Origin of the sequence: Paenibacillus sp. FSL W8-0187 (genome assembly GCF_037969755.1) — a bacterium.
GTDB lineage: Bacteria > Bacillota > Bacilli > Paenibacillales > Paenibacillaceae > Paenibacillus_AQ.
Genome location: NZ_CP150206.1, coordinates 4488343 through 4546013 on the forward strand (window position 1 = coordinate 4488343; position 57671 = coordinate 4546013).

At 48.2% G+C, this 57671-nt stretch carries 56 protein-coding genes and 1 riboswitch (2 of these 57 only partly in view); of the genes, 13 read left to right on the forward strand and 43 right to left on the reverse strand.

What is annotated here, in order from left to right:
- From MKY48_RS20065 to yqeK, 3 genes are all read right to left on the reverse strand, one after another.
- Positions 1-213, reverse strand: partial view of an SWIM zinc finger family protein gene (locus MKY48_RS20065; protein WP_339290552.1) — the 5' end (the start) only. It extends 1218 nt beyond the left edge of the window; 213 of the gene's 1431 nt are visible here — the first part of the coding sequence; the start codon lies at positions 211-213; its stop codon lies beyond the left edge, outside the window.
- A gap of 352 nt (positions 214-565) precedes the next feature.
- Positions 566-1297 (reverse strand): metallophosphoesterase family protein, encoded by a 732-nt coding sequence (locus tag MKY48_RS20070; protein WP_339290554.1) that lies wholly within the window; start codon positions 1295-1297, stop codon positions 566-568.
- A gap of 22 nt (positions 1298-1319) precedes the next feature.
- On the reverse strand, positions 1320-1955 hold the full coding sequence (gene yqeK / locus MKY48_RS20075; RefSeq protein ID WP_339293532.1) for a bis(5'-nucleosyl)-tetraphosphatase (symmetrical) YqeK: 636 nt from the start codon (positions 1953-1955) through the stop codon (positions 1320-1322).
- A 439-nt stretch (positions 1956-2394) separates the two neighbouring features.
- On the opposite strand from yqeK, the gene MKY48_RS20080 reads away from it, so the two are divergent.
- The 3 genes from MKY48_RS20080 to MKY48_RS20090 all read left to right on the forward strand — a co-directional run bounded on the left by MKY48_RS20080 (position 2395) and on the right by MKY48_RS20090 (position 5865).
- Positions 2395-3651 (forward strand): extracellular solute-binding protein, encoded by a 1257-nt coding sequence (locus tag MKY48_RS20080; protein ID WP_339290556.1) that lies wholly within the window; start codon positions 2395-2397, stop codon positions 3649-3651.
- Between the two features lie 416 nt (positions 3652-4067).
- Positions 4068-5027 carry a sugar ABC transporter permease gene (locus MKY48_RS20085; RefSeq protein WP_098746367.1) on the forward strand — a complete coding sequence of 320 codons (960 nt, stop codon included), beginning with the start codon at positions 4068-4070 and terminating at the stop codon, positions 5025-5027.
- Between the two features lie 16 nt (positions 5028-5043).
- A complete protein-coding gene (locus tag MKY48_RS20090) occupies positions 5044-5865 on the forward strand; it encodes a carbohydrate ABC transporter permease (protein WP_339290559.1) in 822 nt (273 codons plus the stop codon).
- 227 nt (positions 5866-6092) lie between these two features.
- On the opposite strand, the gene MKY48_RS20095 is transcribed toward MKY48_RS20090, so the two are convergent.
- The gene (locus MKY48_RS20095; RefSeq protein WP_339290561.1) at positions 6093-7673 is read right to left on the reverse strand and encodes an MDR family MFS transporter; all 1581 of its coding nucleotides are present in this window, start codon (positions 7671-7673) and stop codon (positions 6093-6095) included.
- 166 nt (positions 7674-7839) lie between these two features.
- Between MKY48_RS20095 and MKY48_RS20100 the strand changes: the two genes are divergently transcribed.
- Entirely contained in the window at positions 7840-9069 is a 1230-nt protein-coding gene (locus MKY48_RS20100; protein ID WP_339290563.1) for an aminopeptidase, read from the forward strand.
- A gap of 108 nt (positions 9070-9177) precedes the next feature.
- On the opposite strand, the gene MKY48_RS20105 is transcribed toward MKY48_RS20100, so the two are convergent.
- The 11 genes from MKY48_RS20105 to MKY48_RS20155 all read right to left on the reverse strand — a co-directional run bounded on the left by MKY48_RS20105 (position 9178) and on the right by MKY48_RS20155 (position 26858).
- The gene (locus tag MKY48_RS20105; RefSeq protein ID WP_339290565.1) at positions 9178-14400 is read right to left on the reverse strand and encodes an S-layer homology domain-containing protein; all 5223 of its coding nucleotides are present in this window, start codon (positions 14398-14400) and stop codon (positions 9178-9180) included.
- Positions 14401-15212: 812 nt separating this feature from the next.
- Complete coding sequence (locus MKY48_RS20110) at positions 15213-15776, reverse strand: DUF1697 domain-containing protein (RefSeq protein WP_339290567.1); 564 nt, start codon at positions 15774-15776, stop codon at positions 15213-15215.
- Positions 15773-17170 (reverse strand): protoporphyrinogen oxidase, encoded by a 1398-nt coding sequence (locus MKY48_RS20115; RefSeq protein ID WP_339290569.1) that lies wholly within the window; start codon positions 17168-17170, stop codon positions 15773-15775. The genes MKY48_RS20110 and MKY48_RS20115 overlap by 4 nt, the downstream gene beginning before the upstream one ends.
- 538 nt (positions 17171-17708) lie before the next feature.
- Positions 17709-18443 (reverse strand): GTP pyrophosphokinase family protein, encoded by a 735-nt coding sequence (locus MKY48_RS20120; protein WP_098746717.1) that lies wholly within the window; start codon positions 18441-18443, stop codon positions 17709-17711.
- Positions 18444-18882: 439 nt separating this feature from the next.
- Positions 18883-19785 (reverse strand): DMT family transporter, encoded by a 903-nt coding sequence (locus MKY48_RS20125; protein ID WP_339290571.1) that lies wholly within the window; start codon positions 19783-19785, stop codon positions 18883-18885.
- 169 nt (positions 19786-19954) lie between these two features.
- Positions 19955-21703 carry a sigma-70 family RNA polymerase sigma factor gene (locus tag MKY48_RS20130; RefSeq protein ID WP_339290573.1) on the reverse strand — a complete coding sequence of 583 codons (1749 nt, stop codon included), beginning with the start codon at positions 21701-21703 and terminating at the stop codon, positions 19955-19957.
- Between the two features lie 170 nt (positions 21704-21873).
- On the reverse strand, positions 21874-23244 hold the full coding sequence (locus MKY48_RS20135; protein WP_339290575.1) for an LLM class flavin-dependent oxidoreductase: 1371 nt from the start codon (positions 23242-23244) through the stop codon (positions 21874-21876).
- Positions 23245-23285: 41 nt separating this feature from the next.
- The gene (locus MKY48_RS20140; protein WP_339290577.1) at positions 23286-24098 is read right to left on the reverse strand and encodes an ABC transporter permease subunit; all 813 of its coding nucleotides are present in this window, start codon (positions 24096-24098) and stop codon (positions 23286-23288) included.
- Positions 24095-24955, reverse strand: a complete 861-nt coding sequence (locus tag MKY48_RS20145; RefSeq protein ID WP_339290579.1) for an ABC transporter permease — start codon at positions 24953-24955, stop codon at positions 24095-24097. The genes MKY48_RS20140 and MKY48_RS20145 overlap by 4 nt, the downstream gene beginning before the upstream one ends.
- A gap of 37 nt (positions 24956-24992) precedes the next feature.
- Entirely contained in the window at positions 24993-26012 is a 1020-nt protein-coding gene (locus MKY48_RS20150; RefSeq protein WP_339290580.1) for an aliphatic sulfonate ABC transporter substrate-binding protein, read from the reverse strand.
- 69 nt (positions 26013-26081) lie between these two features.
- Positions 26082-26858: an ABC transporter ATP-binding protein gene (locus MKY48_RS20155; protein WP_339290581.1), complete on the reverse strand. Its 777-nt coding sequence runs from the start codon at positions 26856-26858 to the stop codon at positions 26082-26084.
- 479 nt (positions 26859-27337) lie between these two features.
- Here MKY48_RS20155 and MKY48_RS20160 point away from each other — a divergent pair, with 479 nt between their 5' ends.
- Positions 27338-27910 carry a thymidine kinase gene (locus MKY48_RS20160; protein ID WP_127593650.1) on the forward strand — a complete coding sequence of 191 codons (573 nt, stop codon included), beginning with the start codon at positions 27338-27340 and terminating at the stop codon, positions 27908-27910.
- Between the two features lie 50 nt (positions 27911-27960).
- Positions 27961-28173: a hypothetical protein gene (locus MKY48_RS20165; RefSeq protein WP_071220380.1), complete on the forward strand. Its 213-nt coding sequence runs from the start codon at positions 27961-27963 to the stop codon at positions 28171-28173.
- 199 nt (positions 28174-28372) lie between these two features.
- On the opposite strand, the gene MKY48_RS20170 is transcribed toward MKY48_RS20165, so the two are convergent.
- Both MKY48_RS20170 and MKY48_RS20175 read right to left on the reverse strand, forming a co-directional pair.
- Positions 28373-29239: a YitT family protein gene (locus MKY48_RS20170; protein ID WP_076321941.1), complete on the reverse strand. Its 867-nt coding sequence runs from the start codon at positions 29237-29239 to the stop codon at positions 28373-28375.
- 108 nt (positions 29240-29347) lie between these two features.
- The gene (locus tag MKY48_RS20175) at positions 29348-29956 is read right to left on the reverse strand and encodes a TetR/AcrR family transcriptional regulator (protein ID WP_339265832.1); all 609 of its coding nucleotides are present in this window, start codon (positions 29954-29956) and stop codon (positions 29348-29350) included.
- Positions 29957-30296: 340 nt separating this feature from the next.
- On the opposite strand from MKY48_RS20175, the gene MKY48_RS20180 reads away from it, so the two are divergent.
- Positions 30297-31133: a CPBP family intramembrane glutamic endopeptidase gene (locus MKY48_RS20180; protein WP_339265834.1), complete on the forward strand. Its 837-nt coding sequence runs from the start codon at positions 30297-30299 to the stop codon at positions 31131-31133.
- A gap of 188 nt (positions 31134-31321) precedes the next feature.
- Positions 31322-31975, forward strand: coding sequence for a TVP38/TMEM64 family protein (locus MKY48_RS20185; RefSeq protein ID WP_339265836.1), 654 nt, complete (start codon positions 31322-31324; stop codon positions 31973-31975).
- An 87-nt stretch (positions 31976-32062) separates the two neighbouring features.
- On the opposite strand, the gene MKY48_RS20190 is transcribed toward MKY48_RS20185, so the two are convergent.
- The 7 genes from MKY48_RS20190 to MKY48_RS20220 all read right to left on the reverse strand — a co-directional run bounded on the left by MKY48_RS20190 (position 32063) and on the right by MKY48_RS20220 (position 38973).
- A complete protein-coding gene (locus MKY48_RS20190; RefSeq protein WP_339265838.1) occupies positions 32063-32944 on the reverse strand; it encodes a GNAT family N-acetyltransferase in 882 nt (293 codons plus the stop codon).
- 201 nt (positions 32945-33145) lie between these two features.
- Positions 33146-33541, reverse strand: coding sequence for a monovalent cation/H(+) antiporter subunit G (mnhG, locus tag MKY48_RS20195; RefSeq protein ID WP_098746405.1), 396 nt, complete (start codon positions 33539-33541; stop codon positions 33146-33148).
- The gene (locus MKY48_RS20200; RefSeq protein ID WP_076321947.1) at positions 33525-33818 is read right to left on the reverse strand and encodes a Na(+)/H(+) antiporter subunit F1; all 294 of its coding nucleotides are present in this window, start codon (positions 33816-33818) and stop codon (positions 33525-33527) included. The genes mnhG and MKY48_RS20200 overlap by 17 nt, the downstream gene beginning before the upstream one ends.
- On the reverse strand, positions 33815-34294 hold the full coding sequence (locus MKY48_RS20205) for a Na+/H+ antiporter subunit E (protein ID WP_076321948.1): 480 nt from the start codon (positions 34292-34294) through the stop codon (positions 33815-33817). Before MKY48_RS20205 ends, MKY48_RS20200 begins: the two co-directional genes overlap by 4 nt.
- Positions 34295-34299: 5 nt before the next feature.
- Positions 34300-35781 (reverse strand): Na+/H+ antiporter subunit D, encoded by a 1482-nt coding sequence (locus MKY48_RS20210; protein ID WP_076321949.1) that lies wholly within the window; start codon positions 35779-35781, stop codon positions 34300-34302.
- Entirely contained in the window at positions 35774-36112 is a 339-nt protein-coding gene (locus MKY48_RS20215; RefSeq protein ID WP_071220369.1) for a Na(+)/H(+) antiporter subunit C, read from the reverse strand. The genes MKY48_RS20210 and MKY48_RS20215 overlap by 8 nt, the downstream gene beginning before the upstream one ends.
- A gap of 2 nt (positions 36113-36114) precedes the next feature.
- Positions 36115-38973, reverse strand: coding sequence for a Na+/H+ antiporter subunit A (locus MKY48_RS20220; RefSeq protein WP_339265842.1), 2859 nt, complete (start codon positions 38971-38973; stop codon positions 36115-36117).
- Positions 38974-39215: 242 nt separating this feature from the next.
- Here MKY48_RS20220 and MKY48_RS20225 point away from each other — a divergent pair, with 242 nt between their 5' ends.
- A complete protein-coding gene (locus MKY48_RS20225) occupies positions 39216-39425 on the forward strand; it encodes a hypothetical protein (protein ID WP_339265844.1) in 210 nt (69 codons plus the stop codon).
- Between the two features lie 18 nt (positions 39426-39443).
- On the opposite strand, the gene MKY48_RS20230 is transcribed toward MKY48_RS20225, so the two are convergent.
- The 3 genes from MKY48_RS20230 to MKY48_RS20240 all read right to left on the reverse strand — a co-directional run bounded on the left by MKY48_RS20230 (position 39444) and on the right by MKY48_RS20240 (position 40700).
- Positions 39444-40070: a DedA family protein gene (locus MKY48_RS20230; protein WP_339265846.1), complete on the reverse strand. Its 627-nt coding sequence runs from the start codon at positions 40068-40070 to the stop codon at positions 39444-39446.
- A 122-nt stretch (positions 40071-40192) separates the two neighbouring features.
- Entirely contained in the window at positions 40193-40468 is a 276-nt protein-coding gene (locus MKY48_RS20235; RefSeq protein WP_071220365.1) for a hypothetical protein, read from the reverse strand.
- A gap of 28 nt (positions 40469-40496) precedes the next feature.
- A complete protein-coding gene (locus MKY48_RS20240; RefSeq protein ID WP_098746414.1) occupies positions 40497-40700 on the reverse strand; it encodes a hypothetical protein in 204 nt (67 codons plus the stop codon).
- Positions 40701-40923: 223 nt separating this feature from the next.
- Here MKY48_RS20240 and MKY48_RS20245 point away from each other — a divergent pair, with 223 nt between their 5' ends.
- Positions 40924-41967, forward strand: coding sequence for a hypothetical protein (locus tag MKY48_RS20245; RefSeq protein ID WP_339265849.1), 1044 nt, complete (start codon positions 40924-40926; stop codon positions 41965-41967).
- A gap of 100 nt (positions 41968-42067) precedes the next feature.
- On the opposite strand, the gene MKY48_RS20250 is transcribed toward MKY48_RS20245, so the two are convergent.
- From MKY48_RS20250 to MKY48_RS20310, 13 genes are all read right to left on the reverse strand, one after another.
- Positions 42068-42925 (reverse strand): M23 family metallopeptidase, encoded by an 858-nt coding sequence (locus tag MKY48_RS20250; RefSeq protein WP_339265851.1) that lies wholly within the window; start codon positions 42923-42925, stop codon positions 42068-42070.
- Positions 42926-43170: 245 nt separating this feature from the next.
- Entirely contained in the window at positions 43171-43647 is a 477-nt protein-coding gene (locus MKY48_RS20255; RefSeq protein WP_339290582.1) for a hypothetical protein, read from the reverse strand.
- A 222-nt stretch (positions 43648-43869) separates the two neighbouring features.
- On the reverse strand, positions 43870-44886 hold the full coding sequence (locus MKY48_RS20260) for a hypothetical protein (protein ID WP_339265855.1): 1017 nt from the start codon (positions 44884-44886) through the stop codon (positions 43870-43872).
- Complete coding sequence (locus tag MKY48_RS20265; RefSeq protein WP_339265857.1) at positions 44873-45235, reverse strand: PadR family transcriptional regulator; 363 nt, start codon at positions 45233-45235, stop codon at positions 44873-44875. The genes MKY48_RS20260 and MKY48_RS20265 overlap by 14 nt, the downstream gene beginning before the upstream one ends.
- A gap of 271 nt (positions 45236-45506) precedes the next feature.
- Positions 45507-46307 carry a Cof-type HAD-IIB family hydrolase gene (locus MKY48_RS20270; protein WP_339265860.1) on the reverse strand — a complete coding sequence of 267 codons (801 nt, stop codon included), beginning with the start codon at positions 46305-46307 and terminating at the stop codon, positions 45507-45509.
- Positions 46308-46482: 175 nt separating this feature from the next.
- Positions 46483-47904 (reverse strand): sucrose-specific PTS transporter subunit IIBC, encoded by a 1422-nt coding sequence (locus MKY48_RS20275; RefSeq protein WP_098746427.1) that lies wholly within the window; start codon positions 47902-47904, stop codon positions 46483-46485.
- The gene (locus MKY48_RS20280) at positions 47901-49406 is read right to left on the reverse strand and encodes a sucrose-6-phosphate hydrolase (protein WP_339265863.1); all 1506 of its coding nucleotides are present in this window, start codon (positions 49404-49406) and stop codon (positions 47901-47903) included. The genes MKY48_RS20275 and MKY48_RS20280 overlap by 4 nt, the downstream gene beginning before the upstream one ends.
- Positions 49407-49589: 183 nt before the next feature.
- A complete protein-coding gene (locus tag MKY48_RS20285) occupies positions 49590-50582 on the reverse strand; it encodes a LacI family DNA-binding transcriptional regulator (protein ID WP_339265865.1) in 993 nt (330 codons plus the stop codon).
- 315 nt (positions 50583-50897) lie between these two features.
- On the reverse strand, positions 50898-51746 hold the full coding sequence (locus MKY48_RS20290; RefSeq protein WP_339265867.1) for a tetrahydrofolate dehydrogenase/cyclohydrolase catalytic domain-containing protein: 849 nt from the start codon (positions 51744-51746) through the stop codon (positions 50898-50900).
- Positions 51747-51812: 66 nt separating this feature from the next.
- Positions 51813-51892, reverse strand: a riboswitch (ZMP/ZTP riboswitch).
- A gap of 108 nt (positions 51893-52000) precedes the next feature.
- The gene (locus MKY48_RS20295) at positions 52001-52252 is read right to left on the reverse strand and encodes a YolD-like family protein (protein ID WP_076321967.1); all 252 of its coding nucleotides are present in this window, start codon (positions 52250-52252) and stop codon (positions 52001-52003) included.
- Positions 52218-52577 carry a hypothetical protein gene (locus tag MKY48_RS20300; protein WP_339265869.1) on the reverse strand — a complete coding sequence of 120 codons (360 nt, stop codon included), beginning with the start codon at positions 52575-52577 and terminating at the stop codon, positions 52218-52220. Before MKY48_RS20300 ends, MKY48_RS20295 begins: the two co-directional genes overlap by 35 nt.
- Positions 52578-52726: 149 nt before the next feature.
- Positions 52727-53935 carry a GTP-binding protein gene (locus MKY48_RS20305; RefSeq protein WP_339265871.1) on the reverse strand — a complete coding sequence of 403 codons (1209 nt, stop codon included), beginning with the start codon at positions 53933-53935 and terminating at the stop codon, positions 52727-52729.
- A gap of 233 nt (positions 53936-54168) precedes the next feature.
- Positions 54169-54471 carry a hypothetical protein gene (locus MKY48_RS20310; protein ID WP_339265873.1) on the reverse strand — a complete coding sequence of 101 codons (303 nt, stop codon included), beginning with the start codon at positions 54469-54471 and terminating at the stop codon, positions 54169-54171.
- A gap of 247 nt (positions 54472-54718) precedes the next feature.
- Here MKY48_RS20310 and MKY48_RS20315 point away from each other — a divergent pair, with 247 nt between their 5' ends.
- The 3 genes from MKY48_RS20315 to MKY48_RS20325 are packed head-to-tail and all read left to right on the forward strand — an operon-like array spanning position 54719 to position 55939.
- On the forward strand, positions 54719-55057 hold the full coding sequence (locus tag MKY48_RS20315) for a DUF1801 domain-containing protein (protein ID WP_339265874.1): 339 nt from the start codon (positions 54719-54721) through the stop codon (positions 55055-55057).
- Between the two features lie 24 nt (positions 55058-55081).
- Positions 55082-55399, forward strand: coding sequence for a metalloregulator ArsR/SmtB family transcription factor (locus MKY48_RS20320; protein ID WP_215154063.1), 318 nt, complete (start codon positions 55082-55084; stop codon positions 55397-55399).
- A gap of 33 nt (positions 55400-55432) precedes the next feature.
- Positions 55433-55939 (forward strand): SRPBCC domain-containing protein, encoded by a 507-nt coding sequence (locus tag MKY48_RS20325; RefSeq protein WP_339290587.1) that lies wholly within the window; start codon positions 55433-55435, stop codon positions 55937-55939.
- 296 nt (positions 55940-56235) lie between these two features.
- On the opposite strand, the gene MKY48_RS20330 is transcribed toward MKY48_RS20325, so the two are convergent.
- The 3 genes from MKY48_RS20330 to hxlA all read right to left on the reverse strand — a co-directional run.
- Positions 56236-56655 carry a helix-turn-helix domain-containing protein gene (locus MKY48_RS20330; RefSeq protein ID WP_339265878.1) on the reverse strand — a complete coding sequence of 140 codons (420 nt, stop codon included), beginning with the start codon at positions 56653-56655 and terminating at the stop codon, positions 56236-56238.
- An 80-nt stretch (positions 56656-56735) separates the two neighbouring features.
- Positions 56736-57299, reverse strand: a complete 564-nt coding sequence (gene hxlB / locus MKY48_RS20335; RefSeq protein ID WP_339290588.1) for a 6-phospho-3-hexuloisomerase — start codon at positions 57297-57299, stop codon at positions 56736-56738.
- 6 nt (positions 57300-57305) lie between these two features.
- Positions 57306-57671 carry the 3' portion of a 3-hexulose-6-phosphate synthase gene (hxlA, locus tag MKY48_RS20340; protein WP_339265881.1) on the reverse strand. The gene runs 267 nt beyond the window's last position, so only the last 366 of its 633 coding nucleotides appear in the window; the start codon falls outside the window, past its right edge — the gene reads right to left on this strand; it ends in the stop codon at positions 57306-57308.

Genomic DNA, 57671 nt, shown 5'->3' on the forward strand with positions numbered 1-57671 from the left:
ACACCGCATAACCGGCTTCTCCGGTACCGCAAAATCGGCAGACGGCTGGTAGTCGGAACTTCCGCTGCCTGCACACGTGCCAAAAAGTACGGCATGATCCTCCGAATGATGGAGCTGCAGAAACCGCCCTTTTTTGACAAGCCCCTGTCCATTCTTTATGGCTGCACTATTCGGTGCTTGCGAATCGATCCATGACTCTGTAATCTCAACCAAACTCATACCCTCCTAAATCAAGTCGCTGCTAGTCATGCACAGCAAAATTATCCATTACTCTTAATCATATCGAATCTGCGGCTGACTCCCTACCCTTCTTAAGACCTATTTAAGAACATTCATTCCTATTTAATCGATCACCTTCATCCTTTAATAGATAATAATGTAAAATAAATTTATGCGATGGGTGACATAAGAAAAACGTCTATCGACGTACTTTCTCAGTAGACAGACCGCATTTAGCGGAAGTTTTTCTTGCGAGATAAGGATGCTAAGCCTTGGAAGTTTATACTTTCTTATCTCTAAAAAAAAGAGCCAGCATCACCGGCTCTTCAGAAATCGATATCATCCATTAGTCTTTACTTGCTTGATACCGCCCCGTTCTAACCTCGAGAATATAGTCCTCAGGGGAAGGCATGCAGGATTCCAAGGCATCCTGTACGGCTTGTTCAATAGGGTATGGTACGCGAATAAATTGAATATTGAAAGGAGCCGGATCTTCGCTGTCATAAATTCCGTCCAAAATGACATAGGAGGCTTCTGGCATTTCAAGGGGATTGCCGACGCTACCGGTATTAAACAGCGTTCTCCCGTCCAGATGCTGGTGATATGCGTTATGAATATCCGCGTAACCGGCGACGTCCGCGATTCTCGGGTCTCCGCACAGCGGGGAACTGTGAAACAAGGTTTCCAGCTTCTGCTGGTCATCCCATGGTTGTATTCGTTCGTACACGCTGCGGGGCGATGCATGAAACAACCGGATCCATTTACCGCTCATCATGAACTCAAGGATATACGGAAGTTCGGCAAGATATTGAAGCCTCTCGCTTCCAAGTCGATGCTGATGCCATTGGAGGACCGGATCATCGGTTTCCTTACCTATAAAGTCGTCCCAATTCCCCTTGATGACTTGCTGGCAATGGGTTCTGACCAGATCAACCGCGATATCTCCGTGCGGGCCTTTCCCAATCAAGTCACCCAGGCAATAGATGGTTTCGATTCCGCGTTGTTTGATATCCTTCAGAACGGCCTCCAAGGCAGGAATGTTTCCATGTATGTCGGAGATCAATGCAATTTGCGTCAATGAACCCGCCTCCAAACTTCGTTTATTTCGGATTCCCGAGGTTATGGTTTAGTGAATCCCGTAATTCATCATATGCGTCTCGAAGCCAAGGATGGACTACCTTCAGCAATTCACGCCGATTCCATAAGTATTGAATATATTCAAATGCGGCATGATCCAGCGAGGTTTGCAACTGCTCCGTAATCTCCTCTAAATACGGAGGGATTCCCGTTTGATCCCATTCCATCTTATCCGCGACGAACAGTACCTTATCTAACAATGTAGCCTTGGATCTTAACGTCGTATGGCAACCAACAGCGTTCAAGATTTCAGGTTCTGTAATTTTGAACAAATCCTCGGCCATATATGCCGATATTTTCTGATGGATGATCATGGGGAATTGCTCTTCTTCAGGCAATACTTCCACCCCGATCTCGCGGGCTACTTGAATGCGGACATGATTCGGAAAAACGGCGCTAATATCATGCAGATACCCGGCATATTCAGCAGCGGTCGGATCGGCGCCATAGAGAACAGCAATTCTGCGGGCTTCCTCCCCCACTTTCAGCACATGCTCTGCTGTCTTTGGACATTGGTGTTTCTGCAGAAAGGAGGCCACGTCATTCCTAAGATTCCCGGTGAGCTCGTGTTCCCCAAGCTCACGGTAGGAGCAGATGATCAAGCGACGGTTATGCGGGTCATTCACTCTTTTCACCTCACCTAATTCCCTTGAATTTACCAATCTAGCACTTCATTTTCCATTACAATATTAGCTTATACTGAGAATAGTTTGAAGCTATTATACAAGAAAGTCAAAGAAAGGAGGTCATCCGATTCTAAAACTCATCGACCGAACCCATTCGTGTAGGTGATGCGGGATATTAATGACGAGCATGACCTAACGAACCTACAGAAGGAGGAGGCAATGATATATTAGAAAGACTTGATCGATCCGTGATATCGCCCCCAGGTTGTCCATTTATTATTCCTTTTTATGGAATGTTTCGATTTTTAGTCTAATGTTTATAAACGTAATCATATATTTATACTCACGCAAGCTTGGTAACTGAATAAGATTTAAGCATCACCGACTTCACCACGTTAGGAGGCTGACGATAGTGAATACACGCAGGATGGTTAGCTTGGGGTTACTGATTCTTGTTATGATCATCAGCGGGTGCGCTGGAAATGTTTCCACCGAAAAAACGAAAACGCTTACACTCTGGTATTGGAACCGAAGCCTGGACGATGAGCTGATTAAGTCCGTTGAAAAGGAGTTCCCGGGGATCCGAATCGATGCACAAAAAATCGGTGGCGACTTCAAATCGAAGCTAAAAACAACGCTGGCGGCTGGTTCCGGAGGACCGGACATCGTCGCTTTTAACGACTGGGTGGCAGAGCTGTTTACGAGTTCGGATCGTTTCTACGATCTGTATGAGCTGGGCGCCAAGGAGATTGAGCCGGAGTTCCTGGATTGGAAATGGAAGCTTGGCGTTACCCCGGAAGGCGCCATGATTGCCCTTCCGATCGATACGGGACCAACCGCCCTATACTACAGGGCAGATTTGTTCGGGGAAGCCGGGCTCCCAACCGAACCGGAAGAGGTCCATGCGCAGCTCGGCACCTGGGATCAATATTTGGAAGCCGGGCAGAAGCTGCAGGAGCATTTTAATCAAAAAGTAAAAATGCTCGACAACATCACTAACATTTACACACAAATGAATGCTCAGTCTGAACGCATATATTTTGCCGAGGACAATACGTTTATCGGCGAAACACCTGAATCCTCCATGAAGACGGCCTGGGATACGGCGGTGAAGGCTTCACAGATGAAGCTAAGCGCCAACACTAATACTTCCTCCTCAGAATGGAATGCCGCCATGAACAATGGACGGGTCGCTTCCTTTGTCGGTGCGGTGTGGATGAAGGAAATATTGATGCAGGCGGCGCCGGATACCAGCGGTAAATGGAGAGTAGCACGCGCCCCTGGCGGGGACGGCAACAATGGCGGCTCCTTCCTCGCCATCATGAAGACGAGTAAATATCCGCAGGAAGCATTTGAAGTAATGAAATATATTCAGAATCCGGAAAATCAGGTTCAATCCTTCAAGAAGATCAACCTTTTCCCTTCCGCCAAAGACGCGCTGGATGCCCCCGTGATGAAGGAGCCCGAGGAATTTTTCGGGAATCAGGCAACTGGCGAGGTGTTCTCGGACTCTGCGCGTAACGTCAAACCTGCTTATTTCGGTGGTAAATTCGCTAATGTAAACGGCATTGTCAATCGAGAGCTGTCATCCGTTGCGCTCCAAGGCAAAAATCCTGATAAAGCCTGGGAAGACGCGCTGGCCAGAGTCAAAAAAGAACTGCTGCGCTAAACCCGGATCCGGTTCTTACCTGTATGTTTCTCGATGGCTATAAGTGCGTGTTCAAAAAGGTCGATTTTCAGCACCGAAGCTTATGCTTCCGATGTGCGTTTTTTCAAAACGCTTCAGTTGGATGAAGCTAGGGACGTCAGGAGCGGAGCGTACGTTTTGGGTACGTGAGCACCGGAAGGCCCGGCTGAATTCAAGATTCGATGCCGAGCTGCTTCCTGATTCGCTTCGTGTTAGATATAGAATTTATGAGTTATCAGTGGAACTGATGAAATTCTATATCGCAAGAAAACCTACCTATGCATCGCGGTCGCTCATCCTTGAAGTGGCCTCGATAGAGGTTTTCTTATCAAAAGCGGACTTTTTGAACAACCTCTATAAGTACTTAAATACCAACCGCTTGAGGAGGTTACAGTACGATGGATAATCCAATGCTGAATCATACGCCCGTGGAACAGAAGCCTGTTCCTAAGCATCCGAAATCACAAGACCGACTGTCAGCACAGATATGGAAACACCGCAAAGAATATTTGGCGATTTCCCCTTTTTACATTCTATTTGCCATATTCGGGCTCTTTCCGATCGCCTTCTCGATGTTCCTGTCCTTTCAGAAATGGGACGGCATCGGCGAGATGACCTACAACGGGCTGGGCAACTACCAATTCATGCTCACCGATCCGGAATTCTGGAGAGCCGTCGGCAACACGCTGCTCATCTGGATCTACTCCACGATACCGATGCTGTTCATCGCGCTGGTCGTTGCCTTCCTGCTTAATGCATCGTTTGTCCGGTTCCGCACCTTCTTCCGGATCGGTTATTTCCTGCCGAACGTTACCTCACTCGTGGCGGTTGCCATCGTATTCGGCACCGTATTCTCGAACAATTACGGCCTTCTCAACTATATTCTGTCCTTGCTCGGCCTGAACTCTATCGAGTGGTTGAATAAGACATGGGGCATACAGCTCGCCATTTCGGTCATGGTCATATGGAGATGGGCAGGGTATAACGCCATTATCTATCTTGCCGGGCTGCAGAGCATTCCGACCGTCCTGTACGAAGCAGCCAAGATCGACGGAGCCTCCGGTATTCAATCCTTTTTCAAAATCACCATTCCCAATCTAAGACCCATCATTCTCTTCACGGTCATCACCTCGACCATCGGCGGCATGCAGATCTTCACCGAACCGCAGGTGCTTGTCGGCAATGATGGCGGCGTCAGCGGCGGCGGTATGACCATCGTCCTCTACCTGTACCGTGAAGCCTTCGTAAATAACTATTTCGGATATGGCGCTGCCGTCGGCTGGGGAATGTTCCTGCTCATTGCCCTCTTCTCCATCGTGAACTGGAAAATGGTGCAGGGCAGTCCGTCCAATGACTGAAATGGGGGTGAATCGTATGTTCAAATGGAAATCCTTATTCCTTCACATCGGGTTAATCGCCGGACTGCTACTGTCGATTTTCCCCTTCTACTGGCTGCTTGTCATGGCAACGCGAACCACTTCGGACATTTACAGCTTCCCCCCGAAACTATGGTTCGGTCCTCACTTGCTTGATAACGTGTCAAGAGTGCTGAGCAGCATTGATTTCTTCGGCGCCTTCTGGAATACCCTGTTCGTTGCTTCCGCTTGTACGCTGTTAGTCTTATTCTTTGACTCCCTGGCCGGATTCACGTTCGCTAAATTCCAATTCCCAGGAAAAAAATGGCTGTTTATGCTGCTGCTTGCCACCATGATGGCGCCTGCCCAGTTGTCCCTGGTACCTTCGTTTGTCATTATGGCAGAGTTCGGATGGGTAGGAACTTATAAAGCGTTGATCATTCCCGGAATGGTAAACGCCTTTGGGATCTTCTGGATCAGGCAATATGCACAGGAGTCGGTACCCTCAGAGCTGCTAGATGCAGGCAAAATCGACGGCTGCGGATTCTTCCGCCTCTACTGGAATATATCGCTGCCGATTCTGCGTCCCGCCTTATCATTCCTGGCCGCCTTCACGTTCATCGGCGTATGGAATGACTACCTGTGGCCGCTTATTATTCTAAATGATGAGAACAAATTCACCTTGCAGGTTGCGCTCTCCTCATTGAACGGAATATACACGACCGACTATTCGATGGTCATTGCCGGTACGCTGCTAGCCGTCATTCCGCTGATCGTTATGTTCCTGTTCATCAGCAAGCAATTCATTTCCGATATTGCAGCAGGTGCCATTAAGAGTTAACGGTAAGAGGGGTGTCCCAAAAGGTCTTGGATCTGGCGGATGCCCTCTTATTCAGTTAAGAGCAACCGGCCGAAAAGCAAGAAATGGCGGTGCAAAGGATAACATCCTGAGCACCGCCATTATTTCATAGGACATGGTTTTCAACCTGACGAACCATCAGTCCAATGAGCAAATCCGTTTATGAGACAAATCATTTTGATCCGGGTCATACCGCCATACCGTAAACGCTACGGCACCATCACCAGCTTTTCATTATCCGGAGTTTCTCCCTCCTCTTCTAAACCAACCACCTCCTCTCTCTTTAACTCCGCTGTTTCATCCAACTTTTTGCGCCCCATTAACGTTGCTGCGGCAAGCGCTAATGCTGCAGGAACGATAGCCCAGGCAAATGTAATGGCAATGGAGGAAGCGAGGTTGTCAGAGATCGGTTTGAGCAGCTCTGACGGAATCAGCGACCTTGTCTCTGGCGCCAATAAGATGTGGGGATCCTTCAGATCGAATCCTTCAGGAAGTCCGCCATTGTTCACTCCTCCCGATGACAGGGATCCGGTGAAGGATCGGCTCTGTATCAACCCGAACACGGTTATTCCAATGGTCATTCCAAGCGATCGCGTGAAGTTAAAGGTCGAACTCGCCATCCCGCGCTGTTTATAGGATAAGCCATGCATGACGGCTGTACTCAGCACGGAGAACGATCCGCCGATGCCAAGCCCGATCAGTACCATGTATAGGGTTACGATGAACCTGCTGGATTCCGCAGTTAGCGTCGAAGCGAGCACCATCCCTCCCGTGAACAGGACAAGCGTCGGGATCATGATGTTGCGATACGATATTTTACTCATCAGAAAACCGCTGACTGTAGCCGTGATGACCGAACCCACCATCATTGGCAGCAGGACGAGCCCCGAATTCGTTGCGCTTCCACCGAGTACCCCTTGAATGAAAATCGGAATATAAACGGAAGCCACGATGAACGATCCTCCGCTGAATAAACCGCACAGCACACTGGACGTATAGAGTTTATTCTTGAATAAACGAAAGGAAATAATCGGTTCCTGCGCCCTTCTCTCAGCAAGCACGAAGAGAACCAGCATGACAAACGCCATAGCAAACAACGCCAGGATAATCCAGGAATTCCACGCCAACTGCTTGCCGCCAAGCTCTAAAGCAAACATAAAACAGATGACGCCCGTCAGGAGTGTAGCGGCTCCCATCCAATCAATCGGCTGCTTGGAACGTTCATGCGATTCCTTATAAAACAGCGTGACCATCATGAAAGCCACGATGCCGATTGGCAAATTAACATAGAATATCCACTGCCATGTAATATGATCCGTAATATACGCACCTGCAAGCGGTCCGAATATGCTGGATAATCCGAACACGGCTCCGAATAACCCGGTGAGCTTACCCCGCTTTTCGAGGGGAACCGTATCGAACATAATAGCGAATGCAATCGGGATCAGCGCACCGCCGCCGATGCCTTGCACGGCACGATATAGCGCCAGTTCTGTAATGGAATTCGCCGTACCGCACAGTACGGAACCCAGCATAAATACAATCATCCCGAATACAAAGAACTTTTTGCGACCGTACATGTCGGACAGCTTGCCAAAGATCGGCATTCCCGCAAGCTCAGCGACCATATAAGCGGAAGTCACCCATACGAAATGATCAAGTCCTCCGAGCTCCCCGACGATATTCCCCATTGCGGTCGCTACGATTGTATTGTCCATGGAGGCCATTAAGATGCTGAGCAGCAGGCCTGTGAGCACGATGGGCAATTTGTTGGTCGATTGTGTCTTCACGTTCTCATACACTCCTTCTAAGTAGGTTTCTTTCTTTACTGTCGTTATTGTAATTCAGAAAATATGACAGCTGACTGTCACACTTTTGTCCTGATTCCACTTTTTTTCGAACACAGAGGAAACATGTTAAAATAGAGTGTACATCTGAAATGGAGGAAATCTACATATGGATAATTTCGAGAAAAATCTGGAGAAATACGCGGAGCTGGTCGTTAAGGTAGGCGTAAACGTTCAACCGGGCCAAGTACTGATTGTCAATGCTCCAATCGAAACCGTAGAGTTGACACGCCACATCGTGGCCAAAGCATACGATGCAGGCGCCAAATATGTGCAAGTCGACTGGGATGATGAGAGAATCACCCGCATTCGCTACGAGAAAGCACCGGCTGACTCTTTCGGTTATTATCCGCAGTGGCAGGCCGACGCCATGCAGCAGCTTGCAGAAGGTGGAGGAGCCATTCTGCGCATTAAGGTTCCGGATCCGGAGCTGTTCCGAGGCATTGATTCAGCCAAAGTATCTACAGCCGTGAAAGCCGCTGCCGTAGCTAACGAAAAATACCAAGTTTATGTGCGCAACAATAAAATCAGCTGGTCGCTCATTAAGGCACCTACCCGTGCCTGGGCCGATAAGGTATTCGCGGATCTTCCCGAAGCGGATCGTATTCAAGCGATGTGGGATGCGGTATTCCAGATGAATCGAGTGGATAGCGAAGATCCGGTTGCCGCTTGGCGGGATCATATTGCTCAGTTGAAACTGCGCCAGAATCACATGAATGCCAAACGTTATAAGAGTTTCCACTATCGTGCGCCGGGAACGGATCTGCGCGTGGACATGCCGGAAGGCTATCTCTGGCTTGGCGGCGGTGACGAGAATGAAGCCGGCGTATATTTCGTGGCAAACATGCCAACCGAAGAAATCTACACAATGCCGCACCGTACAGGCGTAAACGGGACCGTAACCAGTACGCTTCCGCTTAATCTGAACGGCCGCTTGGTAGAAGGCATAAAGCTCACGTTCAAGGACGGCAAAGTTGTCGAATATGAAGCCGAATCCGGGCGGGAGCACCTCACAACACTTCTGGAAACGGACGAAGGCGCGTCCTATCTAGGAGAAATGGCACTCGTACCGCATGATTCGCCAATCTCCCAGCTGAACCGCGTCTTCTATAACACCGGTATCGATGAGAATGCATCGTGCCACTTTGCGCTGGGAAGCGCCTATCCTGTCAATATCGAGGGTGGTACCAAGATGAGCAAGGAAGAACTCATCGCTCGCGGAGCCAATGTTAGTCTGACGCATGTTGATTTCATGATCGGTTCGGCTGAACTGGACATTGACGGTGTGCTGGCTGACGGCTCGATTGAACCTGTATTTCGCGGTGGACGGTGGGTTTAATTCATTGCTCCATACCCTTAACATGAATCTCCATTAGCCCTTCAACCTAAAAAGAGGCTGACACTAAAGCTCCAGCTCTAGTGTCAGCCTCTTATTTGTTCTTATTTCTTACTGCTTCTCCACGTTCTCCAGCATACGAAGAATCATCATGACGGCTTCCGCCCGGGTCGCGGAGTCCCGTGGAGCAAACCGGTTACCCGAGCGGCCATTTACGATGCCAGCCGCAGTGGCGGCAGCGATTTCCTTCTCTGCCCAAGCTGGAATGGCTTGCTGATCACGGAATTCCGTTTCTGCTTCTGGTAAGGCAAGGCCCAGGTAACGTGCGATCATGACCGCCATTTCGGAACGGTTGACGGATTGATTCGGTCTGAATGAGCCGTCTTCATATCCCTTCACAATACCTTCGGATACGGCCCATTGAATCGCTTCAAGCGCCCAGGATCCGATCTGGGAATTGTCTTTGAAATCCAGCTTCCCAGCATCCCTTTGTCCATCCAGTGCTTTGGCCATCATGACCATAAATTCGGCGCGTGTTACTTGTCGGTCCGGTTTAAAGGTATGATCCGGATAACCCCCAACGATACCGAGCTGAACCGCTTCCTCTATCGCCGACGAAGCCCAATGTCCTGCGATGTCTGTTAACATCACCGGCTTTGGCTCCGGCTTCGGTTCTTCAGTCCCCGGCTTCGCCTTACGGTGAATGGTTAACTGGTAGGTTCGGGTCGTCCCGTTCTCCGCCCGAATCACCAGCTTCAACAGGTTATCTCCTTCCTTCAGCTCGATAACCTGATCCTTTTTCAGGGGTTCTTCTCCCAGAAGGACTGTTGCCTTGCTATGCGCTGCATGAACACGGAGCTGCACAGATTCGGCTTCCGTCTCAAGTCGGTACTCAGTTCTGTTCTCATTGAATGCAGGGGTAAGTTCAGCTGCTTTGTCGCCGATGATCACTTCAAGTTCTTTTAAACGGTTGTCTCCAGATAATACGTATCCTCCAGAAGCCCCCGATCCTGATTCTGATCCCGATGATGGAGGATTCTCCGTTGAAGGTACAACCGATGCGTTATAGGTACGGATCGCGGCTTGCAGAGCAATGATTGCATCCTGTACGGTCTTGGCAGTTGCATGATCCTGTTGCACTATGGCGCTGGCTCTTTCAATGGCAGCACGGAGTGCAGACCTTGCTGCGACCGGATACTGCCCCGGCGATGTGCCTTCTCGTGTTTCGTCGAGCCTTTGCTGTGCCGATGCGATTAATCCGATTAACTCGCTCTTGTCTACTGCTGCTGCCGGTGTTGTGACTGTGTTATGAAGTCCGGCGCTCTCTCCCGCAGCGTTATAGGCTTTTACAGTAAAATGATATCGGGTGTCCGGCTCCAAACCGGAAGCGGTATGTGAATACACATCATTGGTCACGGCAACAACCGGTTCACTCCGCCCTTTCAGATATACACGATATCCATCCACGCCATGATCTGCGGTCGCCTCCGGCCAGCTCATGGTTACGCCGTTTGAAGTAATGTCCGAAAATTCAAGCTCCCCGGCTGTCCATACAGGTGCACCCGGAATTTCTACGGCTTGAGTGATGACCGTTAAGGCCTCACTAGGAGCGGATTCCGTGTCTTGCTTGTCCACGGCGGTTACTTTGAATTCATACAGCGTGTCCGGGGTTAGCCCTGTCGCTTCATATACGCTATCCGTGACCGTTGCCACGCGCTCCCCGTCCTGATACACATTAAAGTTCACGACTTGTTGGTCTGGACTGTTTACGGGATCCCAACCGATTTGAACTGTTGACGATGTCACATTCAGTGCTTTCAGGTTGGTCGGAGCGTTGAGATTCCCGCCATCTGTCGTGAATGTCCACACATCCGAAAGGGTTTTCCCCCCGAATTTGTCTTGTGCGACGACATACCACGAATAGGTTCCATCGGATTGCAGTCCTGTCCACGGTTGAGTAACCTCAGTGCCGCTAGCCACGTTCTGCGGTGTACCGATAGACTCTCCTCTCAGATGATTTACTTGGATCGAATCGGTTGCTACGCGCTTTAATTTCGGTTCAAGATCCAGATTCATCTTGAACTCATCCGAGCCATTTGTATAATAATTGTACTTATCCAGATAAGGAGAGTACGTATTTACGTAAATCTGATTGCTATCCTTATCAAAATGCAGCAACCTCAAGTAACCACTGCCGCCATCGGCATGCCCTTGGTAGTCTGCCAGCATCTGATACACGGTTCTGTCCGCAATACCGTCACCATTATCATCCAATTCATTCTTAAGCAGACTGGCTCCCGTGTAATGGCCGCTCAGAACGGCAACCACATTCGGATTCGGAACGACAACTTCCTTGTACAATTTGTTGCCTATACCGGAACGAGTTCCGTTCGCGAGCATATAATCATGGAAATTCAGGAATGCGGTACGGTCCGGATACGCTGCGAGAACCTCGTTCATCCACTTGATGTCCTCGTCTTCAACGCCCCATCCCATATACATCATGATGAAGTCGTTGCCTTCAACGGAGACAAGGTCATAATGTCCGCGATTGTCCTTGTAGGAACCTCCGTAATATGGCTGATTCTTGTAACGCTCCTCCCCGAAATATTGACTGTAGGTCGTGTAATCCCAATCATAACTTCCCACATCATGATTTCCGGCGAGCACGCCATGCGGCAGATTTGCATCCTCCAGCATCTTCATGTAATCATCGGCACGTTTCCATTGATACTCAGCTGTCGGATCATTCACGATATCACCGGTATGGAACAAATATTTGATGTTCATATCATCGATGGAATCGACAATCCAGTCGAATTGCTTCTGCTGAATATGCGGGTACAGCTCCGTTAAAAACTGGGTATCCGATACCCATACAAAAGTGTAATCATAATCCCCACGGGATGGAATTTCGTCCTGTACGATGACATCCACTTTGCTGTTCTGGACGTAGTCTGCTGCCATCAGTTCGCCTCGCAGCGTAAAATCATCTTCAGACTGGGCAATATGTTTGGTAATTTCCGTCCACTTGTTCTGGTTGTGGTTCCACGCATACATCGTGACCTTACGGCCGGGCACCGTGTGTCCTTCCCAAGTCACTTCAACGCTGTCACCCGGCTCCACGGCATGCTCCAGCTCTACCTCAAACCGGATATAAGGGAACTGGGACGTGGAATCCACCGTGACATATTGATCGTTGGACTCTGCTACCAGCTTCAATTCCTCTGCAGTTAGCGCAGTTTCGCCCACCGGGAACCTGTCCTTAGGTGGCTCTTCATCCGAGGCGTTCTTGGATAATTTTACTCGATCGCCACTTAATGCATGATACGGATACGCCTGATGGAAGGAGACCTCAAGCTCGTCATCCGATGGATCGCTGACTTGAACCTTCAGTTCCGGCGACAACCCGGTTCCGCTCTCCATATCTGCTGGTGAGACCAATACAGGTGCATTCGGATGCTCCGGTGCCGTGTTAAACGTTACCGTACGTTCCGAGATGTTGCCGATCTTGTCCACTGCCCGGATTTCCAGCTTATGATCACCTGGATCAAGCTCGGATGATGACGTATCGTATGGCACCTGGATGGTTCGACCATCCAGCAGGACCTTCACCTGTTCCACGCCGGATACGCTATCTTCTGCAGTCACATCGATCGGAATGCTTCCCTTATAGCTCTTTCCCTCTTCAACGGTCACGCTAATTACCGGTCCATTGTTATCTACCTCAACAATGGCAGATGCTTCAGACTTCCCCTTTACATTCAATTCAACGTTGTGCTGCCCGTCTGTAACCGTCGTAGTATCCCATGCGTAAGACAGGGCCTTTACTTTATCGGCTGGAATATCGAATTGAAATGCAACAAAAGGCAGAAACCGTCCATCGTCACCAAGGTCATGGATAAGCGCAGGATCGCTAAATTGCGGATCCCGGATTTCTGTCCCATCTCCTAACAACAGCCGTACATTGCGGGCATTAAAGTCATCCATATTTCCGGTCGGCTTGTCATCCTCGAAATAGGTTTTCTCATTATCACCTGCCCGAAGGGTAATTTCGTTTGTGCCGCTTATCAACCATTGCGGTTCGATGGGGACAACGATGGTTTGATACCCGTCAATGTTCGCCTCGGTCTTGAACAGAACATTCTTGCCGATGGTTACCGTATTGATCCCATCGTCAATACCATCGCCCTCAAAAACAAAATAAGCGGAATGCTCCATAACGGGTGTACCTTGAACCGGCTGCCCGTCGATATGAAGCTCAAGATCTGCAGGTTCTACCCCACCTGCTGCACCCCGAATATAGGTTATCCCGGTGACGGTCTGTTGATCGTCAACATTCAGGCTGGCGCTGGCACCATTCCCCGTGAGATCGACTTCGTATTTGGGACTCGCTACTTCCTTAAAGGTGTTGGACACCGTGAAAAAATACTCCAGCTTGGTGTGTCCCAGCAGCTCCAGGTAAGAAATCGTATGACCGAGGCCTTGCTTTCCTTCCTGAAGCTGTACGACTTTGTAATCGTTCTGTCCATCGACACGATAAGATAACGCGAGCGACGTAACCATACGATCATCGTGCGCTTCTGCGAGAATCTCCAGATTTTCGCCCGGCGTCACATTCGTCGTTGTCGTCCGGTTGGTGACCGTTGGTTCCTTGGTCACATCAATATGTACCGGCTCCGCAGGTACCTCGGAATGCTGCAGCGAACCCGGCGTAGCCTTATGCTCCAGCTGGGAAATCCGCTGCATCTTCAGGCTGCCATCCTCCGGGTACTTATAGAAGATCCCCTGATCGGCGGCGTTATGAACATCTCCGTCATTGTAAAATGCGGATACGATCGGACGGCCGGTGTTCGTCACAACCACGAGCTCCCGCATGCGTGAATTGGACATGCCGCCTGAGAATATTTTGACGACATCGGTGTTTTCAATCAGGTTGGTGCCGTAATTTTTATTAAAATCAGCAATCGTTGATTTGCTGTTCTGTGCGTTAATAATCCAGAACACCAGCGTGCCTCTGGATGGAATCATCACCTCATCGGGTACATGAGCCCAGAGGGTATCACTCTCCAAGTAACGGTAACGAATTTTGTAATGGCTGAAATCGATGTCTTGGTCGGTATTGTTATATACTTCAATAAATTCATAACCATCGGCGGTTCCTACATTCGTAGAATCAGGGACAAGCTCGGTGATCAGCAGTTCGGGTACATTGTTCAGTGCGTTGGATGACTGGGCTGAAGCCTGTCCTGGGAAACCGGCAAACGAGGCCGACAACACGATACAGAGAATCAAGAAACAGGATATACATCGATTCAGGACGATCTTAGACAATGGAAAACCTCCTAGAAATGATTTTTTGAACAATCAATTCAGTTTCCCAATTCTCCAGGTCTCCATGGGATCTCCAAATTTTAATTAAAGCGCTTTCAATATTAAATCCCTCATGATTTAGATTTAGGCTATCCCCTATAAGAGATCCATTTAGCACCTCACCTCCTAAGATCAATAATTGCATATTCCCTTTGATTTTTAAACCGATTTATGTAAAATCTGATAAATGATTCACAAGTCCCGGGATCAGTTAATCATCTAGTAAAATAGGATAATTTGTTAACAGATATTCATTACTATATATTAAGTAGTCACCCCTATCTCAAGGTCCACAAGCGGGGGCAGCATAGCGTATAAAACCCATTACCTCCAGACTATTCACGTCTTATCCGGTTCATCTTTGGGCAAGCATCCGTCAGGATCCTCTTTCATGGAATGCAGCTTCAGCTTATTCAGATATTATCAATTAATCCGGTCTCCCGCACAAAAAAAGACCCCGCGAATAATTTCGCAGGATCCTTATCAGTGGGAAGCGATTTAAAATTCATTATGCAGCCATTTTCCAATTGCTAGGGTGCCTTACCTGAAAAGAATCGAAGAAACTTCGCTCTCCTTCTCCTTTTGCGAGTGTTCATGGTGAATCAACTGCCTTTCGGAATGACATCATGTTCTTCCGTCCGTCGATTGACAATACCACTTCCCACTTGTTCTATATTTACCCGCTCCTCAGGAAGTGAAACACTTTAGCCCGAACTTCCTCTCGAATTTTGAGGTTAGCCTATGTACCCCTTCATTTGTATAAATGATGGCGACTACTCACTCTTCATTGTCTGGGACAGTTGTACCAGCTTGTTCATGGTTTTCCAATTCCGCATCGTCATCGGTACGCCGAGCTTCGTCAACTGAAACGCCAGCTTGGAATTCCGAACGCTTTCCTTAAACAGTAAGTAAACATCTTCACCAATAACCTCGAAGGTTTCCTTTTCGTTTACATAATGCCTTAATTTCTCCACATCTTCAGCAGCAGGCGCTTCCGGCAGCATGGCAACATAAAGACTCTCAAACTCCGACGCTTCCTCCGCTTGACGTATCGTTTCTTCCGAAAATGGACAGTTCCGAACAATCCCCTCGATTTCCTCAGACGTTCTAAGGATCACCGATATCGAGAAGCCGAACGTTTCAAGTATGCCTTGTTCCATTTGGACGCGCAGCGTTTCCTTGGATTCCGCAGATTCGAAGAGCACGTTTCCGCTCTGGATGTAGGTCTGCACGCGAGCCAGCCCCATGTGTTCAAGCATTTTTCTTAAATCGGCCATTTTGATCTTGTTATGGCCGCCGACATTGATCCCTCTGAGCAACGCGATATAAATTGTCATCCAAGCATCCTTTCTACGATCAGACCTGCCGTCTTCTCCCCGTTCGCAATGCAATCCGGTATTCCCACTCCATAATAGGAGCATCCCGCAAGCATAACGTTAGGGTACAGGTCACCCATTTTATGCTCTAATGACTCCACGATTTGCCGGTGCTTCAAATGATAATTCGGCATATTATCATGCCATTTAGTGACTTCACAAGAAACAGGCTCTGCCTTAATGCCGAGGCTTTGGCTGATATCCTCCATCCCGACCCGCTTCAATTCTTTATCGGATAATCGGATGAACTCCTCATAATGCGGATTGGAGCTCTTGTAGAACAATCGCATTAATAACCGCTTGTTCTCGGAAGTATGCTCCCATTTCCGGCTCGTCCAGGTACAAGCATCACACTTTAACTGGGTTCCCTTAGCCGTAATGAATCCCGTTCCATCGTAGGGAAGCTCTTCGTCTTGAATATCATAGGCAAGATACACGCTGATAAGCGATTTGGTATACAGCTGGTCAAAGTCCTCGTTAAGCAGCGGATCTTGCAGCAGCTCCTTCGCGGCGGATCCCATTGTGCTTAATACAACAAAATCAGCTTCAAGCTTTTCGCCATTTGGCAATGTTATCCTGTAACCGCCAGCCATTTTCTCCAGCTTCTCTGCGGAAACGCCCTTGTATATCTTCGCGCCTGCTTGTATCACGGTCCGTTCCAGTGCATCAATCAATACGGAGACTCCGTCTTGGAAGGAAACAAACTTCTTATTACCTGAGCCCAGGAACTTCTGTTTATGCTCGGCTAGACCACCCATGATACTACCGTGTGCATTTTTGTATTCTAGTAAATAAGGAAACGTGGACGCAATCGTGAGATCATGAAGCTCTCCGGAATATACGCCCGATATGACCGGAGCGATCTGATTCTGAACGATTTCCTTACCAAGGAAGGCTTCAAGGAACTCGCCCAAAGAATCATCCTTGGTAAACGTTTCATTCGGCGTGTAGTAGTCCTTGAGCGCCTCCACCTTCCCCTCGGCAGACACGAGCTCGCTTTCCGCCAAGGATTTCAGGCTAAGCGGTATGCCGAATACGCTCTCATCCGGGATTCTTTTCAAACCTGCAGTCGTATATATGAACGAAGTCCCCGTGGCATTATACACAACCTGGTCTGTTAACTGAAGCTCCTCCAGAAGTGGTGCCACATTCGTTTTCCGGGATACGATCGAATCCGCTCCGGTTTCCATAATAAATTCACCGTTCTGAACGGTTCGGATTTTGCCTCCCAGCGTTTCACTTGCCTCGATAAGCACCAATTCCATATCTTGTTGATGGCGATTTAACTCTTTTTGCAAATAGTATAAGGTCGAAAGTCCGGTAATGCCGCCGCCGATGACTACGGTAGTTGTCACTGTACATACACCTCTATTATGTAGGTTCATAACATCTTCATCATGTTTGTTACCATTGTATCCAATTTCTAAGTATATCATAGAGTCCGTTCTTTCGAGGGCCGCCAATCCCTCAATATTGTGAACAGAATCGTTCACACAGTCATCGGCTTTCCACTAGGAAAAGGAGCACAATTTGTACATCATGCATCCTATTCCCTTTGTGCACGTGCAGATTCAGGGGCATGCAAGGATGGTTGTCGACAGCAAAAAAAACTCCGCGAGATCACTCGCAGAGTTTTTTCGTGGGAAGCGGTTATTTCTATTCTAACGCAATCGTTCCATTGCTTAAGGTGTACTTTGGAATAATTCAGGTAGTATCGTCCTTATTCCTCGTTATGCTGTACATGGGTATCAAATCCTTTCGGTAATTCCGACTTAACGTCTTATTATCCGTCTGGTGTTGATGTGTTTCCACTTCCCACTTAGGATATATATACCCGGTGTACGGTTGATGAAACAGGTGAAGCTTTTCTTTTTTTTGCCCCTGCCAGAACTTTTAATTATCCTCGGTCAACACTTCAAGCAATCCGGCCGGAAGCTCATACTTGCGGTTGTTGATCTGAATGCTCTTCAGCTCCTCCAGCAGCGAATCATTGCTTTCCGAATCCTTAATGGCCTGTACTTCGTGGTGCAATTGCTCCATCTGACGGTCCAGCGCGTTAGCCGTATCCGCCGCCTTCTTAAGCTCTTCCAGCAGATGCTGGGGAACCGACTTATTATATTTGTAGAAAATTTTATGCTCCAGACTCGCCCAGAAATCCATGGCAATAGTCCGAATTTGGACTTCAACGCATACCTTCTCCACCCGGTCGGAGAAAAAAACAGGCACTTCGACTAACAGATGCAGGCTTTGGTATCCGTTTGGCTTCGGATTCTTGATATAATCTTTGACGTTCAGGACCGTTAAGTCGCTCTGCTTCTGCAGCATGTCGCTGATTTTGTAAATGTCGGTAATGAAGGAGCAGGTGATTCTTAGACCAGCGATGTCTTTAATGTTGTCTTCGATGGAACTGAGAGATATGTTTCCGCCTTTTCGGAGCAGCTTCTTCATGATGCTCTCCGGCGATTTCAGGCGGGACTTCGTATGTTCGATCGGACTATAATCATGAAGAGCCTGGAACTCTTCTTTTAATATTTCCATTTTGGTTTCGATCTCATCTAAGGCGAATTTGTATTTCATCATAAATCGGGTAATTTCGTTCCGAATGATTTTGAGCTGTTCGATTTGCATAGAATTCATGGGATACTTCCTTTCGATTGTGTGATTCAGAGCCGTGATGACTCGAGTAGTAAATAAAAACAAAACACGCTGCTAACATTCTAGAAGTGCTGTTCCCTCTTTAAATAGTAGTTGATTTTGAGGTGCGACTGCAACTTTAGTGCAATGACGTCAAAAAGACGCTGCAACCAGGAGGTTACAACGTCTTTTATCATATGCCAGCTTCGTAGCGCTTGATATCGTTGTATAAACCATATCTTGCAAGGCATTTATGCTCGTATTTTATTATCCTATAAATTTCATGAACGTGGTATTATTTCTCGGGCAATCGCAAAATACTCATGGTTTCGACATCCATTCACGATGGATTTCCCCACTTTCATTCACTCCCATTTTATCAAAAATTAAATATTCCCTCTTGATTTGGTCTCATATTATCTTCTTCTGAATCTCATCTTTGTACCGCTGGCACCCTGCCCCCCTTCTGCGCCGCCATCTGCGGATACGCAATGCCCAGCAGGATCACGATAACCCCGATCCATTGCAGAGCAGTTACCTGCTCGCTCAGCACCAGCACCGAAGCGATAACAGCAACGGGCAGCTCTCCAGCCCCAAGGATGGTTGCCAGTCCTGTGCTGATTTTGGGTGCGCCCAGTGCGAATAGCAGTACAGGCAAAACAACACCGAATACACCTAGGATTAAGCCGAACAGCCATAACCCGTTGTCAAACAGGGATATCTCCGTGTACACTTTCGGCGTAAATAGGATCGTCAACAGAATCAGACCACCCGTTGAGGTATAGAAGCTCCGGGTAATCGGTGACATCTGCGTCTCGACCCGGCCGCTGAAGAAGACAAACAAAGCCATCATCAAGGCCGCAGTCAGCCCCAATAAAGTCCCCTTCCAATTCAATTGAAGCTCATTTGCACCCAAAATCCCCCCAGCCATAATTGTCCCGACAAACAGGATGATAACGGAGATGACGGTGGATTTATCCGGCCATTGCCGTTTCACAATGGCTTCGATAATGACGCCGATCCAGGTGAATTGAAATAGAAGAACGACGGCAATCGATGCCGGAATGCTCTGAAGGGCAAGGTAATACGTGACGCCTGTAAGACATGTACATAACCCAACCCCGGCTAGCCTTAGGAATTGCTTGCTCGTGACCTTTTGACGTCCAAAAAACAGCATTAACAACAGCAGAATGAGCCAGCCTGTCCCGAATTGGCTGATCATAACCTCCTGAAATAGGAACCCTTCCTGGTAAGCAAGCTTTACAACCGTTGACAGAATACCAAAACAGCAAGCTCCCAAAAATACGTAGAATGAATTTTTTAATACATGTAACAATTCCAACTCTCCCTCCACAACAAAAAAACCCCGCTTTTCACTGTTTTGGAGACCAGAAAACAGTAAAAAGTGGGGTTGACTCTGTTAGATATTGAATTATGGTCTTATCTTAAGACAAAACCTCAACATTGTAAATACCAAATGGGGTAAGTTTGTATCCAACCACTATTTATGAAGACAACTTTGCAAAGATCTCTCTCAATTTAGCAACAGCTTCGATCTCCAGAGCTTTAATATCCTCTACCAGTGATATCGCCTTCGTTGCTTGCTCCCCCGAATTAGGCTCTCCACCTACCGGGAATGGGAACATCTGATGCAGGACACTGAACTTCTCACACATTCCTGTATATAACACGCTGGCTTCTTTAAACTGCTGCGTGAGCTCCGATCCTTCCTTATTCGCATCCGGCCAAGCTGCAATCAGTTCCTTGAAGAACTCAGCAGCGTAATACCGGGCATCTCTTAATACCTCGATGTTGTAAGCATGACCGTTCGGTTCTATCCTCCGCCCCTGCAGCGATTTAACCCAAGCATCATATGCCGCAATCCCCTTCACTGCCGTCGGCACCACGCTTTCTTTCCCCTCATATTGCTCTATGGCGGTTTCAAGCGCAAGTCGAAGCTGCTGCTGAAGCGTTAAATCAACGGAGCCCTCAATAGCCAGAACAAATAGATCTTCCATCACGCTTCTGCCGAGATTTTCGTAGGGCAGCGTATCCACTCTGCCGCATACTTCCCCATAGAGAGTTCTCGTTTCATCGTCGTAACCATACAGTGTACCAAATTCCGGAAAGAATATATCCCAAGCCAGCACAGGGTATCCCCGGTCTAGTGAAGCATGAATCAGATCAAGGGCCCTTGGCAGCTCCTGATGAATGCTGCGCTTGCTCATGGCACTCTTCTCCAAAGCGGTTGGATCCAGCAGATTGGCATTGGTGCCGACGCCGTCCGACATGCCATCTACAAACTTGGAATGGAACCCGATATTATGAAGGCCCCGAGATAATACTTCACCAAAAAAGTACGCCGTTGGACCTGCAATGTGAACTTCATCCGGGATGATGTTGATCCGGAATGCATGACCTGTAAGCCCCATGACCATCGGCAGGGATAACTTCCGATCTGTAAATTGAAGCATTTTATACGTGGCATCCGCAGCGGTTGTCCAAGTTTTGATTTCTTTCAACGGTCCTTCATAAGGCAGAATCTTCTTTTTCATAATTCCCAAGTCCCTTCTCATCTTAATATAAGAGTCAACGGTGACGCGGATTTTTTCTTGGATCACTTTCTTCCGTGATCTCGAAATAATCTGATACACATTGGCCGAAGAGAGCTGAAACAAGTTGGCAATTTCTTGCGGAGACAGCTGATCGAAAAAATGGGATTCGAAAATAAGCCGTTCGCGTGGCTTCAGACATTGAATGATGTCCGTTAAAAAGCGCAGCGTCTCTTGCTGGACGATCCGTTCCTCCGGAACGTGGAATCCAGCGGCAGCTTCGGTTGCAGAATGACGGAGCCTGCCCAGAATACTGTCCAGATTGTTCCACTGATCTGAACTCCCGGCACCATCAGCCCTTCCCCTGCCTTCAAGCTCGGTGAATGTCTGCTCTTTCATCGCAGGGCTTCCCTTAAGGCGGGTATAGGCCTGATTCCGGACGATTCGCTGCACCCACGGTAAGAACCGCCGGGCATCGACCAGTTTCCCCAGATGCATGAACGCACGGATAAGTGCATCCTGTACAACGTCCTCTGCCAGGTAGGACTCCCGGGTTATAGCTCTGGCATAGCCATAAACCTTGGACCGATGACGCCGAACAAGCTCCCCGAATGCTTCCCGCTCCCCTGCCTGCGCATATTTCACCAACTCCTGATCCTCCATCTCATCCCACTGGACCCTGCTGTCTGCTGTCGTTTCCAATTGCTCAAACCCTCTTTCGTATCGTTGACTACTTATATGACCAGAGAAGTTCGTTTTTTCTGACAAAGTAATTGAGAAATATTATCTGACTTTTATAATACATAAAAAACGTTCCAAGATGACCCCTAAACCTCGGTCACTCGAAACGTTTTTTTAACAACATGGCTCGCTTAGATTACATCCGCGGCTGCTTGGTGAACTTCCCGGTGAAAATGCCCGGGTTCAGGACGTGTTAGGCCCAGGTGCTCCCGCAGCGTCGTTCCGCTGTATTCAGTACGGAACAAGCCTCGTTCTTGCAGCACGGGTATGACTGTATTCACGAAATCGTCCAGATCACCGGGTAGAACCGGCGGCATGATATTAAATCCATCGCAGGCATAACCTTCAAACCAATCCTGCATCATGTCGGCTAATTGTTCGGGCGTCCCAACAAACTGCATATGTCCCCTTGAGGTCAGTATCTTTCTGCCTAACTCCAGGATTGACAGATTTCCTTGGTAAGCCAAATCCATGTATAACTGGACCCGACTCTTCATGCCGTTGGAAGCTGCCACAGGGTCCGGGATGTTTCTTGGCAGCGGCCGGTCCAGCGGATAACCGTTCAGGTCGTAATTCAGGAACCCGGATAGAACGGTGATTGCCGACGCTGGCGGAATCAATTCCAGCAGCTCCTGCGCCTTGCGCCGTGCCTCCTCCTCCGTAGACCCGATGACAGGCGAAAGGCCCGGCATGATTTTCAGGCTTTTGCTTCCTCTCCCATAATGAGACAGCTTCGAATGGACGCTTGCATAAAACTCCTGCGCTGCCTGCTTGGACTGCTGTGCCGTGAAGATAACCTCACCATATTGCGCGGCGAAGTCCTGTCCCGGACCGGAAGAACCAGCTTGTATCAGCACGGGGTAGCCTTGCGGCGGCCTTGGTACGTTCAGCGGTCCTTTCGTGGAATACCATTGTCCGCTAAAATCCACAGGCCGTACCTTCGCTCCATCCGCAAATCTACCAGACTCCCGGTCAAGCACAAGCGCATCGTCTTCCCAGCTGTCCCATAAACGGGTAACCACTTCAACGAACTCACGTGCCATTTCATAACGCAAGCCATGCTCCGGATGCTTCGCCCTCCCATAATTGTGGGCTTCGATATCCAGCTGGGACGTGACGATATTCCAGCCCGCTCTTCCTCCGCTGATCCAATCGAGAGAAGCAAACTTCCTTGCCACGTTGTAGGGCTCATTGTATGTTGTGGAGACCGTGGCGGTCAGTCCCAGTTTGTCCGTAACGGTGGAGAGAGCGGATAAGAGCGTCAACGGGTCCAGCATACCGGAGGCGGAATTTTCGACCTGGGTCACATACAGCAAATCGGCAAAAAACATCATGTCGAACTTCCCCCGCTCCGCTGTGGCGGCAAGCTGCTTATACAGCTCAATTCCAAACATTCCCTCCACATCGGATGTTGGATGACGCCACCCGGCATGATGATGTCCGGCATAGTAGATAAACGCACCCAGATGCAACTGGTGATCTCTGCGGTTGGTTGTTCCCATCTTCGTTATCACTCCTTTTAATATATTGTCGGCCTAACCTCTTAGAAGCCCTTATAGGTCTCTCTCCAGCTCAGCAGCCTGGATTCCAGCAGACGCACCACGGAATCGGACAGCTTGCCCATGATCGCGAAAATAATAATGCCTACAAACACGATATCCGTCTGCGAATAGGCTCTGGCGTCTTGAATCATATAGCCAATGCCCGCGCTGGTCCCCATCATCTCCGCGACGACCAGAACAAGCCAGGAGACGCCGAGCGACAGGCGGATGCCAAGCAAAATGTTCGGCAAGGCAGCCGGTACGATCAATCGGATCAGCAGCTGCGGCTTGGAATATTGAAAGATCCTTGATACTTCATACAGCTTCGCATCCATGTTTCGAATGCCAAGGAAGGTGTTCACATACATCGGGAAGAAAGCCCCCAGGGAAATCATCAGAATCTTTGAAAATTCTCCGATGCCAAACCAGAGAATAAACAGTGGAATCAACGATAAGAGCGGCACAGTGCGCAGCATTTGCAATGAGGGATCCAGCGTTCGCTCCGCCATTTTGCCCAGACCCGTGGAGACCCCCAAGGCTAGACCAGTCAAACCACCCAGTAAAAAGCCCGAGAGCGCTCGAAGGATGCTGATCCGAAAATGCTCCCACAGCTCACCGCTGGCCCCCAAATTCGCGAATTGCTTGGCAATCGTTAGCGGCGTAGGCAGCAGGGTTGCTGAAATCCATCCGAAACCACCCGCTACCTGCCAAAAAGCCACAATCGCGATAGGCACAAGCCAGGCATGAAGCGGCCTTGGTATGACCTTCAACCAATCCTTCTCCGTAAGTTCACGGGTGGCAATTGGACTTTTCATGACTTGTCATCCCCCTTGTAGCTGTCCTGCCAACGCAGCAGCCTGCCTTCGAGCCATTTAACGAGTGTATCCGAGAGCTTTCCGACGAGTGCAAACACCATAATTCCGACAAAGACAACGGTGGTCCACGAGAAGGACCGAGCGTCATTGATGATATATCCGATGCCGGAGCTTGCGCCCATCAGCTCAGCCACAACCAGACCAAGCCATGCAACGCCGATCGAGAGGCGGATGCCGAGGAAAATATGGGGCAGCGCGGCGGGAACGATCAGCCTGCGAATCTGGTCCCAGCGGCTGAACTGCAGAACGCGTGCTACATCAAACAGCCCGTTGTCCACGGATCGGATACCGAGAAACGTGTTCACATAAAGTGGAAAGAACGAGCCTTTGGTGATAAGAAGTATTTTCGAGGTTTCCCCAAAACCGAACCAAAGGATGAACAATGGGGCGATTGCCAGATGGGGAAGCGTCCGCAGCATTTGCAAGGACGGATCGACAAGCCGCTCGGCTTTGTACGAAAATCCTACCCATATGCCCGCGGCCAAACCCAGGCTGCCGCCAAGCAGGAATCCGAGCAGTGCTCGCCAGGATGATATGCCAAGATGCCTGATCAGCTCGCCTGTGCTTGTTAGATGAACGAACTCATTCCAGATGCTGAGCGGAGTCGGAAGCAGAATCGGGTTGAGCCAGCCCAGAGTTCCCGCGGTCTGCCATGCGATGATTATTAAGAGCGGAACAAGCCAGCCGATCAGTGCGTTTGTAAGCTTTAGCCGGAACCTGCGGTCTAGCCGCTTTTGACGGCGAATGGACTCGGCGGGCACAACCACGGCTCCTTTGCTGATCCCTTCTTGGAGCATATACGGTTACCCCCTTTCCGATTCAGATGATTTGCTCTTATTTAGACGCAGCCTCAATGTACTGATTATCAAACACGTCTTTAACCTGGATTTTTTTGCGGATCGTTTTTTGCTCAAATTGGAAATCGGCCGTTTTTTGCTGTTCGGCAATAATGGCATCCGTCACCGGAATGTTGATCGACCTTGATCGGTCAAAGGTGCCTTGAATGACTTCCTGTGGAATGCCGCGCTCATCGGCATACCGCTTTAGGGCCTCAGCCTCGTTCTCTTTCTCCCAAGCGAGCGTTTTGTCCAGCACTGTAAGATAGAGCGTGACCAAATCCGGATATTGATCGGCAAAATCCTTCCGCACGATATTGAACGACGGTGAGAGAACGCCAAGCTGCTCGCCGTCCGCCAGCACTTTGCCTTTGCCTGTCAGCGTGTTCAAGGTGATATACGGGTCCCAGGTTGCCCATGCATCGACGCTGCCCGATTCGAATGCGGGTTGGGCTTCGTCGGGCTGAAGCTGGATGATTTCAATATCGGACACTTTGACTCCTTGATCCGCCAATCCCCGGTACAAGAAGTTAAAGGCGTTGCTCCCTTTGGTCACCGCTACCTTCTTGCCCTTCAAATCACTCAAGGTCTGCGCGGAACTGCCCGGCGGCACGATGATAGCTACATTCTTCTGGCCGTGCAGACTCTGGGAAATGACCTTAAACTGGATATCTGCCGCCTGGGCAGCGATAATCGGCATATTGCCGAGCCCCGCGAAATCCAGGCGCTTCGAAGCCATCGCTTCGGTCATCGGGGGGCCGCTCTGAAACTCCGACCACTCCACCTTGACGCCCAACTTGCCAAACTCCTCCTCAAACCACTTCTCTTCGCGGGCCTTGCCAAACAAACCGCCGCTGCCCTGTACCCCGAGTCTTACGGTCAGATCTTTGTATTTGCCGTCCGCTCCTTTCCTTACAGCGCTGACCTTGGGCTGGCTGTTTGCGTCCGCGCAGCCGGATGCCAAGACAGACATGATGAGGAATACCATAATGACTACACTCTTTTTCTTCAGTTTCATGATCAAACTCTCCCCCCTGTTTTCTATCGTTCATCTATCCTGTTAGACGTTCAGCATCATCCTGCGTGTTTAAATGCCCGCACCGATATCAAACTCCGGTTCTTCCACTTTCTCAAACTCGCGCAGCACTTTGGTCCGCAGTTCCTGAAAGGAGGATCCGGTCCGTTTGCGAGGGAACGGCAGATCAATCGGCAGAATGGAACGGATGTGGCCCGGTCTCGGGTTCATAATGACAACACGCTCGCCAAGAAACACGGCTTCATCCAGATCGTGGGTAACAAAGAGCATGGTCGTGCGGTTATTTTGCCATATATCGAGCAGCACCTCTTGCATATGGGAACGTGTAAATGCATCCAACGCGCCAAACGGCTCATCCAGCAGCAGCACGTCCGGATTCCGCAGCAGCGCCCGGGCGATTGCCACCCGCTGAGCCATCCCCCCTGACAGCTCCCTCGGATATGCTTTCTCGAAGCCTTTGAGCCGTACCAGCTCGATGAACTCATCCACCTTCTTGCGGATGTCCTTCTGCTTCAGCGACAAATTGCCTGCGATATTCTTCTCCACGGTCAGCCATGGAAACAAGCGCGGCTCTTGAAAGATGAACCCTTTCTCGATGCTTGGACCGGATATCGGTTTGTCATTCAACAAGACACTCCCTTCGTACGCTGTGTCCAGACCGGCAACGATTTTGAGCAGGGTGCTCTTGCCGCATCCGCTCGGTCCGATTAACGTAATGAACTCTCCCTTTCGAACCCGCAAATCAATGTCTTTCAGCGCGGTAACATTCCCCGTCGGGGCTTGAAAAATTTTATTTACCTGTTGAATAATCAAGGTATCCGCTGACATTCGTTTCACCATCCCATACTATAATTATTCTTACCTACTTACTTGGTTAAAAAGCAAACAAAAAGGTCTATCGAGCTACTTCCCCAGAAGACAGACCCCATATAGGGGCAAGATAAGGATGATTAAACCCCTGAAGTTTATGCTTTCTTATCTCATAAAAAAAGGAGATATAGCGCTTGTCTAAGTACGTCCAACCATCATCGTACTTGTTCATATGCGCGATATCTCCAGTTATCCGGTTGATTATCTCGGTATTCATTTGGTATGCCGTTATATTACAACCGCTGGTAAAGGTTGTCAAACCTTTTTTTCATTCCACGCCCAAGTCATATATGTCAGAATATAGTCCTTACAGGCAATGGACAAAAGCTGCCTAATAATGCGACAATATAATCTGCATGTCATATCTTATATTGTAAGAATTTTGCACAACTAAACGCGAAGAAGCAACATTGCACTTATAGGAAGGGAACGAAAGCATGGCTCAATTATTTTTCAAGTACGGCTCCATGAACAGTGGTAAATCCATCGAGATTTTGAAAGTCGCCCATAACTACGAAGAACAGAACAAACCGGTACTCCTCTTTACGTCCGCTATCGATGACCGGGATGCCGTTGGATATGTATCCTCACGAATCGGCCTGCGCCGCGAAGCGATACCTATATCCGATACAACCGACATCTACGGGATTGTGAAGGATCATCAGCCTAAGCCATACTGCGTTCTGGTTGACGAATGCCAGTTCCTGTCCAAGGACAGCATCCTGCAGCTCGTTCGGATCGTAGATGAGCTTAACGTGCCTGTCATGGGCTTTGGATTGAAGAATGATTTCCGGAACGAGCTGTTTGAAGGCAGCCGCTGGATGCTGATTTACGCCGATAAAATCGAGGAAATGAAGACGATCTGCTGGTTCTGTGAGCGCAAAGCGATCATGAACCTTCGCGTCATTGACGGTAAGCCCGTGTATGCCGGTGAGCAGATCCTGATTGGTGGGAATGATACCTACTTCCCTGTTTGTCGCAAATGTCATACCAATCCCCCTTTATCATAGGACGTTTTCACAAGCAATCCACCATTCAAACGTAAGGAGTAGGATGACCCATGCCGATAGTCAGACCGCTATTAACCGACCAAGACTTTCAGGAAGTGATGGAGCAGCAGATCCGTATACGCATCTTCAAGGATAATCATCTGATTGATTCCGGCAGTCTCGTCATCCGCTTCACTGACGAAACCGTCATTACACAATCCAGCGTCAGCTCGCTCGGCTATCATAAGCGGGATGAATGCGAATTTTTTGAAGTACGGAAATGAGAAATGATAGATGGATTGCCTGAGTGATTCATGATAGACCTCTTCTACGAAGATCTATCAGGGCCTCAGGCAATCCTTCTTTATCTCAGGGAGAGAGCCGCATATAGCGGCCACAAAAAACAGCGGCCTTCTGCAGAACGATCTGCAAAAAACCGCTGTTCGTTAATCAACCTATTACACTAAGAGCGTCGCTTGTACCCTAGTGAATATCAGACTTCGCCATGCTCCCACCCAGCACATCCGCGACATTTTGAATCGAAATAAATGCGTTCTTATCAATTTCCTGCACAACCGTCTTCAGCTTCGCAATCTCCAGCCGAGTGATGACGCAATAAATCATCTGCGTATCCTCTTTGGAATACCCGCCCTTGGCATAGATCATGGTCGTGCTGCGGCCCAGACGCTGCATGATGGCATTTGAAATTTCTTCGTATTCATTGGATATAATCGTAACGGATTTGGACTCGTCCAAGCCCTCTACCACTATATCCATCACTTTTGCCGCTATGTAGTATGAGAAGATCGAATACATGGCCGAATCTGCACCAAATACAAACCCTGCCGTAATAAAAATAAACACGTTGATAATCATGATGATTTGTCCGACCGGCATCCGCAGCTTTTTGGACAGCAGGATAGCAACGATCTCCGTACCGTCGAGCGCTCCGCCATAACGGATGACAAGACCTACCCCCAGCCCGAGAACCAAACCACCGAACAGCACCGCTAAAATTTTCTCGTTCGTAAACGGGTCTACATGATGCAGGAAGGTTGTCGCCACTGACAATACCACAATCCCGTATAATGTAGAAAATGCGAACGTTTTACCGATCTGCTTGTAACCGATGAACAGAAACGGTAAGTTGATAATAAATAGGAACACACCCAGATTGATGGGCGTAATCGATGATAATACGATGGAAATACCGGTAATACCACCGTCGATAATTTCGTTGGGCACCAGGAATATTTCAAGCGCCACAGCCATCAGAATTGCACCGATGGTGATAAAGATGAAACGTTTCAGAATTTCGCCGACTGTCAGATTTTTGTGTTTTTTGACCATGCCATTCTCCTTTTGTATCTTTTTTCACACGAAGTGCCTGTCGAAGAACCATTGTATTAAAAAAAGGAATGACATGTCAATGTTGACACGCTAAGTGACATGGGTCTTTTAGGCCATTGCCTTGTCATCCAGACATAAGGAACGCAGATGCTGATCGATTATCCTCTCGATCTTTTCTGTGGCGAGCTGCTGCGGCCTCATGATATGGTGTATCGCTAACCCATCCACCAATGCGTATATTCGTTCCTTCTCATATTCAAGATCCAACTCCGGTTTAGCCAGCTTATGGGCAACCAGCGTATCCACCACATAATGGCACGCCTTGGTTAAACCATCGTACATATGATCAGTCATTATTCTTAACTCGGGATAGACTAGCGCTTTGGCAACAAACGACATCCACACCTCCATTTCCATCGTCCTATCCTCATCCATCGGCAGAAATTGCATCAACACTTGCTTTACATCCTCAAACACGGGTCCGTTCAAGGATAGTGAAGAAAAACGTTCTTCAATCCGTTCGATAATAAGCTTCATACAGAAAGTCAACAGCTCAGCCTGGCTGGTAAAATAGTGCCTCAGCGAACCTACGGATAATCCCGCCTCTTCCGCGATATTGCGCACCGTCGCTTTTTCGAGTCCACCCCTCTGAATCACCCGCAGGGCAGCCTCAGCGACCCGTTGTCTTTGTTTATCATGATCTACGATTTTCGGCATAATCCCATTATACACTCCCGGTTTTTTTTAATACAACGTACTATAAACAACATTTCAGTTTCCTAGGTTTGCTTCTACAATGCCTATCCTCGTAAAAATAGGTTCTCTCTATGGAACACCTTGGTAGAACCAATACTATATATATTAATGTCAAAAAGAATCGTGAACACGCTCAGTGTGTTCTTAGGAGAGGAGCGAGTTTGTCATTCGCACATTAACTGAATCGAAGGCTAGGCATGGTGTCTCTCGGGCATTCCGTGATCGAGAGGGCCGTTTAAACCTGCTCTGGCGTGTCGTCCTTGGATGGCTGGCTTTTGTTACAGGGCTCGGACTAGCGGTTGTGATAGCCACGACAGCGAGTTCCTACGAGATCCCCACGCTCGGGCTGCAAATCCTCCTTGCAGTCGTAACAACAAGTGTATCCGTACCGCTGATTTATCTGCTTAGGCGTTATGTCGACCAGCGTCCCTGGAGCGGCCTTGGTCTTAGCTCCCCTCCTTCCGGGTTTCGTTATTTCATTCTCGGCATTGCTCTCCTTGCCCTGGTCACAGCAGCAGCCTTGCTGATTGGCAGTGCCGCCGGGTGGCTCCGAATCGTGGCATTCCACTTCCCTGTCGCTACGATGCTCGTTATCCTCATCAACGTTCCCATTGCTTTTTTCTATGAAGCCTTTCCTGAAGAATTAACCTTCCGCGGTTATGTGTTTCGGAACCTGAACACCCGTTTTTCGCGCTGGCTTGCGCTGATCCTTCAGGTCGTGTTATTCGTACTTGCACCTATCGCCGTAACGGGATTCATGGTAGCCACAGGAATAGGTACATGGGATCTGATTACGGTGGAGTATATCATCAATTTAATTGCTTTTGGTACGGTATTGCAGCTGTGCCGCATCGTATCCAACAATCTATGGATGAATATTGGCTTTCACCTAGCCTGGCTGGAGATGATCCGGTATGTCGTGGTGCCTTCGAATTATGCATTCATCGAGATTGAATACCTTTCTATATGGGGCAATTATATGGTCACGATCGGTTCGGTCATCATCGGAATTATTCTCTTGGTTGTGTGGTCACTGCGGAGCAAGAATCAAATCGATTGGAACGGGACCGAGCCGGATCTTCCTCCAGATTCGAATCCAAAAACCAAGGAATCTGCGATGCCCACCCATTCTGGATAACAACCGTTAACGGTTATAGCTCAAACTCTCCGCTATTTTCGGGGAGTTTGAGCTTTATGTGTGATCATCCATCCGGTCCAATACCTGCAATTTATAATATTGGTTTCCGTTATGCTATAATATATTCCATCCGAGATCGACCAGAAAATACATAATTTTACCCTAGGCAGGGAGAGGATTTACTCATCATGTTGGAATGGCTTCAGAATTTATTGACCCATATAAAGGAAATTGACATGGATCAAGTACAGGGGTGGCTTAAGCAGTATTCACAGCTAGGTCCCATTCCTGGTATTTTGCTTCCATTTATAGAGGCGTTTCTGCCCATACTGCCCCTTATCGTCCTTGTAATGGGGAACTCCGCAGCCTACGGTTTATGGTGGGGATTCTTACTGTCCTGGATCGGCGTTTGCCTTGGATCCATTACCGTGTTTTGGATCGTTCGCAAGCTGGGCGGCAAGCTGGGATTGCTTATTCAAAAAAGAATGCCGGGATCCCAGCGTTTTTTCCATTGGATCGAAGAAAAAGGCTTTACGCCGATCTTCATCCTGTACTGCTTCCCCTTCACGCCTTCCTCGCTGATCAATATTGCATCCGGCATCAGTACGGTATCGGCTACGACATTTACGATAGCCGTTATGGCGGGGAAATCCGTAATGATCTTCATGGTCGCTTTTATCGGACATGACTGGCAAGCGTTTATAACACAGCCCTGGCGTATTCTAATCGCAGTCGTTGTTCTATGGCTGCTGTGGTTAACCGGCAAAAAGATGGAAAAACGTTACCATCATGAAGATCAGCCGGGAAGTATCGTGATAAGCAACAAAAAGACAAAGCGTTAAATCCATAACAAGACCCGCCCATCCATTGCAACCGGGACTGGCGGGTCTTGTTATAGTAGACATGCTTAGATGCGGGACAAACCCATCTTACTCCAATACGTAAGCCGCCAGTTTATGTATCGGGTCGAACCCCGCACGTTGATACAGTTGGATCGCGCTTTCATTTCTCTGGTCTACGCATAACGAGATGTCCTCCAGCTGTACGATATGGAACAGATAATGAAGCGCTTGGTCAAGAAGTGCCCGGCCATAACCCTTCCCCCGGAAATTTTCGGATACTGCGATGTATTCAATGCTGCCTTCCTTGAATTCGGGTTCACCTTCCACATAAACATAGCCAACGAGCTCTCCTAGTTCCGTAAACATAAAGAGTCGATGATCCTCATCCAGCTGCTGCATAATATCCTGAGCGCTGAGGTAGGTATTAGGGAAATTCGTACCATGCAGCTTCGCAAATTCATCCGCATACTCGGGTGTGAAATCCTGGAGTCCCGAAAGGCCATCCGTTAATAGAGCAGATTTTCGAAGTCGTAGAACATGATGCTCTCCTGACTTTCTACCCCCTTTGTCTTCCATAAAGCGTACAGCGGATTGATGATCCACGTTATAAAAACCGTAATAACGATTTACGCAGCCTTCCAGCTTCGAAGTCCCTGCATCCCATAGCTGCTCCGCCAATCGATTCCATTGCTCACCTTCCGCGTCGATAAAAGGTCCCCATAATTCAGCGGACCGTTCTTCTTCATCTACATCGAACCCCAATGCCCCCACAATCTGATCCTGATCATATATGACGGTGAATTTTTGACTGCTCAGTTCGCCATTCTCCGTGAATTCCGTCTGAAGCGTGCTGTAAATCTCGCCTTCCTGTTCACCGCAATATCCGACATGATGATGACGAATCCCATTTAATTTTGCAAGAAAGGAAGATAACTCTCTAAGTTTCATATCAGCTTGCTCTAAAATCATCTGTAAATGTGCTCCTTGTTCATATTCTGCTGGAAGTGTTACAGCTAACGTTCATTGCCAAGCTTTTCGAATATGTTTTGGTCAATTCTACCATATGGTGATGCCCACTGACCAAGTTTTAACAAAAAAATGGGCCTCCCAAGTTCATGGAAAGCCCATCTTGTCATTCGTCAATATGTCAGTGTGGGACTCCCTGTTCGGTCATCCCTTCTCGGAGCGCTCCCCTTTCTGGGAAGCGCGCATCCGTTCACGTTCGCGCTTGAGTTCAGGCTTGAGGTCATCGTGGACGCTGTTCTCCCACATGGATACGCCTGATCGATACGCCGCCCTCCCATTCAAGTGACCCGCTACCGGCCCCGTAATAAATACGAATACAATTCCCAGCAGCAGTTTTGCACTGACATGCTCCAGGTAGAAGGTGAAATACAGAAATGCACCTGCAAGAATCAAGAGGACGCCTAGCGTAGCACTTTTCGTTGCTGCATGAGACCTCATATAAACATCCGGCAGACGAATAAGGCCAAATGCACTCAAGGCACCAAGTAAAGCTCCGAGCAGCACCATCAGCGCGATCAGAAACTCACCGATCTGACTCATCGTTTGTGCGTTCAATGACATCACCCCTCTCGATATATCTGGCAAGCGCAGTTGTTCCGATAAACGTCAGTATCCCGATCAGCAGAATGATATCGAAATAGACAGTTGTCCGGAATAGCATGCACAGAACAGCGATCATGGACAACAGTATAATTCCAATCGTATCCAGCGACATGATCCGGTCGTTCATTGAAGGTCCCTTGATTAATCGGTACAAGCAGCCCAGTATAGCCAGCGACAAAATCACCAGAGAGGCAATCAGGATGCTATGAATCATGTGCGGGTCACCTCCTTGATCGCGCGTTCGAAAGTATCGCGGATCTGATTCGACAGCTCTTCGACATCTTCAATATCCATCGCATGAATATATAGCGTCTGACCATCGCGAGACACTTCCAGGGTAAGCGTTCCTGGCGTCAAGCAGATCAGGCACGATAACACCGTAATCTCCCAGTCGGATTTCAGCTCGGTTGAGTAGGCGAAGATGCCTGGACGAACATTCAGCTTCGGTCTTAGGATCTGTCCAATTACCGTGATGCTCGATTTTAACAGCTCCCTTAGGAACAAGAGCAGCAGCAGCATGATGGACCACAGCTTGCGCAAATAGAAATCGTTCGGCCAGAAGCGTCGCAACAGATAAATCAGCAAGATTCCGATCAGATAGCCGATGATCAATTGCTGGGGGGACCAATTATTGTTCAGGAACATCCAGACAACGGCAATGATGATATTTAACAGAATTTGATGGCCCATATCCACTACTCCTTTAATACAGCATTAATATATAGTGATGGATCGGATAATACGGCGCCTGCTTGAGAGGTGTAGGAGTATATCCACTCCGAACCCACCCCAAGGACAATCACCATAACCGTTAGCCCAATAGCTGCCGCATAAGCTGTCTTGTGAATTCTGACCGGTTTTGATTCTTGGAGTCGAGGTGATTCGCCCCAGAATGCCCCCATAAACACTTTGATCAAGGAATACAATACCGCCAAACTTGATGCCAATGCCAGTCCCGTAAGCACATAATGGCCTCCGCTCAATCCGCCGCGAACGATGAGGACTTTGCCGAGAAAGCCGCTAAGGGGCGGGATGCCGACCAGAGCCAGTGCAACGATAAAGAACATCCATCCCACCAAAGGATGGCGCTTCATCAGCCCGCCCATATCGCTCAGCTTGTTCGCGCCTGCACTGGCGATGATGATACCGCCCAGAATAAAGAGCAGCGCCTTTGCTATCATGTCATGCATCAAGTAGAATACGGCTCCGTTCAAGGAGTCAGAAGATGCCGTCGCTATGCCGAAGGCGATAAAGCCAACGCTAATAATAATGTTATAGTTCAGGATTCGTCCAAGATCCTTATACGCAACCGCGCCCAAACTGCCCAGAATCATCGTTGCCGCAGCCATCCAGCCGATGACGGCGTGGATGCCGCCGGTATCGTGATAGAAGATCAACGTAAAGGTACGGATAATCGCATATAACCCAACCTTCGTGAGCAGCGCGCCGAACAAAGCCGTAACTGCCGCCGGAGGTGCGCTGTAGGAACCGGGCAGCCAGAAGAACAGGAACAAACCCGCCTTCAAGGCAAATACAATCAGGAACAGAAGGCCGATGACCGACAAGATTCCATCCTGCTGAACTTCGGCCACTCGCAGAGACAGATGCGCCATATTCAGCGTTCCGACTGTGCCATATAAATAAGCGACAGCTGCAACAAACAAGGTGGATGAAATAATATTAATCAGCATGTACTTTAAGGTTTCCCTCAGCTGGCGCTTGGTGCCGCCCAGCACGATCAAGGCGTAGGAAGCGATCAGCATAACCTCAAAACAGACAAACAGGTTAAACAAATCCCCTGTTAGGAACGATCCGATCACGCCAGCCAGCAAAAATTGAAAAAAAGCATAGAAGTAATGCTTCTCTCTCTCTTCCCCGATGCTCCGGAAAGAATAGAACAGACAGGCAGCCGCGACAATCAACGTCGTAAGCACCAGCAGTGCCGCAAGCATGTCGGCTACAAATACGATTCCATACGGCGGCTGCCATCCACCCATGTGAAGCGTCTGGATGCCCTCATTGTTTACCTGACTTACAATGAACAACGCCACAAGCAGGTTTACTGCGATACTAACCGCACTGATCCAACGCTGAACACGAACATATTTGGAGCAGAAAATAAGAATAACAGCTGTAACCAGCGGAATAAGGAGAGGAAGAACAATTACATTATTCATCATCCATCCCCCTTAGCTCCTCCATGTTGTCCGTACCCAAGCGTTGATATGCTTTATACGCCAGTACGAAGAAGAACGATGTGACGCCAAAGCTGATGACAATGGATGTCAGAATCAACGCTTGCGGAACAGGGTCAACGTAGGATGAAGCCTTCTCGCCAAGCAGCGGAGCAGCACCGGTCTTCAGCCGCGACATGGTGAGCAGCAGCAGATGAACGCCATGGGTCAACAGTGAAGTACCGAGAATAATCCGCAGCAAGCTTTTGGATAAAATCTGGTATATCCCAACCGCAAAAATAATTCCGATGGCAAGCGACATATAAAGTTCCATGGTCAGTTATCCCTCCCAATCGAATTGATGATGGTCATCGTCACGCCAACGACGGCTAAATAGACGCCGAGGTCGAAGAGAACCGCAGTAGCCAGCTCGGTTTCCCCGAGCAACGGCAGGTTGAAGTAACCGAAGGAATGACTTAAGAACGGTGCGTCAAAAGCAAAGGAGCCGATCCCTGTAAGGAGTGCAATCGCAAGTCCGGTAGCCGTAACCTTTCGAAATTCGAAAGGTACGATCTTCCTGGTCATGTCCATGCCGAAAGCCATCGACAACAGAACCAGTGCGGCTGAAGTCATCAGCCCCCCGATAAATCCTCCGCCCGGCTCATGGTGTCCCGAGTTGAACAGGAACCATGAGAAGGTTACGACGATAAAGATAACCACCTTGGATATGGTGCGCAGAATGACATCATTACTGTTAGGGAGATATGCCCCTTCATAACGATCCCGTTCGCCCAAAATGCCTTCACCCAAATCGATTTTAATCAAGGCATAAATCCCAAGGGATGCTATGCCGAGAACTGTAATTTCAAGCAAGGTATCAAATCCACGGAAGTCCACCAGAATGACGTTGACGATATTTTTACCGCCGGCCAAATGGTAGCTCTCTTTAATGAAGTAATCCGCAATGGAGTCAAAGGTCCTGCCACTGCTCGCAGCCAATGCGATCAAGGTCACGACAGCACCGACGCCTACCGAAATGAGCAAATTTCTCCACTTCAGGCTCATCGGTACCTTCTCCCGCTTCAGCTTCGGAAGATGATAGAAACAGAGCAGGAACAGCATGACCGAAACCGTCTCGACAACCATCTGGGTCAGCGCCAAATCCGGAGCCCGGAACAGAACGAAGAACAAGGTCACCATATAGCCGGCAGCACCGGTTAATATAATCGCCATCAATCGTGTTCGTACGAACGGAAGCACAACGACCGGGATGACCAGACCGAGTATGGCAACGGCCTCATAGAAGGACATCGGTGCGTAGTCCGTCATATCAAATCCAATATGATCGACCAACAGGAGCCCCCCGCCAAGAATGGCTATGAAAAATACAAGGATATAGATCACGTAGTGACGGAGTGAACCTGTCATATAAGTGGAGGTCAGCGATTTGCCGCCTCTTTCGAGGACTCGCAATCCCCCGTCATACAAATTGTTCAATGTGAATCGCTTGAAAAGCGTTGTATTCAAGATACGCGCTCTGCCGTGAAGCTTATACAGAACGGTACCGAGAACAATGATTCCGATGGTCATGAAAATTTCCGTTGTCCACCCATGCCACATCTCGATATGCACGTGGAAACGATCCTCTGCCACGAGCAGCCCCGGATGAATGGCGGCCATCGCCGGTTCAATGAGTGCATGAGACAGCAGGTTCGGAAACAGCCCGAACACGATGGCCAGCGATGCCAGAATAACCGGGGGAATCAGCATCCCGAGCGGTGCTTCATGCGGCTTCTTCTCCAGTTTTTCAGGCTGGAAGCGTCCGGTGAAGGTTTTGAAGACCAGGATCATGCTGTACAGGAACGTAAACACGCTTGCGATCCAGGCAACGACCGGTATCAGCACACCCCAGGTCTCGGCATTCCAGAAATTCATGTGAGGCGCTTGAAGGACCGCCGTAAAGAACATTTCTTTACTCAGGAATCCGTTAAACGGAGGCAGACCGGCCATGGAAAATGCACCAATGACGGCCACGGTGAACGTGATTGGCATGAGCGACATCAGACCTCCGAGTTTCCGCAGATCGCGGGTGCCCGTCTCATGATCGACGATACCGACAACCATAAACAAAGCGCCCTTAAATATCGCATGGTTCATCAAATGAAAGATGGCGGCTGTCGTTGCTTTCGTATAGAGCAGCGTGTCCACACCGCCTCCATAATAAGCTGCGGCAGAGCCAAGACCGAGCAAGCTCATAATCAGCCCCAATTGGCTGATGGTGGAGAATGCCAGCAGTGCTTTTAGATCCGTCTGCTTGATCGCACGGATCGAAGCGTATATCAGCGTGGTCAAGCCCGTAATCGCTATGATCCAGAACCAGGAAGCTTGCCCGGCAAACACCGGGCTAAAACGGGCCACCAGATAGATTCCGGCCTTGACCATCGTAGCGGAGTGCAGATAAGCACTAACTGGAGTCGGTGCTTCCATCGCATCCGGCAGCCAAATATGGAACGGGAACTGCGCGGATTTGGTGAATGCTCCCAGCAGGATCAGAATCATGGCCGGAATAAACAGCGCGTCTCCCGTAATGCTCCCCACATTCGCTACAATCTCCCGCACGCTAAAGGTGCCTGTCATGATAAAAAGGAGAATAAACCCTGCAAACATGGCAAGTCCGCCGAACACGGTAATCAGCATGGATTTTAAAGCTCCGTATCTGGAGCGGTCGCGATGATGCCAGAATGCAATCAGCAGGAATGACGAGATACTTGTCAGTTCCCAGAAGCCGTACAGCACCATCAGGTTATCGGAGAGCACAACACCAAGCATGGCGCCCATGAACAGAAGCAGATAGATGTAAAATCTATGAACGGCTTCCTTGTTCTTGTCCATGTAGAAGATGGAGTACAGTACAACGAGTGAACCAATACCAGATATTAATAGTGCAAAAATTAAACTTAATCCATCCAAATAAACGGTAAAGTTTATTCCCACGCTTGGAATCCATTCCAGGACAGCTTGAAGCTGTTCACCTCCCTGAATGGTTGGGATAAGTCCCAAGAAATAGGCGAACAGGACAACCGGTACCGGCAAAATCACCCATCCGGTGTGAACACGGCCGATGAGCTTGTAAGTCAACATAACCACAAGCGCTACGATAAAAGGTGCCATAACGGCGATGTGCAGCAAAGACAAAGTCTACTCCTCCTATAGTCCGATTTTTCCTTCATTAGTAGTATTTCCCCATTATTTAGGCATAAGTCCAAAAAAACACAAAAAGAGCCCGCTGTTGGCAGGCTCCTCCAGGTAAAACCATATGGTATTTTTTCGAATCACACTGAAAAACAGTATATCTTGAGATCAAAACTTTGTCAAAGGGTATGTTGGAATGAAAAAGGGACAATCAGGAAATCACTGTATATAAAGGAGTGGTTCCCATGTTGATCAAAAAAGCGGTTGTTTGCGCTTTCATCTTTCTCGCTATTTTAGCAGCCGCCATCGTAACAAATACTCGTACACATCCCAGTTATCAGCAGGAAAACACGTCAACCAGGGTTTATCAAACTCAAGAAACCCCTTGGTTCTTACCCCGAGAATACGTAAAAATCATTCGAACATCACCCGAGCCCCTGCCGGATGAGCCTTAATTCACAGGCATGCGGCATTTATCCGTGAAACTGAATTTCATTATTCTCCTTGTTTCGTTTATTTCTTCGAATCACCCACGAAATGATCAGAATGATGGCCAGCACCACGACGATTCCTGCTGCATAATAACCGTACCGGTTAATCAAGGCTCCAATATGATCGACGACCTGATCTCCGACAAACATGCCTAAAGAGAAATAACCGATGGTCCATACAAAGGACGCGGAATACGAATACATCGCAAATCTGCGATACGGCATCCCTTTCATTCCTACCGCATAGGGCGTCACGTTGCGCAAGATGGGCAAAAAAGCGCTAATGCATATGGCGTAATTGCCGTATTGGCGGGTCAACCGTTCGGATACATCAAGAAACTGGCGGATTTTCGACTTTTCCTGGGCGCGGTTTAACAGCTTGCTCGCGGTAAAGCGACTAAGCATGTAACCTACCGTCGATCCCGAGCACACACCAAGAAACGTCATGATAAAAGACGGAAACGGCGTTAAAATCTCGGATGCCGCTAACGCTCCGCCTGTCATTGCCACGACTTCATTAGGCACAGGAAGACCGACCAATCCAAGGCACAATACGACGAATAATGCGTAGTGCCCGATCTGTTCTATAAAATTGAATAGCGTATCCACCCCTGCCCCCCTAATCCGTCCCTAGAATAGTATCAGCTTATATGACAACGTAGTTTTCGCAAACGTGCTGCAGGCGAGGATATGAACTGGACCTGAGACCAGTTTTATTATGGATCATGCCATTAGAGATTTTTAAATGCCGATATAAACGAACCCGGATCATCCTTCACCGTGTACGAATACACTCCTTGCTGGGTGTGCAAGTATAAGAAACCACCGCCGTCTCCCATCGGCCGATACGACAGGTCAAAGACCTGCTTGATGGGGAACTCCCGGTATTTCGTTACGATGCGATCCTCGTACAGGAACATCTCCCGCCCCTGCTCTTCCGTTCGTTGTTCGATACCATCCACGACTCGGTTGATTTTGTAGTACGGCTGCACGGCTACCCAATTCACAAGCTCCCTCCTTGCTGTCTTTACATTTTTATTTGGAAGATTGCACTTCCCCCTTCTTCTTTCTTCGGCTCCTGATTCGTTCCAGCAGCTCCAGCGCCCCGATAAATAGTACGAATACAACGAAGAGCGCAATCGCCCGGCCAGGCTCGATCAGACCGGTAATAGACGCAACGATGCCGGTAATGCCTACAATAATAATACCTATTACGGATAGTTTCCAACCTGTTAACATATGTATGCTCCTAAAGTAAACGTAATTGCCACCCATCAAGATCACAGCTGCATGATCAAAAAACGTTAGATACACACGGAATGTATCATAAAGAAGCCCTCATATTCAAGTTATAATCGATTTTCAATTTCAATTGCCAACCCTCGTTACATTTGCAATAATTTACTCAGGAGAGAATGAATAAGCCCACCTCCAAACACAAAAAAGACAGGGGGAACAAGGTATGAATTCAACAACCTGGATACTGATTATTCTATTCGTTGTGGTGGATGTATGGATTATTTCTTTTTTCGTGAAACGCTCGTTGCGCAAACACAGCAGCCAGTCACTCCCTAATGGCAATAAGCTTCGACGCGGGAAAATACCTGAACTGCCGCCGATCGTCAAGGCAGGAAGCCCGGCGAGTGAGCTTGTCGGCAAATTGGAGGCTGCACTGCCCTACACCTATCAGAGCATGCTGAAGCAACGAGTAATGAGTGAGCATCCGAATCTGTCTGAACAGGAGTATGAATGGAGATGGCAGGAGCTTAAACGGTTCTTCATCATGTGCGCCGTGCTGGATCGTGTCCCCATGTTCAGCAAAGACGTGGATGAAGTATGGCATGAAATGTTGATGTATACATACGAGTACCAACAATTCTCGGAACGCTTTCTTGGAAAAATGCTTCACCACGCTCCAAATACCGGAAGCGAGCATGTGCCTATTCCGAATGAACGTGCGTGGTTTGATACGGTATATGTACAATTATTCGGTTGGCATGAATACAGCGCCAAGCTATGGGGAGCTTTCTTTCGCGTCCCGCTGCCGCGCGAAGAGCTGGAGGTCTACACTTCCCGCCATTTCACCGTGAATCATGGCCAGAAGCGCTTTAATGCCTGGACCTACGAGAAGATGCCTGCAGCGCATACGGCCATCGATGCAATCATTCTGGATCTGCAAGATCGGGTTCGAACTGCCCAGGAGGAGCCGGCGCGTCATGAGAAGCTGGTCGATTTCCGGAATAGCGATGTGCTCCTGGCTGCGGCCGTCTATTTTGCCTGGAACGCACCGGAACAATTTGGTGACCACATGATCCCTGATGAACGCGAGCTTCACAAAAACAGCAGCAGCTCCTCCTGCACCTACGCTTCGGCATGTGGGTCTGGCGGATCGGATTCGGGCGATGGGTCATCAGGCGATGGATCGGGCTCCTCTTGCAGCAGCGGTTCATCCTGCAGCAGCGGGTCCTCTTGCGGGAGTGGCTGTGGCGGCGGCTGCAGCAGCTAAGTTGCAAACTTAACATGAACATGAGCGCCTACTTATTAATGAATAGAACAAAAAGCATGGGCTGAGATTTCAGGCCCATGCTTTTTGTTTGATCTAATGTTCAACCCCCGCCATATACAACTCGGCCTCGTCTTACCTTGATACCGCCAAGCCAGTTGATGTTAAGAGACTTCGTATTTACCCCAAACAAATCCGGATGATCCGACACTTGAAAATGCAAATGAGCTTCGGTTGAGTTACCGGAATTGCCGCATCGACCTATCAGATCGCCTGCTTCGACCTCAGCGCCTTCCTTCACGCATACCGACCCCTTCTTTAAATGTGCATATAGACTATATTCTGAAGTTCCATGATCGATGATGACATAGTTACCGACGGGTTCAGTTTCGTTTGTTATACCCACTGGCTCATTGTCTATGATGTTATTCTCGGTACCCAGCACCTTCCCACGGGCACCAGCAAGAATCTCTTCCCCAAACGCAAAGTAACTCTCATTCTTGTCGGGATCTCCTTTATAAGACATCGCGTTCTCAGTCTTTATGACGTCTATGGCGTACCGCTGGCTTTCCTCTACGTAATGGTAATTATCCACAACATTCTCGCCGCCCCAGAACACATACCATTTTCCGTTAAAAGGAAGTCGGAAAACTGAGTCTGTTTGCTTGGCATCCGATTCAGGAAATCTCTCAATAGGCGATAACATAAGCCCTCCAATCGTCCCCTTTTCATCGATCATCGCTTGAATGCCTTTTTGCCCGCTATCATCCAGCCAGTTTATCATTCGGATCCTGTTGAGCGTGTCGTCCATCGTGATATGGAACGCGTTTACGCCTGCTGTGTATTCCTCTGCCATCGCTTCAAATTGTTCGACCGTTACGAGTAAACGTAAATCCTCTCCAAACAGCTCGTACAGCTTGCGGTATTCCCCATTTAACAAGAATCTCGAAACTTCTACCATATTCAAACCTCCTCATGTATGGCAACCCAATATTATCCATAGTATATCTTACGAAATTAACCTGCATCGAAACAAAAACTTAACATTGGTTAAACTTTCAGCTCCCTTAGGTGCATAGGGTCCATGACGAATACGCCGGGATAACAAAACAAACGATCATTGCATACATCTCTAACCAAAACAAAGAAGCGCCTGAACCCATTCATCGATGGTTCAGGCGCTTCTATATGATATAAATTGGCATATTAATTGTTAGACGAGAGAACCAAACCGGAACGGGTTTGCGGTCCAACCTTACGTATGGAAACCTGGTTCCGCTCGGCCCAACGCGTAAGACTCCGAATCCCTTCACAATTCTTCTCTTCAAATTTAAAGCAGCAATACATCGGATTCATGTTCTTGTCCTTGAGGTTGATTTGGAATGTGGTTTTATGGCATCCGGAAACCTTGATCTCACGAATCTGGTCGGCATGAATTTCTACGCCATTGATGGTAATCGTATCTGAATTCTCCTGAATATTCACTTCCCGTTTCACCAATCGGGCATACCATTCAATCGCTAGTGCCGCAACAACAACGACGTTCACCGCCATCTGCATATAGAATAGGACAGGATAAGAATATTCGGTCAAGGTAGCTACTTGAAACAGAATAATGCTAATAACAAAGGAAAACAAAATAACGTCTTTCATTCTCGTAGAGTAATGGATTGCGTATTTCATCATAATCAGCTCCGTTCATTCTGTAAGGGTTTTCATTTAACTCTTACCCTATTATAACACCATTGTACATAATTTTGACACATATCATTCACATTTTTGTCAAAAAATTATTTGCGTCGTTCCATATCCTATGCTTATCCGATGGGTCGCGTGTCGTTCATGGTCTAACTGAACAGAAAAAGGAGCTATCCATCATATTGGATAACTCCTTGTTGCATAGTCTTACTTAGTTAAAGTGGCATTGCCTTCCTTACGCCGAAACCATTTCATTAGAACGGATACAGTATCTATAAGGGTAATAATCACAATGACGTAAATAAGGCCATCCCTGGATCGATCCCAAATTGATTTAGCAATGTCATATGCTTCATCTCCCGGTGTTATGAGACCCAATTGCATGAGCTGATCCATGAAAGACGGATTCCAGATGGCCATATCGGAGAACACGATGACTGCCACGATAACGGAAGCCACGTTAAACATGACATGAACGACGGCAAGCTGCGGCGTCCACTTTCGTGTAATTAACTTGATGCTATCTTTGAGTATGCTGAAGGCTGTCAGAAACCATATCAACGGGAGATACTTGGCAAATGCAGCTTGTTCAAATACAGGAATAGCAACCAGGGTTTCATTTAATCGATAAACACCGATCAGATCAATAGAAAACGTAAATAATACGAAGAACAGTATGGAAAATATGATGCCGAGCACCGGCTCAATCGGTTTAATCTGCGAGGCAGGATCCGGTATTACGGGTAAATCGGCCGGTTTCCATGCATCTTTGGGGACTTGGCGAGTACCACGGTATTCGATATAGGCAAAAATCACGGTGACCCAAACGAACGCTTGTGTTGCTACACTCAGCAATGAGACGAAGTACTCCAGAAGCTGCTCGGCGGTGGGATCCGAGCGTGTAAAGAAATCAATGATATAGACAATGCCAAGAGCAACGGCTATCGAATACAGAACGATCCTCAGGACGGACCAATAGCTGTCAATCAAACCGGGACCAATAAGATAACGCTCTCTCCCTCTATATCTTGCTGCCATTTCCCCGGGTGGCCCGAGCTCCAGCAGCACCTGTTCTACAGCTTCAGTGCTTGCGATCTCACCACCAGCGCCCCTGTCTTCCAGCATATCTTCGATGAGTCCATGAAGTTCCTTTTCAATATCGGCCCTTTGCGATTCGGGCAGCTTCTGCGTCACCGCATAAATATACCTGTTAATCAGATCCATTACTTGAGTCCCCCTTGTCATCAACAAGTCCCTCCAGACTTGTCATCATATCCTTCCATTCATGATATAGCTGCCGATATATATCCTTACCTGTCTGACTTATGATGTAATATTTTCTCGGACGAGCCTCATTCGTATCCCACTCGCTATCCAGCAAGCCTTGTTTCTCCAACCGCCGCAGCAAGGGATACAGGGTACCCGCTTCCACGCTGATCCCCTTCTCCTGCAGTATGGTCACCAATGAATATCCATACTGAGGTTCCGACAATTGGCTGAGGACACCAAGAATGATGGTTCCTCGCCGAAGCTCCTGAACCAAACTGTGCAGAATATCTTGATCCTCTGACATATCATCAACTCCTGGAAATTATTATACTGTATGCCACACACTAATGTATATAGTCGAATAATAATTATTTAAAATTATTTTTCGATTAATACTTGTTGCAAGGCTCCTGAACCAGACAGCAGGCCACATTAAAGCCTACCCTTTCATGTAAAAAAAGGTTATCCTACGACCGGGACTGTCCCAGGTCATAAGATAACCTTCTTACTTGCTCTCATCTCATTTAACATTTCCAGCGATGTGTTCCGCGTCAATCCTGCCGCTTTTCGAAAAACTATACGATCTCCTGCGCTTCCTTGCCCAGGAGACCCAACATACGAAGACCGTACTGTATACCATCTTGATCAACATCCCGGGTTATATATCTGGCCGCCTGCTTAACGATCTCCGGCGCATTGCCCATAGCCACACCGTGGCCTACATGTGACAGCATCTCCAGATCATTCAGATAGTCACCAAAAGCGATAGTATCCTCGAGATCGATGTGCAGCAGCTGAATTAATTGTTTGATCCCTTCCGCTTTGGATCCGCCCGACGGTAACACATCGATTCCATAAGGACCCCATCGAACGAAATCGAACCGACCTTCGAATCTGTTCACGTAAGCCGCTTCCTCTTCCTCCGTGCAGAATACAATAGCCTGATAAATGTCTCTGCCCAAGTAATATTCGGGATCATATTCCGGGATCGTAAGTTTCAGCTCGCCCCAGCTGGAATCGATATGAACATGCTCGGTTACGTTCATCTTCATGGCTTCACTGCCGGCATAGATGATCGGATGATCAAGCTCCACGGCCTGCTCCGTCAGCTGCTGCAAGGCATCTATCGCCAATGGATTTCCATAGATCGGTTGGCCTTCGTGAACCACATACTGTCCGTTCAAACAAACATAGGAATTGATACCGAGCTCCTCCCGCAGTTCTTCAAAATGATAAGGAGCGCGCCCTGTCGCTATGGCGACGATGTGCCCGGCATCCTTTAACTCTTGTATGGACTCCTTCGTTGTAGCCGGAACCTTTTTTTCATGATCCAGCAGCGTCCCGTCAATATCAAAAAATATGATTTTCCTATTCAATGAAACTCGCCTCTCTTCCGTATATTCTAGCCAGTAACCATATTGTAAATGATGAAAAGCATTTCAGAGCAAGCCACAATTTCAGCAAGGTCGGATCCGGCGCTTCCCGACAATGCATAAAAACCGCGCCGGAGCGCGGTTTTCACGATATCAAAAATCGAAAAAATAAAAATAATTATTTCGCTTCCGAGCGAACCTCATCGAGCATTTTATCATTGAATCCGAACAACCAAGTCAGTACAAACGTTATAGCCATCGCTGTTAAGTTGCACAAAATGTAAAGTGGAAGCTGACTGTTCAAGTATAGGAGCGTACCGGGTATAACGGTAATCGCCATACCCGTAGCCTCAAGCTGGAAGAGGGAAGCCATGAAACCGCCCACGCCACCGCCGATCAGGGCGATAACGAACGGTCTGACGTAACGGAGGTTGACCCCGAAGATCGCCGGTTCCGATATTCCCAGCATGGCCGAGAATGCGGATGGCAGGGATAACGCCTTTAGTTTCTTATTTCTTGTCTTGAGTCCGACAGCCAGACAAGCTGCCCCCTGCGCTGCCATGGCGCTAGTCACGATCGCATTAAACGGATTGCTTCCCGTCTTCTCAAGAAGCTGAATTTCAAGGAAGTTGAAAATATGATGCACGCCGGTGACTACAATGATCTGGTTGAAGAAACCGATCACAAGACCCGCAATGCCAAACGGCAGCTCCAGCAAGAAGGTGGTCACGTTCATGACTACCTCTTCCAGAGAGTGGAACACGGGTCCAATTGCGAACAGACCGAGGATGATCATAACGAGCAGAGTTAAAAATGGCGTAACGATCAAATCAATCGCTTCAGGAATACGCTTTCTCAAAAATCTCTCGAATTTCGCGCCCAGCAGTCCGATGAAGAAGGCTGGCAGGACCGAACCCTGATATCCGACAACCGGAATGAAATCGAAGAGCATGAGCGCTTCGGCCGAACCGTTCGCCACGCTATATGCGTTGGGAAGAGCCGGGTTAACCAGCATCAAACCCAGCACGATACCAAGCACGGGGCTGCCTCCGAACACCCGGAATGCGGACCATGCCACCAATGCCGGCAAGAAAGCAAAAGCCGTATCCGTTAGTACCTGGGTGAAAAGCAGAAAATTAGGCGAGATATCATCAGGCGTCGCTCCAAACCAGGCGAGGACGGTTTCTTGCGTCAATAATCCCCGTAATCCCATGAACAAACCTGTGGCGACTAATATCGGGATAATCGGTACAAAGACGTCACCGAACGTGCGAATCGCCCGCTGAAACGGATTTCCTGATTTTTTCGCCTCGGATTTCAACTCATCCTTGCTTGTGCTCTCCAGCCCAAGCGATTCTACCGCTTCAAAAATCTGATTAACGGTTCCCGTCCCAAAAATAATCTGATATTGGCCGGAGTTGAAAAAAGCGCCTTTGACCTTATCGATATTCTCGACCTTCTTCTGGTCAATCTTCTTCTGATCGTGAACCATAATTCGGAGTCTCGTAGCACAGTGGGCAAAGGAAGCGATGTTCTCCCTGCCACCGATGGCTTCCACTACCTGCTTTGCAATTTTCCGATTATCCGCTGCCATGTTCATTCATCCCCTTCTATATCTTTTACGGCTTGGGCAAGATCCCACTTCGTGACCTTCAAGCCGGTGCTGCCGTTTTTTGCGAAAAATCGAATATGACGGCTGTCCTGCTTTGGAAATATCCGACTCGTAAACACCTCTTCGCCATCATTGACGAACACTTCTGCCGAAGAAATATCCACAAAGAGATGGAATTTGATTGAGTTTACTTTGGCATGCAGCATACAGGTACGTGTCGTTCCGTAATCACTCACAATCGTTGCACCCGATGATGAGCGATCCAGCGTAACCTTTTGCCTGACGGCGTCATACCGGATGACGGTCCGCTCCGTTTCGCCGGCTCGAAATTCAATGCCAACAACGTCCGCTTCGATCGAGTGGAACTCGCATATCATCTCGAATACGGTTCCCTCAACCCCTGCATAACTCTTCACTTCGCCGTAAAGCGTATCCGCTGCTTCCATGGCTGTCGACACACGAAGAAGTTCCAACTCGGGGACGGGGTTCTGAATCAGCTTCCCTTCACGGAAAGTGAGTATACGAGGAAGCGTCAAACAATGCGCCCAGCCATGCGAGTCGGTTGGATAGACGACCTCCGGCAAACCCATCCAGCCTACCATGATGCGCCGGTCTTTCTCATCCAGCATGGTCTGCGGCGCGTAGAAATCAAAACCTCTGTCCAGCTCGTAAAAGGAGCCGTGTTCAAACTCCAGCGACCTCCGATCCAGCGGCTTGCCCGCGATGTAGCCGGATTGGTAAACGTTCCGGAATTCGTCGTCTTGCGGACTGAGCCCCTGCGGCGAGAACAGCAGCACGCCCTGTCCTTCCAGTTCAAAATAATCGGGGCATTCCCACATGTAGCCAAAATGTTCAAGACAGGTTTGGATTTCCCCTTTGCATGTCCAGTCCAGCAAATCCGGTGATTCATATACGACAGCCGTTCCTGTCTGATCGTCCCTTTGGGCGCCGATGACGAACCGGAACAGGTCTTCGTCTTTCCATACCTTCGGATCACGGAAATGCTCGGTATATCCGTCCGGCACACGGTCAATCAGCGGCTTATCGAACTTCGTGATGGCGCCAACACGGTCCATCACGGCCATGCATTGATAAGAATGCCTGTTCCATTCCTCATCCCGGGTATTCCCGGTATACATCAGATACAGTTTGTCGTCTTTCACGATCCCGCTTCCCGAATAGGCGCCGTATGCATCATGCGAGTCCCCGGGCTCAATGGCGATGCCTTTGTTTTGCCAGTGCACCAAGTCCTTGGAGGAGGTATGGTACCAGTATTTCAGGCCGTGAAACGTGCCCAGAGGAAACCATTGATAAAACAAGTGGTATTCCCCGTTATAATAAGAAAATCCGTTGGGGTCATTCAGCAAGCCCATGATGGGCTGTATGTGAAACCTCTGCCTCCATTCGCTTCGTTTCGCTTGCTCCTTCAAGGAGGCAATCTCTTCGGGAGAGGCCTGATCCAGGCGTCGGTATCTCGGTTCTCTGTCCATGTCTCTTCTCCTTGTAAATAGGCTTTCTCAAAAAAAACCAAACTGATCATGCTATGCGTGAACATCAGCCTAACTCATTTATAACGGAACCGGTTCCATTTAGGGTTAAAAATAATGAACTCAGCTCCAATACCAAGCAAAAGCAGTATTGGAACCGGTTCCGTTTTTTTCAGTATAAAATACCTAATTTAGATTGTCAACGCTTTCCCGATGAATCATATCGCAATTCATGACCGTCAGGAAATCCACAGGCTCGTCGTTGACCAGCTTTATGATATGCTGAGCGGCGAGGTGGCCCGCTTGGGAATATCCATATTTAACCGTTGTCAATCCGGGATGAATTACTTCGGTAACGTCGTATCCGCCAAATCCGGTAACGGAGAGTTCGTTGGGGATCTGGATGCCCTTCATATGAGCCGCTTTCATAACGCCTAACGCGATGTTGTCGGTAGCGCAGACCATTGCAGTTGGCAGCGTTCGGTTCAACTCAAAAATGGACAATGCGGTCTTTACACCATCCGACATCTTAAACCCACTCTCATAGAGAACCGCCTCAACCTCGTCATACTCGCTTAACGCCTTCAGAAACCCTTCCTTCCGCTGAACTCCGACAGCAACGTCTTTTTCCGTCACGCCGATATAAGATATATGACGGTGTCCCATGGACAGCACATATCGGCCCATGTCATAACCTGCGGCATAGTCGTTATATATCATGCTGTGGACATCCTTATGCTGTTGTCCGAGCAGGATGACGGGGATGCCGATCTCTTTAATCGCGGCAAGATGCGTTTCCGTCACCTGAGTAGCGAATAAAATAATGCCAGATATTTTTTGTCTGGCGAGATCATACAGCGCTTCAATCTCCCTGGATAAGTCCTGGCTTGCATTAATAATGAGAAGCTGATAACCGTGTTTCCTTAATTCTTCATCCATGCCGGCAACGGTCTGCGATGCTGAGAATGAATCCAGACGCGGCACAATGGTGCCGATCATGCTGGTTTTTTTCGCTTTCAAGCTCTGTGCGAACGAATTCGGAATATAACCGGTTTCCTGAATGACCAGCTCTATCTTACGGCGTGTTGCATTACTGACAGAACCTCCGTTTAAGAAACGGGAGACCGTGCTTTTGGCAACTCCGGCTTTTTTGGCAATATCTGCAATCGTGTTCTTCATTCGGTGCTCCCGGGAGCCGCTTGCGGCGCTGCAACGAACAGATTATCCTCCACAGCTCCTTGCTCCGCAGCACAACTGGAAATGAGTTGTTTGTGCATGAATCTCTCCCCTTCGATTTTGCTTTTTCCTAACTATACCATGACGTCCAGGGATCCGTGAAATGCAGACTCCACCCCGAGCCTTTGATGGGCAATACTTTTCTGCGTTCCAGATTCTAGCGAGGAACGAAGCGATTCAAAGGGGGATTCTCCATGCAAATCCCCTTTCGGGACGCGCAAATGGACCGTGCCTTATCCCGTTATTACATGGTTACTGTTAACCTTGCACGGTTCGCTCAGCCGATTCGACGGTATGCTTCAGCAATGTAGCAATCGTAACGGGGCCAACACCGGCAGGTACTGGTGTAATTGCGGATGCCAACTTCGCGCAGGCATCGTAATCGCAGTCGCCGATATTGCCTGGATTATAGCCGGCATCCAATACGACGGCTCCCGGCTTGATCCAGTCCCCTTGAATGAAATTAGGCTTGCCTACGGCCGCAACCACGATATCTCCCTGGGACACAATCTCCCCAAGGTTCTTCGTTCTCGAGTGGCAGATCGTAACGGTAGCATTGCGATTAAGCAGCATCATCGATACCGGCTTACCCAGAATCGGACTGCGTCCGACCACCACGGCATGCTTCCCTTCGATCGGCAGATCATAATAATCCATAATCGCAATAATCGCAGCAGGCGTACAAGACGGATTATCGGCAAAACCAAACGCATTCTGCGAGAAACCGAGCGTGGTTACTCCATCCACGTCTTTTTTAATGTCAATGGCATCAAAGGCTGCCCGTTCATCGATATGATGCGGTACCGGATGCTGCAGCAGAATACCGTGGACATTCGGATCCTCGTTCAGCTCTTGAATCGCAGCAATCAGCTCCTCGGTCGTTGTCGATGTCTCCAGCACTACTTTCTTGGATATGATGCCAAGCCGCTCGCAAGCATTTCCCTTCATCCGCACATAGGTCGCCGAAGCAGGATCATCGCCAACCAGAATCGTTGCCAGACAAGGCGTTACCCCCTGCAACTTCAATTCCTGTACCTTTACAGCCAGCTTGGCCTTGATATCGTCGGATACCTTTTTTCCATCTAAAATTACGGGTTCCTTACTCATGCTAATCCGCTCCTTCGCCATTGTATTAAAAAACATAAAGAGGCAAGGCGACTTCATCGTCTCCTTACCTCTTGCCCAGGCGTACGGCATATGATCCTATGTGCTCCCTCTTGGTACCCCAAGCTACGCCAGTAACACATAGATAACTTTTTTTAATATACCACGACTTTGGACATCGCGCTACCGGGTATGAAGCCGACCGCTTTAAATCACAATCTCTTTGATTCATTTACGGGAAGCACACATGATTCTGATTAGTCTCTCGGATAATTCACTTCCATAATGTCCATAAAAGGAACCTTCGTTATAACACCATTCTGTTTCATATGTACCTTCCCTGTTCGGGAGTCCATTTGATCGATTTGCCCGCGGACCGCCTCTTCCCTTCCCCAGACCGTCAGCACGATAACCGATTCCTCCTGGTAAGCTTCCGTAAGCTGATTTCCGAGTTCTTCCAGTACAAACTCATCTCTAGTGGGTCTCTTTGGAACCTTTGCTTTTGCCATTACCTTGTCCTCCTGATTGATGTTGCTCATGCGTCAGCATTACATTCTGAAATACGATAAAGCTATCATCGAAACATGAATTGGGAATCTTCTTCCTATTCTTCCTATTATACAACAAATACAAAGCAGGTGCTCTGGACTTGATAGTTATAAGTTCTGGACAGATAAATAGATTGACCACATCATTAAATGATTTTTTAAAATCCGGTCCTTCTGAAGGGCGCTTTCTAAACAGGGTAATAACTTTTCCTGCAATTGAGTTTTTAAATGATGAATTTCCGCATATTCCCCTGCTTCTTTCGTATTCTTCTTTTGAACTTTCCATGACAAAAATCCCCTTAAGTAAACTGTAGCGCTCTTCTTCAGCACTGTCTACGCAAAGGGGATTATATTCTAGATTACCTATAAAGCCCTCAAGTGGCTCCTTATCCATTCGTAATTATTACGATTAATTTCAATCAAAAAAATATAACCTTACAGTGATAGCTCTTCGATGGCCATCCAGGGCAGCGGATTGTTAAACGTCGACCAATCCAGCTGCATTTCCTGATCGCTCAACAGACAATCGTCCAGCTCCTGCTCGATTTGTGACTGTTCCATCCCAATCCCGATCATCACGAGCTCGGTCATCCGATCCCCCCAGACGGCATCCCATTTTCGCTGCACATCCGGCTCACTCTGAATCAGCTCCTGCTGTTCCTGCTCGGTTAAAGCAGCCACCCAATATCCAGCTGGCCCGAACTGAATCGAAGGACCCGCTTGACTTAGACTTGCCGCAACATCCTCAAGCACTGCCAGCCAAGCGATCCCTTTCGCGCGTACGACCTCTTCCGGCCAATAACTCATGAATGCTGCCAGCCGTTCCGGATGAAACGGTCTTCTTCTCCGATAAACAAAAGAGCTGATGCCGTATTCATCCGTTTCCGGTACATGCTCTTCCTTCTGAAGCTCCTGAATCCAGCCGGGGGACTGACTGGCTTTCTCAAAATCGAATAAACCGGTATTCAGAATTTCTGCAGGAGCGACTTGTCCTTTTACAGTGCGTATGATTTTGGCGCTTGGCTGAAGCTTACGAAGGATGCCTTCAACCTTGGCCAATTCGTCTTCGCTTACCAGATCACATTTGTTCAACAGCAGCACATCGCACGTCTCAACCTGGTCGATCAACAGATCCACCACTTCCCGCGTATCCTCTTCGCCCAGCGCTTCCTTCCGATCGAGCAGGCTTTGGCCCGAAGAGAAGTCTTTCCAGAATCGGTTCGCGTCTACAACCGTCACCATGCAATCCAGCCGTGCTAGGTCGGACAGCTGTACACCGGATACCTCATCTGGATAAACAAAGGTCTGCGCAACAGGCACGGGCTCGCTAATACCCGTCGATTCAATCAGGATATAGTCAAAACGGTTTTCTTGTGCCAGCTTCTGAACTTCCTGCACCAAGTCTTCCCGGAGGGTGCAGCAGATGCAGCCATTGGACATTTCGACCAGCTTCTCATCCGTTCGGGACAAGCTCCCTTCCCCTCGAACCAAATCCGCATCAATATTCACTTCGCTCATGTCGTTCACAATGACCGCTACCTTCAATCCATCACGATTATGAAGCACATGATTCAGCACGGTCGTTTTGCCTGATCCGAGGTAACCGCTGAGTACGGTAACTGGAATCTTATTGTTGTTATTCATCTACTGAACTTCCTCCATTCCTTAATCGTAATAATTACGATTTATACGGTATGATATTATATCTCCTTCAGCGAATTGTCAATCCTTCCGTGCAGAAAATGATCCGGCCAGCAAAATAAACCTCCGGCACTTAGGTACCGGAGGTTTATTTCCTCACCATTTAACTTATCTTGGTAGCCCATTTTCTTATGGTCAAGTGTCACTAATCGTTTGTATACATAATATGAATTATCTCAAGACGAAAAGGAGAAATTCGATGAATCAACAAAACTATAACCTTCAAGAAACTCAACAAAGAGAACCTCAGCCTTATCATCATGGTCATGGGCATGGTCATGGGCATGGTCACGGTCATGAGCATCACCCCCATTTTCATCCATATAGTTTTCCATCAGGCCATCATATGATCCATCATCATCACCATCACCACTATCACCATCACTATCAAATGAGGAGAGAAGAAGAGTAGTATTAAAAATTAATAACGAAAAACGCAAGGCGAGAAGATCTACGCCACGGTTGCATGTCGCGTTCATGCAGCCGTGCGTGTCATTCTCGCCTTTTCTATGCTTACATCGTATCACGGTAAAACTGTCATGTGGTGCTCATCATACGGTTAAACTACTCTCGAATTTTGCTCACTTTATTGTCAAATTACGTTCAGTTACTAACCCTTTGAGGAAAGGCAAGATTCATTTCCGAATATTCCTTTACAAGAATATTCTCATCATGGTATATTGTAACCAATCGTTGGTTAATATTCACAAATAAGGAGGGCAAGATATGAGCCAAGAAGTAATTTCGTTCATCGAAAACCTTAGTCTGCCTTGGCAAGTAGACGTCAGTAACAAGCTTCGACTCATGGTCCATGAAGCAATTCCGGAGGTAGAAGAAAAGATTCAGTACAAAAAACCACATTTTCTAAAGAACGGACAATATGCAGCTGTAATTTCACCATCAAAAGATGCAATCGCCTTTATGATCATGAACACAACAAATCTAGAAGTCCCCAAAAATTTCGATGGTCCACCCGAACGAAAATGGCTTAAAATTCGAGAAGATGATACTCCAGACTATGAGCTGCTAGCAGAACTTTTAGTTCAAGCATCGAGTTCGTTGTAATAACAAGATCGGGGGTAAGGTCATATGAAACAGACAACTTTGAACGCACTAGCCGAACCTAACCGATTGCAGATAGTCGAACTATTACGAGACGGTCCCTTAACTGTCAGTCAGGTTGCTGATCGCCTTAAAATCCGGCAGCCGCAGACTTCCAAACATTTAAAGATATTGCATGAAGCAGGATTGGTAGAAGTTCAGGCAGAGGCTAATCGACGGATATATAGACTACGACCTGAACCGCTACAAGAGATGGACGAATGGTTGGAATCGTTCCGCGGTATTTGGGAACAGCGCTTAGATCAACTTGAGGATTATTTAGACAAATTACAAAAGAAAGGGTAGCAGCCGCAACCTTTCATATTAGGAGGAATTCAAATGACCGAGCAAAGCAAAAGTGGCTTACTTCTAACCCGTGTTTTCAATGCCCCTCGAGAACTGGTTTTTAAAGTTTGGACGGATCCAGAACACTTCGGTAAATGGTGGGGTCCTCAAGGGTTTTCACTAGATGTTATTAGAATGGATGTACGTCCAGGTGGTATGTTCTTAGGTTGTCAGAAGTCGCCAGATGGTACCCAAGCCATGTGGGGTAAATTTGTATATCAAGAAGTCATAGTTCCTGAAAAACTGGTATTCATCCAATCATTCTCTGATGAAGAAGGTAACACTATACGTGCACCTTTTAACGCAAGCTGGCCACTTGAAATTATTAATATTATCACACTTGAAGAAGCCGATGGAAAAACAACGCTAACAATGCAGGGTGGCCCTGTCAACGCAACTGCAGAAGAACAAGCAGCATTTGATGAAATGGCTCCAATGGTGAAACAAGGATTTGGCGGTACTTTTGATCAACTCGCTGAATATCTTAAAAGCCAGCAATAATTACATTGACCAAGGAAGCGCGAAAACAGCGGCGGCGAACCTATTTGTTCGCCGCTTTTTAATTCTTCAGAGCTCAGCGTCATCTTGCTCGAAAACCCCCTTAAGTTTAAGGGGGTTTTCCATACTATCAGCGCCTTAATTATTTTTCAACGAATCGTGCTGTCACCAGATCCTGCCGAAAAAACAACAAGTTTCCTTGTAAAAATAACCCGGGCAAATGTATGAATCCGCTGATTACAGCTCGATGCATTTGTGACGACCGCGTTGCCCGGGCATTCGTATACATTTTCGTGAAATTACAGCTTCTGGGCAACTGCTTGTTCCGTTGCCTGTTCATCGTCTTTATCCTCAGGCTTCTCACCGTCTTTCCAGATGACCTGTTCGCCGTAATCTTTTCCCCAATCGTACATCAATTTCAAGATCGGCATAAGACTCTCCCCGTAGGGCGTGAGCGAATATTCGACCCGAGGCGGAACCTCGGGGTAAACTACACGATGGACCAGTTGATCTTCCTCCAATTCTCGGAGCTGATTGGTCAGCATTTTTTGCGTGATATGAGGAATCATTCGATTTAGCTCACCGAAGCGTTTAACGCCCTCTAAACCAAGATGCCATAGGATGATCAGCTTCCATTTGCCGCCGATGACCGCCAGGGTTAACTCTTTATGGCAGTTTATTTCCTTCAGATTGATTCGCTGTTTGACTTCACTTGCCATAATGCATCACCCCTTCTTCCCTACAGTATACAACGGTCGCGGTTATATCAACAAAGTGGAAAATATCACATGACAGCACCCTACTCCAAATTGGCATGCAGGCCAAACATTTGGTCCGAGTGGAGCTCACTCTTCTCCATCAATCTCAGGATGACCGCATCCAGCACGATCAGCATCGTCTGTTCAAATAAAGAGGCCATCGGTTGAACAGTGACGAGTGTATCTTGATTCTGATCCTTGGTGCTTCCGGGGAGCTGAACGATCGCATCGGAAAGCACTCCGATACGCGATTCGGGCTTCACCGTTACGACTGCTATGGCTGATCCGATATCCTTGGCTTTCTGAGCCATCGCCACCAAGCTCTGCGTTTCGCCGGAGCCTGAACCGATAAATAGTAAATCCCGCGCGCCGATGGCCGGGGTTACCGTATCGCCGACGATATGCACCTTATATCCCATCTGCATTAACCGCATCGCAAATGCTCGGATCATCAGACCGGATCTGCCGCCCCCTGCCAAGAAAATAGCATCGGATTGCTCGATCCGTTCAATTAATTCCTCGACCTGGACAGCATCAACCTGCTGTATGGATACCGCGATTTCCTTGGCAACGACGGCTGCTTGTTGAAATATCTTTTGACTCATTCTGATTTAAGCCTGCTTCACAAGTTGGTTCATTTGAGCCGCTGCAACCTTCTTGTCCGTTTGGCTTGTAATTCCGCCGCCGACGATGACGAGATCGGGATTCGCCTGGATCACCTCAGGGAGCGTCTCGATTTTGATTCCTCCCGCAACGGCAGTCTTCGCATGTTTAACGACACGTTTGATCGCAGCCAATTCCTCGAATGAGTTTTTACCTTCCGCCTGGTGATCGTAGCCGGAATGCACGCAAATGTAATCGACGCCGAAAGCATCAATCTCCCGTGCTCTTCCTTCAATGTCCTTTACGTTGATCATATCCACCATGACCTGCTTGCCTTGCTTGAGGGCTTCCGCCACCGCGCCTCTGATCGTGGA

What these genes read in the sequence shown, in the direction of transcription:
- MKY48_RS20170 (WP_076321941.1), bottom strand. Translation starts at nt 29,239, where the DNA reads ATGGTCAAAAAACACAAAAATCTGACAGTCGGCGAAATTCTGAAACGT.
- MKY48_RS20250 (WP_339265851.1), bottom strand. Translation starts at nt 42,925, where the DNA reads ATGGTAGAAGTTTCGAGATTCTTGTTAAATGGGGAATACCGCAAGCTG.
- MKY48_RS20160 (WP_127593650.1), top strand. Translation starts at nt 27,338, where the DNA reads ATGGCTCAATTATTTTTCAAGTACGGCTCCATGAACAGTGGTAAATCC.
- MKY48_RS20240 (WP_098746414.1), bottom strand. Translation starts at nt 40,700, where the DNA reads ATGTTAACAGGTTGGAAACTATCCGTAATAGGTATTATTATTGTAGGC.
- MKY48_RS20205 (WP_076321948.1), bottom strand. Translation starts at nt 34,294, where the DNA reads ATGGGCCATCAAATTCTGTTAAATATCATCATTGCCGTTGTCTGGATG.
- MKY48_RS20085 (WP_098746367.1), top strand. Translation starts at nt 4,068, where the DNA reads ATGGATAATCCAATGCTGAATCATACGCCCGTGGAACAGAAGCCTGTT.
- MKY48_RS20100 (WP_339290563.1), top strand. Translation starts at nt 7,840, where the DNA reads ATGGATAATTTCGAGAAAAATCTGGAGAAATACGCGGAGCTGGTCGTT.
- MKY48_RS20200 (WP_076321947.1), bottom strand. Translation starts at nt 33,818, where the DNA reads ATGATTCATAGCATCCTGATTGCCTCTCTGGTGATTTTGTCGCTGGCT.
- MKY48_RS20120 (WP_098746717.1), bottom strand. Translation starts at nt 18,443, where the DNA reads ATGCAAATCGAACAGCTCAAAATCATTCGGAACGAAATTACCCGATTT.
- MKY48_RS20260 (WP_339265855.1), bottom strand. Translation starts at nt 44,886, where the DNA reads ATGGATCTGATTAACAGGTATATTTATGCGGTGACGCAGAAGCTGCCC.
- MKY48_RS20210 (WP_076321949.1), bottom strand. Translation starts at nt 35,781, where the DNA reads ATGAATAATGTAATTGTTCTTCCTCTCCTTATTCCGCTGGTTACAGCT.
- MKY48_RS20275 (WP_098746427.1), bottom strand. Translation starts at nt 47,904, where the DNA reads ATGAACATGGCAGCGGATAATCGGAAAATTGCAAAGCAGGTAGTGGAA.
- MKY48_RS20295 (WP_076321967.1), bottom strand. Translation starts at nt 52,252, where the DNA reads ATGGCAAAAGCAAAGGTTCCAAAGAGACCCACTAGAGATGAGTTTGTA.
- MKY48_RS20190 (WP_339265838.1), bottom strand. Translation starts at nt 32,944, where the DNA reads ATGATTTTAGAGCAAGCTGATATGAAACTTAGAGAGTTATCTTCCTTT.
- MKY48_RS20135 (WP_339290575.1), bottom strand. Translation starts at nt 23,244, where the DNA reads ATGGGAACAACCAACCGCAGAGATCACCAGTTGCATCTGGGTGCGTTT.
- mnhG (WP_098746405.1), bottom strand. Translation starts at nt 33,541, where the DNA reads ATGAGTCAGATCGGTGAGTTTCTGATCGCGCTGATGGTGCTGCTCGGA.
- MKY48_RS20255 (WP_339290582.1), bottom strand. Translation starts at nt 43,647, where the DNA reads ATGAAATACGCAATCCATTACTCTACGAGAATGAAAGACGTTATTTTG.
- MKY48_RS20310 (WP_339265873.1), bottom strand. Translation starts at nt 54,471, where the DNA reads ATGAACGCGACATGCAACCGTGGCGTAGATCTTCTCGCCTTGCGTTTT.
- MKY48_RS20155 (WP_339290581.1), bottom strand. Translation starts at nt 26,858, where the DNA reads ATGTCAGCGGATACCTTGATTATTCAACAGGTAAATAAAATTTTTCAA.
- MKY48_RS20330 (WP_339265878.1), bottom strand. Translation starts at nt 56,655, where the DNA reads ATGGCAAGTGAAGTCAAACAGCGAATCAATCTGAAGGAAATAAACTGC.
- MKY48_RS20315 (WP_339265874.1), top strand. Translation starts at nt 54,719, where the DNA reads ATGAGCCAAGAAGTAATTTCGTTCATCGAAAACCTTAGTCTGCCTTGG.
- MKY48_RS20150 (WP_339290580.1), bottom strand. Translation starts at nt 26,012, where the DNA reads ATGAAACTGAAGAAAAAGAGTGTAGTCATTATGGTATTCCTCATCATG.
- MKY48_RS20165 (WP_071220380.1), top strand. Translation starts at nt 27,961, where the DNA reads ATGCCGATAGTCAGACCGCTATTAACCGACCAAGACTTTCAGGAAGTG.
- MKY48_RS20300 (WP_339265869.1), bottom strand. Translation starts at nt 52,577, where the DNA reads ATGGAAAGTTCAAAAGAAGAATACGAAAGAAGCAGGGGAATATGCGGA.
- MKY48_RS20110 (WP_339290567.1), bottom strand. Translation starts at nt 15,776, where the DNA reads ATGACAATTTATATCGCGTTGCTCAGAGGGATCAATGTCGGCGGCCAT.
- MKY48_RS20265 (WP_339265857.1), bottom strand. Translation starts at nt 45,235, where the DNA reads ATGTCAGAGGATCAAGATATTCTGCACAGTTTGGTTCAGGAGCTTCGG.
- MKY48_RS20325 (WP_339290587.1), top strand. Translation starts at nt 55,433, where the DNA reads ATGACCGAGCAAAGCAAAAGTGGCTTACTTCTAACCCGTGTTTTCAAT.
- MKY48_RS20285 (WP_339265865.1), bottom strand. Translation starts at nt 50,582, where the DNA reads ATGAAGAACACGATTGCAGATATTGCCAAAAAAGCCGGAGTTGCCAAA.
- MKY48_RS20280 (WP_339265863.1), bottom strand. Translation starts at nt 49,406, where the DNA reads ATGGACAGAGAACCGAGATACCGACGCCTGGATCAGGCCTCTCCCGAA.
- MKY48_RS20090 (WP_339290559.1), top strand. Translation starts at nt 5,044, where the DNA reads ATGTTCAAATGGAAATCCTTATTCCTTCACATCGGGTTAATCGCCGGA.
- MKY48_RS20175 (WP_339265832.1), bottom strand. Translation starts at nt 29,956, where the DNA reads ATGCCGAAAATCGTAGATCATGATAAACAAAGACAACGGGTCGCTGAG.
- MKY48_RS20145 (WP_339290579.1), bottom strand. Translation starts at nt 24,955, where the DNA reads ATGCTCCAAGAAGGGATCAGCAAAGGAGCCGTGGTTGTGCCCGCCGAG.
- MKY48_RS20305 (WP_339265871.1), bottom strand. Translation starts at nt 53,935, where the DNA reads ATGAATAACAACAATAAGATTCCAGTTACCGTACTCAGCGGTTACCTC.
- MKY48_RS20140 (WP_339290577.1), bottom strand. Translation starts at nt 24,098, where the DNA reads ATGAAAAGTCCAATTGCCACCCGTGAACTTACGGAGAAGGATTGGTTG.
- MKY48_RS20320 (WP_215154063.1), top strand. Translation starts at nt 55,082, where the DNA reads ATGAAACAGACAACTTTGAACGCACTAGCCGAACCTAACCGATTGCAG.
- MKY48_RS20290 (WP_339265867.1), bottom strand. Translation starts at nt 51,746, where the DNA reads ATGAGTAAGGAACCCGTAATTTTAGATGGAAAAAAGGTATCCGACGAT.
- MKY48_RS20215 (WP_071220369.1), bottom strand. Translation starts at nt 36,112, where the DNA reads ATGGAACTTTATATGTCGCTTGCCATCGGAATTATTTTTGCGGTTGGG.
- MKY48_RS20245 (WP_339265849.1), top strand. Translation starts at nt 40,924, where the DNA reads ATGAATTCAACAACCTGGATACTGATTATTCTATTCGTTGTGGTGGAT.
- MKY48_RS20185 (WP_339265836.1), top strand. Translation starts at nt 31,322, where the DNA reads ATGTTGGAATGGCTTCAGAATTTATTGACCCATATAAAGGAAATTGAC.
- hxlB (WP_339290588.1), bottom strand. Translation starts at nt 57,299, where the DNA reads ATGAGTCAAAAGATATTTCAACAAGCAGCCGTCGTTGCCAAGGAAATC.
- MKY48_RS20225 (WP_339265844.1), top strand. Translation starts at nt 39,216, where the DNA reads ATGTTGATCAAAAAAGCGGTTGTTTGCGCTTTCATCTTTCTCGCTATT.